Here is a 56,164-nt window from a genome sequence, read left to right as displayed (position 1 = left end):
CTTGGTCGTCACGCGGCCCGCGAACTCGTTCGCATAGAACGACAGGCTCTGGTCGAGCATCAGCCGGTGAAACAGCCAGCGCAGCCGCATCGGGAAGTTGATCGCGAGCACCTGGTGCTTGACCATCGTATGCAGCGCGATCAGCAGCGCACTGCCGGCGAGGATCGCCGCGAAACCGGCGAGCGTGCCGACGTGACGGCCGCCGAAATCCGCCGGTGTCGACGACGACAGCCAGTCGACCACGCGGCCCATCATCGCGAACAGCGCGGCTTCGTACGCGGCCAGCGCGGCCGACGTCAGCGCGATCAGCAGGACCCAGCTGCGCGCGCCTTGCGTGCACGCCCAGACGAACGAGAAGAATCCCCGCGGCGGCGTGGCGGGATCTTCGAGCGGGAAGGTCGGCAGGCGCCGTTCAAACCACGAAAACATTGAAACCTCTCCTTGATGCGGCCACGCCGGCCGGCGCGGCCGGTATGGCCCGTTTCATGCACGGCGTCGTATTGCACACGTGTTCACTGCGCGCGGATCGGCCGGCACGTCCGCGCGGGCGAAGATTGCGTCGTCGTCGCATCGCTCGGCGGCCAGTGTCGCATCGATTCGGTCCGGTTGCAGGGCGGTTGGGCGGTGCTGCCGCCGCGTCAGGTCTTTGCGTTGCCGGCGTCGCCGACGACCACAGAGGGCGCGGGCCGTACCGCGTTCGCCACGCGCGGCACGGCCCAGCCGTGCTGCGAGAAGCCGGGCAGGCCGATCTCGTGCGCGGAACCGACGGCGGCGCGCACGTGCGCCATCGCGACGATCGTTTCGTTCGCGCGGTCCTGCATCGATGGCGCGAGCCGGTCGCCGCTGCTGCGGCCGGTACCTGCTTGTCCCGCGCGAATATGCCGATGCCGTGGCCGAGCGGGCTGTTGACGCGCGGCAGCACCTCGCCGTCCGAAAGCGTGCGCGGCCCGTTCGACAGGCCGCGCATCGCGCCCTCAAAAAAGTTCTTGACTCTCTATCTATGAGTAGATAAAGTTCGATCCATGGAAACGAAACCGACCGTCCGCGAACAGATTCTCGACCACGCGATCACGCTGATGATGCTGCGCGGTTACAACGGCTTCAGCTATCGAGACCTGTCCGATCTGGTGGGCGTGAAGACGTCGAGCATTCACTACTACTTCCCGTCGAAGGACGACCTGGTGCTGGAAGCGGTGTCGGTGTATAGCGACGACGTCCTCGCGGCCACGCGGGCGATCGATCCGGCGCTGCCGGCCGACGTGCAGCTGAGCCTGTACACGAAGCTGTTCGGCCGCACGCTCGGCGACGGCAACATGATCTGCCTGTGCGGGATGCTGGCGGCCGATATCGAATCGTTGCCGGAGAACGTGCGGCAGGCCGTGCAGGCGTTCTTCAAGGCCAACGAAACCTGGCTCGCGGCATTGCTGACGCAGGGCGCAAAGGACGGCACGCTGCAGTTCAGCGGCACGCCCGAAACGGCCGCCCGCGCGTTGTACGCGGCGTTTCAGGGCAGCGTGCTGGCCAGCCGGCTGTTCAATACGCGGGCGCGTCTCGAGGATGTCGAGGCGGTCTGGAAAACGCGGCCCTGACGGGCGGCGCAAGCGGTCAGGCGGTTCGCCGCCTTTTGTTGGGTTTTATTGTCTATCTGTTGATAGATAGATTGAATGGGCAGGTGGCTCGACCCCCTGCCTTTTTTGGGGATGTTTGTCTATCTATGAGTAGATAAATTGACGCGATACCGGCTGCCGGGCAGCCGGCGAGCGGTCCCCGGTTGGAAGGCTGTTTCACTCACTGATTGAAAAAGGAGTCTGTCATGTCGATCGAAAAAGTGCTGTACCGCGCTCATGCAAAAGCCACCGGCGGCCGTGACGGCCGCGCCACGGTGCCCGAAAGCGGCCTCGACCTGAAGCTGACCACGCCGCGCGAACTTGGCGGCGCGGGCGGCGCAGGCGCGAACCCGGAGCAACTGTTCGCCGCTGGCTACAGCGCGTGTTTCATCGGCGCGATGAAGTTCGTCGCGGCCCGCGACAAGATCGCGATGCCCGCGGACGCCGCGATCGAAGGCAGCGTCGGCATCGGCGCGATTCCCGACGGCTTCGGCATCGAAGTCGAGCTGAAGATCTCGCTGCCGGGCGTCGACCGCGATGTCGCCCAGACGCTGATCGACCGTGCGCATCGCGTCTGCCCGTACTCGAACGCGACGCGCGGCAACATCGACGTTACGCTCACGCTCGTCTGATCGTACGCATTCCGAATCATTACCGTCCCATCGTCATTCACAGATTGAGCCAAGGAGTTACATCATGAAGATCGTCAAGCCGCTGCTGATCGCCGCCGCCGTTGCCGCCGCGCTGTCCGCCGTGCCCACCGCGTTTGCCGCCGGCACCGACGCCGTCCGGCCCGATACGACGACGAGCGCGTTCCTCGCCGCGCTGAACGGCCAGAAGGGCCCGGGCCTCGAAACGCTGAGCCCCGCGAAGGCGCGCCAGGTGCTGGTCGATGCGCAGAACGGCACGAAGGTCGATCTGTCGGGCGTCGACGTGTCGAACCGCACGATCGAGCAGGACGGCGTGTCCGTGCCGGTCACGATCGTCCGTCCGCAAGGCGCGACGGGCACGCTGCCGGTGTTCATGTTCATTCACGGCGGCGGCTGGGTGCTCGGCGACTTCCCGACGCATGAACGCCTCGTGCGCGACCTCGTCGTGCAGTCGGGCGCCGTCGCGGTGTTCGTGAACTACACGCCGTCGCCGGAAGCGCATTACCCGGTCGCGATCAACCAGGCGTATGCGGCGACGAAGTGGGTGGCCGCGCACGGCGAGCAGATCGGCGTCGACGGCAGCCGCCTCGCGGTGGTCGGCAACAGCGTCGGCGGGAACATGGCGGCCGTGGTGGCGCTGATGGCGAAGGACAAGGGCGGCCCCGCGATCCGCTTCCAGGGGCTGATGTGGCCGGTGACGGACCACAACTTCAACACGGGTTCGTACAACGCGTATCAGCAAGGGCACTTCCTGACGCGGCCGATGATGCGGTGGTTCTGGGACGCCTATACGAAGAACGAAGCGCAACGCAACGAGATCTACGCGTCGCCGCTGCGTGCGAGCACCGCGCAGTTGAAGGGCCTGCCGCCCGCGCTGATCCAGGTCGCGCAGTTCGACGTGCTGCGCGACGAAGGCGAAGCATACGGCCGCAAGCTCGACGCGGCGGGGGTGGACGCGACGACCACGCGCTACGACGGCACGATCCATGATTTCGGGCTGCTGAACGCACTGGCCGCGGATGCGCCGACGAAGGCCGCGACGAAGGCGATGGCGAATGAAATCGCGACGCGGTTGAAGTAACGTCGCAGGTTTGCACTCGTGCTGTTCGCGAAGCTGCGGGCGAGCGGGGCGAATGCGCGGGTCTGCACACTGCACATCGCACACCGTACGTCCGGACCGTCCGGACCGTCCGCGATTTTCGGTCCCGGTTCGGCAGCACGATCTCTTTCAGGAACGGCGCCACATCGCAGGCTTTGCGCTGAGCTTCACGTCGCGGCCCGACCCGGCTTGGCGTCGTCGCTGAACCCCGTGCCGCGGGCATTGTTGGTACGATCGCCCCTATCGTCCATGCCGGCGCGTCAACTTGCCGGCCATCGGTCGCGCGGCCGCCCGGCAGCGCGGCCACGTTCGGGAGAAGCGGTCCATGTTGCAGGCGTTCGCGGTATTGCTGGTCTTTCAGTGTCTCGGGGAAGGCGTGTCCCATCTGTTCGGTTTGCCGGTGCCGGGCCCGGTGATCGGCATGCTGCTGCTGTTCGGCTTCGTGATGCTGCGCCCGCAGGCGGCCGACGCGATCGAGCCGACCGCGCTCGAGCTGCTGCGCCACCTGTCGCTGCTGTTCGTGCCGGCCGGCGTCGGCATCATGGTGTCGGCCGACCGCGTGCGCGGCGATGCGCTCGCGGTCGTCGTCGCGCTGGCCGTCAGCACCACGCTCGCGATCGCGGTGACGGCGCTCGTCACGCGTGCGCTGCTGCGCCGCCAGCGGCGCGGGGGCGGCACCGCGGAGGGCGCGCAATGACGGCCTTCCCCACCCTCGGCGCGATCTGGGTCTATCTCGCCGCGACCCCGCTGCTGGGCCTGACGATCACGCTGGTTGCGTATCTGGTCGCGCAGGCTGTTTATGCGCGGGCGCGCTTCAACCCGCTCGCGAATCCGGTGCTGATCGCGGTCGCGCTGATCGTCGTGGTGCTGACGATCACGCATACGCCGTATCCGACGTATTTCGAAGGCGCGCAGTTCGTCCACTTCCTGCTCGGCCCCGCGACCGTCGCGCTCGCGCTGCCGCTGTATCGCCAGTGGTCGAAGCTGCGCCGCGCGGCGGTGCCGCTGCTGGTGGGCCTGCTCGCGGGCTCGCTGACCGCGATCGTGTCGGCGGTCGGCATCGCGGCGTTGTTCGGCGCGTCGCACCAGACCATCGCGTCGCTCGCGCCGAAATCGGCGACGACGCCGATCGCGATGGCCGTCGCCGCGGAAATCGGCGGGATTCCGTCGCTTACCGCGGTGCTCGTGATCTCGACCGGGATCTTCGGGGCGGTATGCGCGCGCGGCATTCTCAACGCGCTGCGTATCGAGGAGCCGGCCGTGCGCGGGTTCGCGCTCGGCGTCGCATCGCACGGGATCGGCACCGCGCGCGCATTCCAGGTCGGCGAGGAGGCCGGCGCGTTCGCCGGGCTCGGGATGGGGCTGAACGGCGTGCTGACGGCGTTCGTCGTCCCGATCCTGCTGCCGGTACTGTCGCGCTGGATCTGAGCGCCGGCCACGGCGGCTTATCGGTTTCCCTGATGGCGCGGGCGCGACGCCGGAATGACGGCGTACGGGATGTGCATGTATCGTGGCCGTTATCGGGAGAATTCAGGAACGCACACGGACAACCGAATACTGTTCGGCTAACGTTGCATCGGCGCCGGTGTCGCAAGCGTTCGCTTGCGCGCCGGTGTCCGACCCATAACCAACATTCGACAATCGACAAGGAGATCCCGCCATGAAGCAGTCTCGCGTGGTTTCGGTGGCAGTAGCAGTAACGGCGTCGTTCGGTCTGCTGTTGACCGCCGCGCCGGCGGCATACGCGCAGGATCCGGCGTCCGCGCCGACGCAGAAGCAGCTCGACAAGGCGCAGAAGAAGGCGGCCCGCAAGGCGGCCCGGGCGCGACACGCGTCGGACCTGAAGGCGATCGGCACGGGTAGCGGCTACCGGCTGACCAACGACCAGAGCAACTATCCGCAGAACGCCGCAGCGAAGGCGCCCGCGACGAAGGCGGCGCCGGCCGCCCCGGCGTCGGGCCAGTAACGGCCGGACCCGGTACACAGCGCAAACGGCGCCGGTCGATCCGGCGCCGTTTGCGCTTGTGCGGGGCTGCCCGAACTGCCGGGCCGGCGCGTTACGACGCGAGCTTGCTCGCGAGTTCCGCGACGTGCTTGCCCTGGTAGCGCGCGATGTCGAGCTCGTTCGCGCTCGGCTGGCGGCTGCCGTCCGCGCCCGCGAGCGTCGTCGCGCCGTACGGCGTGCCGCCGGTGATTTCGTTCATGTTGACGAGCCCGCTGCACGCATACGGCACGCCCACGATCACCATCCCGTGGTGCAGCAGCGTCGTGTGGAACGACGTGATCGTCGTTTCCTGGCCGCCGTGCTGCGTGCCGGTGGACGCGAACACGCTGCCGATCTTGCCGACAAGCGCGCCCTTCATCCACAGGCCGCCGGTCTGGTCGAGAAACGTGCGCATCTGGCCGGCCATGTTGCCGAAGCGGGTCGGCGTGCCGAAGATGATCGCATCGTAGTCGGCGAGTTCGTCCACGGTCGCGACCGGTGCGGCCTGGTCGACCTTCACGCCGATCGCGCGGGCCTGGTCGACGGGAATCGTCTCCGGCACGCGCTTGAGCGTGACCTCGACGCCCTGCACCGATCGCGCGCCTTCCGCGATGTGCTGCGCCATCGTTTCGACGTGCCCGTAGGACGAGTAATACAGCACGAGTACCTTGGCCATGTTGCGAATCTCCGATTAAAAGGGCCCCGCGTTCAGCGGAGCCCGGTTTCCCGAACGGGTTTTATGCCCACTCGGCCGTTACTTCGACCGGACGCAGGTCGAACACCAGCACTTCGGCATCCTTCCCGTCGGCGAACGTCAGCGCCTGTTCGCCCCGGATGCGCGCGCCGTCGCCTTCGCCGAGCGTCACGCCGTTGACCGTCACGCTGCCGCGCGCCACATGCACGTAAGCGAAGCGGCCCGGATCAAGTGCCAGTGTCGCGCTTTCGGCCCCGTCGAACAGGCCCGCGTAAATCCGGGTGTCCTGCCGGATCTTCAGCGAACCGGCGTCGCCGTTCGGCGATACGACGAGTGCGAGCTTGCCGCGCTTGTCGTCGGCCGCGACATTCGTCTGCTGATAGCGCGGCTCGGCACCTTTCTCGGCCGGCCCGACCCAGATCTGCAGGAAGTGGACCGGCGTTTCATGCGAGTGGTTGAACTCGCTGTGGCGTACGCCGGTGCCCGCGCTCATCAACTGCACGTCGCCCGGCACGATCACCGAACCGGTGCCCATCGAATCCTTGTGTTCCAGCGCGCCGTCGAGCACGTACGACAGGATCTCCATGTCGCGGTGCGGGTGCGTGCCGAAGCCGCGGCCCGGTGCGACGCGGTCGTCGTTGATCACCAGCAGGTCGGAGAAGCCGACTTGCTTCGGATCGTAGTAATTCGCGAACGAAAACGTATGACGGGAACTGAGCCAGCCATGCTCCGCACGGCCACGTTGGTTTGCTGCACGGACTTCGATCATGATTTTTTTCCTCAAGACGCCGGACCTCGGAAGTGGGCCCGGCCGTTCGTTGAGATGAATCTTAGGTCAATCGATTTGACAAATAAATGGCTGTAGAGATAATGACTGTCGCTATGGAGTGGACAATATGGAACTCAACGATCTGAGGATCTTCGTCGCGACGGTCGATGCGGGCAGCTTCACGGCGGCGGCCGATCAACTGATGCTGTCCAAGCAGTTCGTCAGCCGGCGCACGATGGCGCTGGAGGCGTCGCTCGGCGTGCGGCTATTGCACCGGAACACGCGCAACCTCGCGGTGACCGAATCGGGGCAGGAGTTTTATGTGCGCGCGCAGCGGATCCTGGCCGAGATCGCCGACGCCGAGCAGGCGATGTCGGTGCGCAGCACCGAGCTGCACGGGTCGCTGAAGATCAGCGCGCCGCTGTCGTTCGGGATCACGCACGTGTCGCCGCTGGTCGCCGAATTCCTGTCCGCGCATCCGGCCGTGCGGCTGAACCTCGACTTGACCGACCGACGTGTCGACGTGATCGGCGAGGGTTTCGATCTGGTGCTGCGGATCGGCTCGCTCGAGGATTCGACGTTGATCGCGCGCCCGCTCGGCGCGTGGCGGATGATCGCGTGCGCGAGCCCCGCCTACCTGAAGCGGCACGGCACGCCCGCGACGCCGGCCGACCTCGCCGGCCATACGTGCGTGCTGTACGGGCGCGAGCGGCGCGTGGGCTGGGAATTCCGCGTCGACGGCGCGGCGCGCACGTTCGACGTGCAGGGGCCGCTCGTCGCGAACAACGGCGAAGTGGTGCGCGACGCGGCGATCGCGGGGCTCGGCATCGCGCTGCTGCCGCACTTCATCGTCGGCGCGGCGCTCGACAGCGGCGCGCTCGTGCCGGTGCTCGACGCGTACGCGCCATCGCCGATCACGCTCAATGCGGTGTTCCCGCAGCATCGGGAAGGGTTCGTCACGCTGCGCACGTTCATCGGGTTTCTCGCGGAACGGTTGGGGGAGGGGGTGCCGGCGGAGCAAGGCGGGGCAGGCAGCCGGCGGTAGCGGGCGGTGTGCGGCGAATGACGGCGCTATTCTCCGCATAATTTGCAGAGAATATTGAGTCATGCGGGGAATCGGTGGGATAATCTCCGCATCATGAGCGGAGATTACACCTACATCTGGGAGTCGGCCGACTGGCCTGCCTGGCGCTTCGACTTCGCTGCACTGGCGACGCCACTCGCCGACGTCAGCCGTGCGCAAGGCATGCTGGCCGGGCGGCTGGCGGATGTCGGCCTGGCGTTGCGCGACGAGGCCAGCCTGGCCGCGCTGACGGAGGACGTCGTCAAGACCAGCGCGATCGAGGGCGAAAACCTGAACGTGGCATCGGTCCGGTCGTCGATCGCTCGCCGGCTCGGGGTCGATATCGGTGCGCTGGCGCCGGTCGATCGTCACGTCGAGGGCGTGGTCGACATGGTGCTGGACGCGACGGCCCATGCGGCGGCGCCGGTCACGGACGCCCGGCTGTTCGGATGGCATGCGGCGCTGTTTCCGACCGGCTACTCGGGGATGTCGCGGATCACGGTCGGCGGCTGGCGCACGGATGCCACCGGGCCGATGCAGGTCGTGTCCGGTCCGATCGGCCGGCAGCGCGTGCATTTCGAGGCGCCGCCCGCCGTGCGCGTCGCCAGCGAGATCGCGCGTTTTCTCACATGGCTCAATGGCCCACCGGCCGAGCCCCTGCTGATCCGCGCCGGCCTGGCGCACCTGTGGTTCGTCACGCTTCATCCATTCGACGATGGCAACGGCCGGATTGCGCGCGCGCTCGGGGATCTGGTCCTCGCGCGCGCCGACCGCAGTTCGCAGCGCTTCTATAGCCTGTCGGCGCAAATCCAGCGCGAGCGCAACGCGTACTACGACGTGCTGGAGCGTACGCAGCGCGGTTCGCTCGACGTCACGGAATGGCTCGCATGGTTCCTGACCGCGCTCGGCAGGGCCGTCGATCACGCGCACGTGACACTCGACGCGGTGCTGGTCAAGGCGCGCTTCTGGCAGCGCTGTGCGGGCTTCGCGATGAACGAACGCCAGGTCAAGGTCATGAATCGCCTGCTCGGCGGCTTCGAGGGGAAGCTGACGACCACCAAGTGGGCAGCGCTGGCGAAGTGCTCGCAAGATACCGCGCTGCGGGACATCACCGAACTCGTCGAGCACGGCGTGCTGCGTCGCTCGTCGTCCGGCGGGCGGAGCACGAGTTACGAGTTGATGGCGATCGACGGCTGATGCCGGCCGGGTTTGCGCGTTCGTACCGCGGGCGATCGGACACGACGCGATGCCGGCGTTCGCGAGCGTCACCGTTGCCACGCCGGACGTGCTCGACAAGGCGCGGCTGAAGGCGTTGCCGCGCACGATTCTGCGTGCGAAGGGCATCGTGCGCGTGGCCGATGCGCACGGCACGGTCGCTACGCGCGTCTGTCAGGTCGCCGCGCGGCGCATCCGGTTCTCGTCGATGGAAGACGAAGGGCGGGCCGCGCACGAAGGAGACGGCGGGATGGGGTTCATCGGGTTCATCGGTGCCGCCGTGGAAGCCGCATTGCGTGACGGCATCGTGCGATGCAGCGTGGCAACCTCGACGGTTGCGCCTGCATCGAACGTCGATTGATCGACGTCGCGCATTCAGGTTAGGCTTCGGCGAGCAACGGCATGCGCCACGTGCCGGGCCGGGCGTTTTTACCTCGAATGCCGCGTGCAGGTAGCTTCTACAGGCGCGCGATCCAGCGACGATCCAAGCCGATGACCATCCCGAATCGATCGAATGCGCGCGGGCAAGCCGCGACTCCCGCACGTGATGCATCACACATGCATCTGCGATCCATCGCGTCCGCCGCGTGGCTGGCACTGCTGCCGCTCGCCACGCATGCGGCCGGCTTCGACTGCACGAAAGCCGCTTCACCAACCGAGAAGGCCATTTGCGCAGATGCCGCGCTGTCGAAGCTCGACGGCGACCTCACGGCGGCGTGGAAGCAGGCGCTCGCAAAAGGCGGCGATACGGCCGCGCTGAAGGCCGCGCAGTTGAAGTGGCTCAAGCAGCGCGACCGGTGCGACGCCGACGCATCGTGCCTGGGCGACCGCTACCGCGAACGCCTCGCGAGCCTGAACGGCAAGCCGCTGGCTGCCGATCGCTGGCAGCAGACGTGGTACTTGACGAACGACAACCCGTCGTTCGGCGGCGCGCTGACCTTCACGGGCTCGCCGCCGCGCCTGCATTTCGAACTCAGCGGCAACAACGGCGCGAACACCGGCGGGCTCGACGGCGACATCGTGCTGCACGGCGAAAGCGGCACCTATCGCAAGGACACGTGCCGGCTCGATTTCGAACGGAAGGGCGCGCGCATCCGCGTCACGCAGCACGGCGCGGATGTCGATTGCGGTGCCGGCTCGGGCGTGTTCTACGGCGGCGAGTATGTGACCGCGGCGCAGTTCCAGGCGAAGCCGGCGGCCGACCTGCTGAGCCTCAAGGTCGTTGATGACGCGACGCAGAATGCGGCCGCGCACAAGCTGCTCGGCGCGGATTATCAGACGCTCGTCGACATCGTCAATTACAGCGCCGACGAGAAGGATCTCGACGGGCTCAACGCGCGTGTGAATTCGTACTGGGTACGCGGTATCGCGACGACGAATGCCGCGATCGTGATGCACCGCGGTAGCGATCTGTGGATCGGTGTGCTCGTGTTCGACGCGCAGAGCAACGTCCGGATGCGCTATTACACGAACGTGCCGGCGTGGAAGAAGCGCGTGCCGAAGACCATCCTGGCGTGGCATGACAATCTCGACAAGACGCTGCCGGTCGACGTGATGCAGTGACGGGCGGGCCGGGCGGCTGAAGCCGCCCGGCGCACCTTCATTTCTTTCGCGCTGCGCGCGCCTGCGCCGGCGCCGCAACCGATTCCCGCGTGCGCAACTCCGGCTGCACCGCATGACCGGGCCCCGTTGCGCCGTTTTCGAGCGCGTCGAGCAAGGCCTGAGCGGCCTGGCGCCCGATCGCGTCGGTGTCGACCCACATCGTCGTCAGCGGCGGCTGGATCTCGCGCGCAAGCGCGATATCGTCGAACCCCGTGATCGACAATTGTGCGGGCACGTCGATGCCGAGCGCCTGCGCCTCGAGCAACGCGCCCAGCGCGAGCGCATCGTTGCCGCAGATCACGGCCGTGGGCCGCGTGGTCGCGTCGCTGCCGACGATCGCGCGCAGGCTCGCCCGCCCGAACGCGATCGTGCCCGCGCCTTCGTGCTGATGGACAGGGCGTACCGCGAGCCCGTGCGCGGCCAGCGTGTCGTGAATGCCGCGCAGGCGGGCCTGCACGCGGTCGTTGTCCGCCGACGGCTGCATGATGATCGCGAAATCGCGGTGGCCGAGGTCGAGCAGGTGAGTGGTGAGCCGCGCGAACGCCGCGCGGTTGTCGAAGCCGATGCAGCAGTGCGGGCTGTCGTCGCGATATGCATACGTGACGACGTAAGGCACGCGGTGCATCGCAAGCAGTTCGAACAGTTCCGGCGGATACGCTTCGCCGACCAGCGACACGGCTTCCACGCCGCGCGACAGCATCGCGCGCACCTGGGCCAGCGCCTGCGCGGGATCGTAGTTCGAGCAGCCGAGGAACAGCGTGATGCCATGCTCGGCCATGACCGTCTGCATGCCCGCGACCTGCGATGCGAACACCTGGTCGTCGAGTGTCGGAATGATCGCGCCGGTGATATGGGTGCGCGTGGACGCGAGCGCACGCCCGGCCGCGTTCGGAATCCAGTTCAGCGTGCGCGCCGCGTCGTGCACCCGCTGCTGCACGTCGGCCGACACCTTGCCGGGATCGTTGTACACGCGCGAGACGGTCGCGGTCGACACGCCGGCCAGTTTCGCGACATCGCCGAGCACCGAGCGGCCGCTGCCGCGGCGCGCGCGGGGCGCGCCGCCGCGTGACGGAGGCGTGCTGCTCATCGGCCGGCTCCCGGCGTGGCGGCGGTGGCGGCGCCACGCGTGGTCAAATGCGTCATTGTTTACCCTCGATTCATGGTGGCACCGCTTGCATTCTCGCGAGACCCTGTGAGAATGTAAGCGCTATCTTGACGTGCGTCCATATTATGTCAGTCCTGCATTCTATCCATATCGTGAAATTTGTATCGACGACGGTCGCTCCGGCCGTTTTGTCGATCGAAAATGTAAGCGGTTACATTCGGAAATGAGCAACGCCTACCCACCTCGTATCGCCGTCGTCGGCAGCGTGAACATCGACCTCGTCACGCGCGCGCCGCGCCTGCCGGTGCCGGGCGAGACGCTGCTCGGCACGGATTTCCAGACCGTTCACGGCGGCAAGGGGGCGAACCAGGCGGTCGCGGCCGCGCGCCTGGGCGCGTCGGTCGCGATGATCGGCTGTGTCGGCGACGACGCGTTCGGCGCGCGCCTGCACGACGCGCTGGCGGCAGAGGGCATCGACCTGACGCATCTCGACCGAATCGGCGGTGCGGCGACCGGGGTGGCCACGATCACGGTCGACGAAGGCGGCGCGAATAGCATCGTTGTCGTGCCCGGTGCGAATGCGCGGCTCGATGCCGACCGGATCGACGTGGCGCGCGAAGCGATCGCCGGGGCCACGATGCTGGTGTGCCAGCTCGAAGTGCCGGTGACGACGGTCGCGCGCGCCATTGCCTGTGCATCCGCGCACCACACGCCGGTGCTGCTCAATCCCGCGCCCGCGCAGCCGCTGTTCGACGCGCTGCTGGCACGGGTCGACTACCTCGTCGTCAACGAAACCGAAGCCGAGTCGCTGACCGGCATCGCCGTCGGCGACGACGCGTCCGCCGTGCGTGCCGCCGAGGCGCTGCGCGCGAAGGGCGTGGGCAACGTGCTGGTCACACTCGGCGCGCGCGGCGTGTGCTGGCGCGGCGGTGCGGGCAACGGCCGTCTGCGGGCGATGCCGGTGGTCGCAGTCGATACGACCGCGGCCGGCGACACGTTCGTCGGCGGGTTCGCGGCCGCCCGCGCGGGCGGCGCATCGATGAACGACGCGATCGGCTTCGGCCAGCGCGCCGCCGCGATCAGCGTGACGCGCTACGGCGCGCAGACCTCGATCCCGACGCGCGACGAAGTGGCGCGCGTGGAATCCTGAATTCCGCATCAGACGGACAGGCCGGAACCGGCCGCTACCAGTGACATGGAGACAACCGCAATGAACGAAACCCCGACCGTTCCGCCCGCACCGCCACGTATCCGGCGCGGACAACGTATCGCGCTCGCGCTGTTGATGGTGAGCGGGATCGTCAACTACCTCGATCGCGGCACGCTGGCCGTCGCAAGCTCGGCGATCCGCGGCGATCTCGGCCTGTCGCTCGCCCAGATGGGGCTGCTGTTGTCGGCCTTTTCGTGGAGCTATGCGTTGTGCCAGTTTCCGGTCGGCGGGCTGGTCGACCGCATCGGGCCGCGCCGGCTGCTCGGGATCGGCTTGATCGTGTGGTCGTTCGCGCAGGCGGCGGGCGGCATCGTGTCGACGTTCGGCTGGTTCATCATCGCGCGCATCGTGCTCGGCATCGGCGAGGCACCGCAGTTCCCGTCGGCCGCGCGGGTGGTGAGCAACTGGTTTCCGCTGCGCGCGCGCGGCACGCCGACCGGGATCTTCAACGCGGCGTCGCCGCTCGGCACCGCGCTCGCACCGTTGCTGCTGTCGGTCCTCGTCGCGTCGTTCGACTGGCGCTGGGCGTTCATCGCGACGGGCGCAGCCGGTCTCGTCGTCGCCGTCGTCTGGTTCGCGCTGTACCGCGATCCGGTGCGCGCGCAACTGACTGCCGCCGAGCGCAATTATCTCGACGCCGACGCGCAAAGCACAGTCGCGGCGCCGAAGCTGACGTTCGCCGAATGGCGCGGCCTGTTCTCGCACGGCACGACCTGGGGGATGCTGATCGGCTATTTCGGTTCCGTCTACCTGAACTGGGTGTACCTGACCTGGCTGCCGGGCTACCTGACGATGGAGCGGCACATGAGCCTGATCCGAACCGGCTTCGCCGCGTCGGTGCCGTTCCTGTGCGGATTCGTCGGCTCGCTGCTGGCCGGCTGGTTGTCGGATCTGGTCACGCGCCGCAGCCGTTCGCCGGTCGTGAGCCGGCGCAATGCGGTGGTGGTCGCGATGCTCGGGATGGTCGCGTTCACGATTCCCGCCGCGCTCGTGCAGAGCAACACGGTCGCGCTCGCCTGCATTTCGGTCGTGATCTTTCTCGCCAACGCGGCGTCGGCCTGCTCGTGGGCGCTCGCGACGGCGGCCGCGCCGCCGAGCCGCATCGCGTCGCTCGGCGCGATCCAGAATTTCGGCGGTTTCATCGGCGGCGCGCTCGCGCCGATCCTGACGGGCATCATTGCGCAGAAGTGGTCGTTCGTGCCGGCGCTGCTGACGGCCGCGGCGATCGCGTTCGCGGGCGCGATGGCGTACCTGCTGCTGGTGCGCAAGCCGATTCCGGAGCAGGCCGCGAACGCCGCGCCCGGGCCGTTGCCGGCCTGAGCACGCGGTATGCGCGCCGCATTCACTGAAGCAAGGAGAAACAGATGCAACATCCGCAGCAATCGAACGTGACCATCGAGGGCATCGTCCCGGTGATGCTGACGCCGTTCGACGACGCCGGCGCGATCGACTACGCCGGGCTCGAGCGGCTCATCGAATGGTATCTGGCGCACGGCGCCGATGCGTTGTTCGCGGTCGCGCAGTCGAGCGAGATGCAGTTCCTGAGTCTGGCCGAACGCGCGGAACTCGCGCGCTTCGTGGTCGAACGGGTGGCCGGGCGCGTGCCCGTCGTCGCGTCCGGGCACATCAGCGACGATCTCGACGCGCAGGTCGACGAGCTGTGCGCGGCGGCCGAATCGGGCGCGCAGGGCGTCGTGCTCGTGACCAACCGGCTCGATCCGCAGCGCAAGGGCAGCGCCGCGTTGCTCGACCATCTTCATCGGCTACTCGCGCGATTGCCGTCGGATCTCCCGCTCGGGCTGTACGAGTGTCCGGCGCCTTACCGGCGGCTTCTTTCGGATGACGAACTGCGTGCGTGCATCGACACGGGTCGCTTCGTGATGCTCAAGGACGTGAGCTGCGACCTGGAGACGGTGAAGCGGCGGGTCGCGCTCGCCGAGGGCTCCCCGCTGAAGATCCTCAACGCGAACGCCGCGATTGCCCGGGAAGCGATGAAGGCGGGTTCCGCCGGCTTCAACGGCGTGTTCACCAACTTTCATCCGGACCTGTACCAGTGGTTGCGCACGCAAGGGGATAAGAATCCGGCGCTGGCCGACGAGCTCTCGACGTTCCTCGTCGTTTCGGCGGTGTCGGAGGCGCTCGGGTATCCGGCGCTCGCGAAGCTCTATCACCAGCGAATCGGCACCTTCGCGTCGATTCGTTGCCGCGCGATCGACTACGACGTGCGTGAACGGTTCTGGGCGCTCGATGCGGTGCTCGACAAGATCGTGGCCGGGACCGAACATTTCCGTCGACGGATCGCTGCGTAACGGGGGATGCGGTGCGCCGTTCGAGGTTTGCCGCGCGGGGTGGGGTGGCGTGCTGGACGGATGGCCGCTTTCGCGCGGGTTCGTCTGGACCGCGTGGTGGCTGCAAGCACGGTCGACTCGTCGCGATGCGTTGCGACAAGCGGCGCTAGGGCGTATATCGGCCATGCCCCGGATGATGTGAACCCGGCGCGGTGTTCGGGCCGAACGTGCGATGCGGAATCCATCGGGATTTTCAATGCTGTCGAAGGCGGCTAAGCCGCCTGTCGCAGCAAGGCCGCTGCACTGACCAGCCGGTTCCGATTGTCAACTTAATCGAGACAGCAAATCATGTTCTGACTGATTGATGATCCTACGGGAGACAGTAGACTTGCATCCGTGCTTCGCCAGAACCGAACCGAAGCGCGCCATGAACGGCGCGACCGGACGGATTCTTCGGCGGCGGGCCAGCCGGCCTGCTGTCCGATTGCGCGAGGAGTGGTTCGTTGCCGACCTGGCGCGCCGATGCGGCGCGTATCGGCACCGGATGCATCAAACCGTCAATTCAAGGGTGAGTGTCATGCGTTACGTTTCGCTGGAATCGAAGAAAAACGAGCTGCTGCTGGCGGCTCGCGTGCTGATGATGATCCTGTTCGTGCTGTTCGGCTGGCAGAAGCTGCACGGCTTTTCGGGCACGGTCGCGTACATGGCGTCGACGGGCAACCCGGCGCCCGAGCTGGCGGCCGCGATCGCGGTGGCGGTCGAGCTGGCCGGCGGCCTGCTGATCGCGATCGGCTTCTATACGCGTCCGCTCGCACTGGTGTTCGCCGCCTATACGCTCGCGACCGCGTTGATCGGCCATCGCTACTGGGCGCTGCAGGGGATGGACCAGTACATGGCGATGATCAACTTCTACAAGAACGTGAGCATCATCGGCGGGCTGCTGTTGCTCGCGCTGACCGGGCCGGGCCGCTACTCGCTCGACCGGAAGTAACACAGGGCGGCGTTTCTTGCCGATGTAACGGGCCCGGTGCGCGGAAGTGCACCGGGTTTTGCTTTTCTGGCGATGGCCAAGGCGCGGCGGCGCCGGGTATCCATCGCGTGCACAAGCGCGACCACGAGCTGTGCCGACGCCGCCCGCCCGGCGGCGTCCCGACGGACGGCGTGCGCCGTGTCGGACACCGTTCGCAGGCGGGCGAACGTGACGCACGTCCGTTGCCGAGGGGCTTCGATCTGCCAGGACGGTCTGCCGGCTGTCATACTCGGCTATGCTCCGCACGACCGTCGCCCGAACGTCGCTTGCGACTTCGCGCGCCCCTCAGTCACCCGAATTGCCCCCCATGCCGAACCCGACCACGTCCACCGATCACCCGACCGTTCTCCTCATCGGCGCCGCCGGCCTCCTCGGCCGCGCGGTTGCCGCGTCGCTGGCCCGCGAATCGTCGTTGAATCTCGTCGCGACGATCCGCAACCCGCAACGCGCAGGCGCAAAACGCATCGCGCTGCCCCCGGAGAACATCGCCGAACTCGACGTCCTCGACGAGCCGGCCCTCGACCACCTGTTCGCCACCCGCCGCCCGGCCGCCGTGATCGTCTGTGCGGCCGAGCGCCGCCCGGACGTCTGCGAACGCGATCCTGCCGGCGCACGCGCGATCAACGTCACCGCGCCGGCCCGCATCGGCGCGCTCGCCGCGCGCCACGGCGCGTGGACGCTCGGCATCTCCACCGACTACGTCTTCGACGGCAACGCGGCCCCGTACCGCGAGGACGACGCGCCGAATCCGCTGAACATCTACGGTCGCACGAAGCTGGAGGGCGAGGCGGCGCTCCTCGCCGCGTCGCCGCTGTCGTGCGTGCTGCGCCTGCCGCTGCTCTACGGCCCGATCGTCGACTGGAGCGAATCGGCCGTCACGAGCCTCGTGCCGGCGATCGTCGCGTCCGCGCAGCCGGGCGCCGACGCGGTCGGCATGGACGCATGGGCGATCCGCTACCCGACGTATACGCCGGACGTCGCGGACGTCATCCGCGACCTGACGCTGCGGCATCTCGAGGGCGCGTCGATCACGGGCCTTCGCCACTGGTCGGGTGAAGAACCGATGACGAAGTACGACATCGCGCAGCGGATCGCGGCCGCGCTCGGCATCGAAGCCAAGCTCACGCGGATCGACCAGCCGACCGACGCGACGCCGCGTCCGTACGATTGCCATCTGGACGCATCGCGCTTGCGTGCGGCCGGGATCGATCACGCGACGCCGTTCGACATCGCGCTGCGCGCCGTGCTGCGCGATGCGCCGCAGGGGCTTTAGGATCGGGCGCAAATCGCGGCCTGTGTTGACCGTGCTACTCGTGTCGCCCGCGTGGCCTGTGTGGCCGGCACGCGCGATCTCGCTTCGCGGACCATCAGGCCGGTGCGCCGCGCCGGCGCCGGATCGCCGCCCAGTTTGACACGCCGCATTCGCGCCCATTAAAGTCGCATCGCGGGCCGGTGGGTCAAGCACACGCCCGGAACAGGCAGCCGATGTTCCAGGACTACGGGGCTACCCCGTGGGTCAGATCGACACCCCGATGCGTCGCAAGGGGCCGGGTTGCGCGTTGCGTAACGCCACCCCTCGCAGTACCGGTCACGTTGGCTCATCGTCCCGCCCATCTTTCTCCATGCATTCATCCCTGCGCGATACCACCCGCACGATTGCCGAGGCGATGCTCGCCGGGCCGCCCGAGCGCGGCGGCGTCATCGCGCGTATGGCCGCTGTACTCGGCGACGCGAAGCCGTGGGCGCACGAATGTGCGGACGCCGCGCTCGCCCGCTTCGGCGCAAACTGGGACGACGTCGACATCGACGCGCTTGCGGCGGTTCTGGCCGACGCGGCCGCGTTCGTGCGCGCCTGGTATCGCGAGGATCGGCCGACCGTGATCCGCGTCGTGCGGCGCCCGCCCGTCCAGCGGCCGCTGCCGGCGCCGCTCGCGGGCTGCGACGTGCCGCAGTGGGCGACGCCCGGCGACCTTGCCGGCTGGCTCGGCGTGAGCGCGCCCGAACTCGACTGGCTGTCCGACCACTGGCGCGTCGACGCGCGCAGTAGCGCCTCGCCGCTGCATCACTACACGTACGTCGCGCACGACAAGCGCAGCGGCGGCAGCCGCCTCGTCGAAATTCCGAAAGGCCGGCTGCGCGAAGCGCAGCGCCGCATCCTGCACGGGCTGCTCGATCGCATCGCGCCGCACGGTGCGGTACACGGCTTTCGCAAGGGGCATGGCATCGTGTCGTTCGCGGCGCCGCATGCGGATCGCGACGTCGTCGTCCGTTTCGATCTCGCGGATTTCTTCGTATCGATCCGCGCTGCACGCGTGCATGCGCTGTTCGTCACGCTCGGGTATCCGGCCGAAGTCGCGCGCACGCTCACCGGCCTGTGTACTAACCGCGTGCCGTCCGCGCGGCTGCTCGCGTCGGACCTGCGCGACCGGTTCGACTGGATCGGCCGCCAGCGGTATCGCGAGCGGCATCTGCCGCAGGGCGCGCCGACGTCGCCGGCGCTGGCGAACCTGAGCGCGTTCCGGTTCGACATGCGGCTCGCCGCGCTCGCGCGTTCGCTCGGGGCAACCTACACGCGCTATGCCGACGATCTCGCGTTTTCCGGCGACGGTGCGCTGACGCGCGACGTCGAGCGGCTGCAGGTGCGGGTCGCCGCGATCGCGCTCGAGGAAGGTTTCGCGCTGCAACTGCGCAAGACGCGCGTGATGCGGCGCGGCGTGCGCCAGCAACTGGCCGGCGTGGTCGTCAATCGTCACCCGAACCTGGCGCGCGATGAGTTCGATCTCCTGAAGGCCATCCTGACCAACTGCATCCGGTGCGGCCCGGCGTCGCAGAATCGCGATGCGCATCCGGACTTCCGTGCGCATCTCGCCGGGCGCGTCGCGCATGCGGCCGCGCTGAACGCGGCGCGCGGCGCGAGGCTGCGCGCGCTGTTCGAGCGGATCGCGTGGGACGCGTCCGACCACGGCCGGTAAGCGTTCCGGGGTCGCATCGACGCGGGCCGTCGACTTCTGCAATACGACGCCGAGCACTGCTATCATTCGCGCCATGCCGCGCCCGTGCCAGGGGCGGCGCTTGTTTGCCGCAGCCGTTCGCCGCGCCTTCGCTCCGGGCGGGCTACGCGTTGCCGGCCCGCTCCTGTCCGTCATTGATTGACGCGCGACGTCGTTTAGTGCGTATTGCGCAAGCCATGCCGGCTCGGGCAAACGATTCATATATTTGCCAGCCCCTATCGGCGGAACTTCGTGGTAGGTTCCGCCATCGGAGCTTTTTGCGAAAACATGCCCAAAGAGGATGAATACATGACCCAGGCCCTGCAGGAACTCGAAGCACAACTTCGGGACCTGAATATCAAGCTGTCGGATGCGAAGCAGAAGGAGAAGCAGGCCGCGCTCGCGGCATTCAAGGAACAGGTCGAGCTTTTGGGAATTTCGCAGCAGGAAGTGCTGAGCGCGCTCGGCTATATCGTTCAGCGAAAACGCAAGGCGCCGGCCAAGTACTACGATCCGACGACGGGCCGTTCCTGGTCGGGCCGCGGCCCGCGGCCGAAATGGCTCGAAGGCAAGGATCTCGACACGCTCGTCGTCGACCGCGAGGCCAAGACCTGGTGGCCCGGAGACGACCAGGGCTGATGCCGGCCGGGCCGCCAGGCCGCCCGGCGCCGTCCGGTTCGCGCAAGCGGACCGGGCTGCAACACCCCGCCAGTCCGTCGCGTTTCATCCGGTGTCCGGCCTGAGCGCGACATCATCGGCCTTGCCGCCGACACCGGTTCACCGCTTTCCCCTCCCGTTCATTGCCCGCAGGTTCCCGCGTTGCCGTCCCGCAAGCGGATGCCGGCACGCACGCGCACCCGCGCCGGCGGCTGGCCAGCCGGCCTTTCGCGCACCGGCACAGGCCTTAAAATGTCGCCGGACAATCGTGGCAGGACACCATGGCAGCAAACATGAAATCTTCGGCGCTCGGCGGCCCGTCGGCCCCGCGCGTGGAGCAGGTCGGCGCGTATGCGTGGAAAGCGCTGGCCGGATCGGCGATCGGCTATGCGATGGACGGCTTCGACCTGCTGATCCTCGGCTTCATGCTGCCGGCAATCACGGCGGCGCTGCGCCTGACGCCCGGGCAGGGCGGCGCGCTGGTCACGTGGACGCTGATCGGCGCCGTCGTGGGCGGCGTCGTGTTCGGTGCGCTGAGCGACCGTTACGGGCGCGTGCGCGTGCTGACCTGGACGATCCTGCTGTTCGCGATCTTCACCGGGCTGTGCGCGTTCGCGCAGGGCTTCGCGGATCTGCTCGTGTACCGCACCATCGCGGGCATCGGGCTGGGCGGCGAGTTCGGGATCGGCATGGCGCTCGCGGCGGAAGCGTGGCCGGCGAGCAAGCGCGCCCGCGTGTCGTGCTACGTCGCGCTCGGCTGGCAGGCCGGCGTGCTGCTGGCCGCACTGTCGACGCCGTTCCTGCTGCTGCACATCGGCTGGCGCGGGATGTTCGTGGTCGGCGTGCTGCCCGCGCTGCTCGCATGGGCGATGCGCAACAAGCTGCACGAGCCGGAAGCGTTCGTGCAGCGGGCGGCGCAGCCGACAGCTAATGCCTTCCGCCTGCTCGTCGCGGACGGCCGCACCGCACGCACGAGCCTCGGCATCGCGATCCTGTGCTCGGTCCAGAATTTCGGCTACTACGGGATCATGATCTGGCTGCCGACCTTCCTGTCGAAACAGATGGGCTTCTCGTTGACGAAGTCGGGGTTGTGGACGGCGGCAACCGTCGTCGGGATGATGATCGGCGTCTGGGTGTTCGGGCAACTGGCCGACCGCATCGGGCGCAAGCCGACGTTCCTGCTGTACCAGTTCGGCGCTGTCGTGACGGTCATCGCGTATGCGCGGCTGTCGGACCCGACCGCGATGCTGTGGGCCGGCGCGCTGATGGGCATGTTCGTCAACGGGATGGTCGGCGGCTACGGCACGCTGATGTCGGAAGGCTATCCGACGGCCGCGCGCGCCACCGCGCAGAACGTGCTGTGGAATATCGGCCGCGCGGTCGGCGGCTTCGGCCCGGTCGCGGTCGGCGCGCTGGCCGCGCACTACTCGTTCCAGACGGCCATTGCGCTGCTCGCCGGCCTCTACGTGCTCGACATGGTCGCGACGCTGTTCCTGATTCCCGAGCTCAAGGGCGTCGAGCTCGAATGAGCGCGGCGCTCGCGCGCAACCCGACGACTTCACCGGAAACCACGATGCAACACAGGAACAGGACGATCGGTGTGATGGGCTCCGGCAAGGAGCCGTGGCCCGCGTTTTCGGAGCCGCTCGGCGCGTGGCTCGCGCAGGCCGGTTTCAACCTGCTCACGGGCGGCGGGCAGGGCGTGATGCTGGCGGTCGCGCGCGCGTTCGCGGGCGTGCCGGGGCGCGCGGGCCGGTCGATCGGCATCCTGCCGACGCAGGCCGATCCGGTCGCGGGTTTCGTGCCGCTCGACGGCTATCCGCATCCGTTCGTCGACATCCCGATCCTCACGCCGCTGCCGCGCCGCGAGCCGGACGCCGCGCCGGACACGCTCAACCGCAACTACGTGAACGTGCTGAGCAGCGACCTGATCGTCGCGCTGCCGGGCGGCCACGGCACGGCCGAGGAAATTGCGCTCGCGCAGCGCTGGCGCAAGCCGCTCGTCTGCTTCGGGCCGGACGGCGCGTTTCGCGAGCTGGCGGCGGGGGCCGCGTGCACGTCGTCGCTCGACGACGTGATCCGGTTCGTCGAGGATGCGTTTGTAGTGGAGCCGGCGCAGGCGCTGCGATAGATCACGCGGCGGCGGTACCGTGCGTTTGCACTACACGTGCGATTCACGAGGAATCGAGTCGTCGGATAGTCGGTAGGACCGCATTGATCGATTTCTCGGCCGGGCACGAGGGGCTCCGTGCTATCTTGGCTGCAATAGGAGTACACAATTATCGCGGTGAATGATCTTCTTTCTCGTGCCAAAGCAGCTTGCGGAGTGCAAAAAGACTGAAGACAGGGAAAACTGCCATGCCTCTTGAAACGGTGCGACTGGATCGCGTTTTTGGTGTCGTACAGACGTCGCAGAACCGCAAGCAGGTCACTCTATTCGGCTTCGAAAATGCAGGTCGTAAGGAGTACTCCGTAGCCGCACCCGGCGCACCCCGTATCGAATCCGGAATGACGATTACCGCCTATCTCAAAGAGACCGGAAACTGGCAGACTTTGATCGGGTGGCGTGATCATAAGAACGGTGAGCTCGTGTGCGAGCCCGAAGGTGGGGCAATTTTCTTTTGCGTGTGGAGCATCCTGGTTTTTTGCGCGACAGTGCGCGGCTTTTGGGACCGGTCACTAACTCTGTCGATAATCGCGGTAGTGATGATAGCTGTATTCGGGTGGAGCATTCGGAACATTCGCTTTCTGCGGAAAGTTCGTCGCGAGCTGGAGGCGTCGGCGCTTCTCTGTGATATGCAGCACAGGTCCTAGCCGAAGCGAGTTCATCGGGCTCGATTCGGCCACAACCAGCCACTCGTACGCTGCGACGCATCGACACTTAAACGTCCGCTTCGGAGCGAACAACGGCTGTACTCCGTCGACGGGTTTGAATGCACCGCTCCGTTGTCGCATTCAGGTATCGGAATGCGGTCACTGCACCCACAACCAACAACACAACGGAAGCGATTAGCGCCTGCTCCATGCCGCGCATGAATGCGATCATCTCGGTATGGCGGACCAGGAAGCCGGACAACGCTACGCCCATCACGCCTCCGACCTGGCGGGCCGCGTTCAGCAAACCGGACGCAATACCTGACTGCGCACTGCATACCGCAGCAAGCATCGCATCGGTAATGGTCGGTATCGTCAAGGCGATCCCGCTGCCAGCCAGCAGCATGGGCAACGCAAGTAGCCAGTGGGACTGCGCGGCAAGCGCCGGCAGCATCGCCAGATAACCAACAGCGGAAATCAGCATGCCGGCCGTTGCCAGTATGCGTGCCCCGATCCGGCTCGCCAGTCGCCCGGCGACGACATTAACGATCATGAGAACACACATCATCGGCATGAATGCCACGCCCGCGCGGACGGGCGTCATATGCCAGCCCCACTGAAAGAGCAGGCTCAATGTAAAGACGATGCCGTAGAAGACGAGATTCGCGATCATGCCGATCACGGTCGTGCTGCGAACCGTCCTGTCCCGCCACAACGCGGGCGGCAGCATTGCGGCGGGATTGTCCGCTTGCAACCGGATGAATGCGATACCCGACGACAAGCACAGTGCAAATGCGCCGAGAATGACGGGACTCTCCCAACCCAGCGAGCTGGTTTCAGTCAACGCGAACGTGAGCGCAGCCAGTGTGAGGGCGCCCGTCAGTTGCCCGGGAATATCCAGGTTGCGGCCGCGTTGTGCGTGGGTGTCGGGCGCAAAGCGCCACGTCATCCAGATGCCGACGACGCCAAGGGGCACGTTCACCAAGAAGATGCTGCGCCATCCGAGTGCAGTGACAAGCAATCCACCGATCAACGGGCCGGCGGCCAGCGCGATACCGCCGCCTGCTCCCCACCATCCGATCGCCCGGCTGCGCGCCGCAGTGTCCTGAAATGCCAATCGCAGGATGACGAGCGAATTCGGAACCAGCAGTGACGCGCCCACACCCTGGACAAGACGCCAGGCGATCAGTTGCGGCAGGGCCCATGCAATGCCGCAGCCGATCGACGCAAACGTAAAGATTGCGTAGCCGACCATGAATGCGCGCTTTGCTCCGTACCGGTCGCCGAGCGCGCCCGCCAACAGCAGCGATGATGCGAAGACGAGCGCATACGCATTAACGACCCATTGCAGACCCGTAATGTCTGCCCGGAATGCGGATCGCAATGCGTCGAGCGCGACATTGACGACGCTGACGTCGACCAGCACGACGACGAAACCGAGGCATGTCGCGATCTGAACCAGTCCAGGATGGAGTTTTGAGGGTGTCTGCATTGGCGATCCTTCGAATTTGGAAGGCGCAGCGTAAAGGATCGCCCTCTGTGCGGATATTCCGTAAAATCGCACGTCAACCCGGAGAAAATGCACGGATGTTCGACTGGGAAAACCTTCGCTTCTTCGTCGCCATCGCACAATCGGGCAGCCTCTCGGCAGCAGCCCGGCGGCTGAAGGTCGACCACGCAACGGTCAGCCGACGCTTGAGCGCACTCGAAGCCGAGTTGAACATGCGCCTTGTCGATCGGTTGCCACGCGCCTGTCGACTGACCGCCACGGGCAGTCAGATTCTCGGGTTCGCCGCGAAGATGGAGGACGACGCCTTCGCCATCGAACGGCTGGCCCTGGCAGAGCAGGCGCCCATGCAGGGTACAGTGACGATTAGCGCGCCGCCGGTCCTCGCGAATAATCTCTTCGCGAACCACCTGCATGCGTTCGCGCAATCGCATCCCGGCATTCGGTTGGCGATTGCCAGTCAAGCGCAAAGCGTGTCGCTGGGGCGTCGTGAAGCAGACATCGCGGTGCGCTTGTTTCGTCCCGAGGAGCCACGAAGCGTCACCCGCAAACTCGGCGAAATGTCCTTTGGTTTATATGCAAGCCGTGAATACGCGCAGGCGTCGCAATCGGAAAATTGGGCATTCATCGGCTATGAAGAGCAATACGCAGAGATGCCCCATCAGAAGTGGCTCCAGTCGATCGCCCAAGGTCGCCGAATCGTCTGCGAGGTGAGTGATATCACCACACAGCAGGCGGCCGCCCGCACGGGAGTTGGTGTTGCAGGCCTGCCAGTGTTCATGGGCGATCGTGATCCCGCACTGCAGCGCCTGCCATTCGACGGTGAGCCTTTCCATCGCGAAATCTGGCTGGTCGTGCACCCCGATCTGAGGTATTCCGCGATGATTCGCGCGGTCATTGACTTCATCGTGGACGTTGTCCGTAAGACATTCGAGCCGATTGCCGGATCGTAATGTCATTCGACGCTCGCAAACTTGGGTGTCCGTGTCCGATATGCATGATTGAGGACATTCTTTGCGTGGATTCACGATTGTCCAGATAGGGTCAGGTTGAGCCAGTCGCGGCTTGTCTGAGCGGCCATCGACCGCGTTCGGCCAGGAAGAGACTCTCGGTCTTCGCTTGGCTGCGACGCTCGAACGACGCGTCCATCTCGAAAGCGGCCGTTTAGACGCTCGGATCTTGAATCGGCTATAGGCGTCTCGGCGTCAAGCGCTTGCCGGAACTTGGTCCGACCTGCTACGTGCTCGGCGAGGCAACGCTTGAGATGTAGCTCAGCAGCGGGGAAATCTTCTGCCCCGTCCCGTAACCATGTTTCGTTCCGACCACGAAGCTAAAGCGATTGTTGATCGTGCGCGTGACGGGCGCTGTTATCGCGGGGGAGCGTGAACTTTCGCTACAATTGAACCCGATGCGCCTGTATTTTAGCGGGCGACCCTTCGACTCAAGGAAGGAGTACCAGGGAAACGTTTCGATGCGAGCGAGCAAGCGGCAAATGGTGGTGGATACCGCGACGCGACTCTTCTCGATACACGGCTTCCAGTCGGTCGGTATCGAGCGGATTATCAGCGAATCCGGGGTTGCGCGGATGACTTTGTACCGGCACTTCGCTGGCAAGGACGATCTGATCCGCGAGGTCCTTGTCCAACGGTACGCACTCATCTTCGCAAGCGTCGAGCCGCACATATATGCGCAAGACGACCCCACAGACAAAGTGAAAGCGGTCTTCGACTGGTATGGAGCGTGGTTCCGGGCTCCCGAGTTTGCCGGCTGCCTGTTTGAGCGTGCGCTTGCTGAGTTCGGACGGGATCACCCGAACATATCGGAGGTCGCCATTCGCTACCGTCTGGACATGACACGGCTAATGGCATGCACGCTGGAAGGGATACTCCCCACTGCGAAAGCAGCATGGTTGAGCGGGATCTTCATGTTGCTTCTCGATGGCGCCACCGTAGAAGCCCGAGCGTCAAACAACACCCAGTGCGCTACGGAGGCTTGGCATGCGGCCGAAACCCTTCTGATGCAGTATCTGCCAAGCTCGCCTCCAGCAAGAAAAATCTCACAAACAGGGAAGTAACATGCCCGCGTTGGCGATTGAGCCGGCGGGTCTGTACACGTACGTGTTCGCGGCTATCCGCACAGATGGATCAGCGGCTAGGACCCGGATTCCAGAAGGTGTGACACAAAGCCGACGCAAATATGCCTGCTCGCAACTTGACCATAAAATAGACCAACCGGTATCATTTGACGCGCGCCGGCAGGTTAGTTGGCGTGGGGTGGGACACGATACGCGGCGTGCGCCTTCAGAACGGCGCAATAAATGGCAACGTTAAGGGGCTCGCAATGTTTTCAGGTCAACGGAACGTACTGACAGGCGCGCTGCTGGCATTGGCGTTGATGAGCGGCTGTACATTGCCGCAAAGCAAATACGCAATGACGCCCGAAGAAGCACAGCTCTACCAACTTCAGTTGCAGAAGTCGCAAGCGGCAGCCGAGGCTTATAACAAGACCCCAGAGGGAAAAGCAGCAATCCGCCAAAGGTTTGAGCATGATGCTCAGTGGGAGGCCGACCAGCAGGCTGCGGAGGGCGCAGAAATCCAGAAGCGTATGTCGCCGAACTATCGACCGCCGGCACCGCCTGAACAGCACATGTGCTCGATCAACTATGGGGACACGGTCGGATTGGTGCCTTGCCCATAGTGCGAAGTGTCGTCGGGATACAGGTCGTCGCACCTGATTGCAGGGACGGCCTGACGGACAGCGTGGGTGGATGCCCCCAGGATGTTTCCGTACCCCCAACCTCAGGTCGGGCGACTCTCTGCCATGGAGCTTTGCCAACTGGACGCCTTTCAATTGACCGATATCGCATTCCTTTGATGACAGGTGGACCCATGTCGAATGTACGGACTGTCTTGAAGGCCCTTTCTGTCGCATTGGCCGCAGGTGCCTTGCTCTGTGGCGCGGCAGCGTCTCGGGCGGCTTCTGATAATGCCAGCCCGAGCGCAAATGGAGCGGTCGCACACGAGCTCTTCGATAAGGGAGACGACTATTTTTGGGTCTTGGTGCGCAATCCAAAAAATGACGGCTACCAATGTTCAATCAGTTTCGTGACCCCCAATGGAACATATTCAATTCATGGTCCAATGGATGCGGAAATGGCAAAGTCGGGGTCCGGAATGTTGTGGTTCGAAAGTCCGCGTATTCCAAAGACCGCTGACTCGACGCGGCGCGTGATGCTCGCTGTTCGTGGGAATGACGGCACGTTCAACTGGCCTGCCCTGCAGACTACCATCGGGAATAAGTCAAACGGCACGCTTATGGTTGCCGTGAAAATCATGTCGGTGCTGAAGGAAAAAGCGGACACGAACAACCTTTCGGTTTCTCTCGCCGGTAACGAGGTGTTCAAGGCCAAGCTGGTCGGACTGCAGGCGGCCTATGCGCGGCTCGCCGGATGTATGGCGGAACATTCGGGAAGCTAGCGTCAACAAATCTGCACTCCAAAATTTCGGCTGCGGACGCCGTTCACACGGCATCATGTCACGCTCAGTCGTGATCGGCTCGTCAGCGACCTGACGCCACCGGATTTGGCAGACCTCGGCATCAGGCGTGTTCAGTCTCGCAGCGAGCGTGACGCGGGCGCGCTGCTGTCTTCGCAGAACCCACGTTTGAAAAATCACTCCTCCCGTGCGCCGGTAGTTGGCCGCTCGCTGACCGATGATGCAAACGGGTTCGGCAGAAAATGCCGCCCGTACTGGCGCGGTATCGTGCGTCAGCTTGAGCATACTGGCTCAGACTGACGGCAAGAGCTCATGATGAAGGGCTCGTCGCTCGACACGCATCCAGCAGCCGTCAACATGATTCCGCTCAAGGTTGCGTGGCCGTTGTGCCCCTAAAGCAGCCATGCGCAGTACGTGGCGTTGTGTGACCGGTCGGGGTCGCTAAGAGTCATTCTCGTCGCCGCTGAACCGCTATTCGCTGTCGTGCGGCGTTCCTAGCGTCGGCGTCGACGCGACAGCGAGATAGTGAACATTACCGCTATAGCCTGAATGCCCGCTCAAACCCGGATGTCGTACATCGCGTGACCGCAGCTGCGCGCTGCGACGGCAGCTCGGGGCGTCAGTTCCAGATCCACGCGTTCGCGCAGCTGTGAGACGAGCGGCGTCGACCGCCGTCGTCCGGCCGGGCGGCGTGACGGGATTCCCCGAACGGAGCGGGCGGCCGCCACCGCTGCGTCGGCCGCCACCCGCTGTCGGGCGTCGCATGGCTTAGCTGTCGCCCTTTTCGAGGACGTTCTGCGTGAGCGTGACCGACGGAATCGTCGGCTTGAGCAACGCGCGGCGCGCGCGGCCGCTCAGCCAGGTCCAGCCGGCGACGAGCAACAGCGCGACCAGCGGAATCGACGCAATCGTCCACGTGCCGTTCGGGTAGTCGAATGCCATCAGGACCAGCACGCCGAGCAGGAACAGCAGGGTCAGCCACGACGTCAGCGGCGCGCCGGGCATCCTGAACGACACGTCGTCCACGTCGCCGCGCTTGACGGCCGCACGGAATTTCATCTGGCAGACGACGATGAACCCCCACGTGCTGATGATGCCGAGCGACGCGATATTCAGCACGATTTCGAACACGCTCGACGGTACGAGATAGTTGAGCAGAACCCCGATCACGTAGATTGCGACCGTCACGAGAATGCCCGCGTACGGCACGGATTGCGCGCTCATCCGCCCGAGGAACGCGGGCGCAGAGCCGCCCATCGACAGCGAACGCAGTACGCGCCCGGTTGAATACAGCCCCGAGTTGAGACTCGACAGCGCCGCCGTCAATACCACCAGGTTCATCATCGAACCAATACCGGGAACGCCGAGCGCGCCGAAGAACGTGACGAACGGGCTTTGCCCCTCCTTGTACGCGCTCCAGGGCAGCAGGCAGACGAGCAGGACGACCGATGCGACGTAGAAGATCGCGATGCGCCAAATCACGCTGTTGATCGCCCGCGGCAGCACCTTGCGTGCATCCTTGCATTCGCCGGCGGCCGTGCCGACCAGTTCGACGCCCGCGAACGCGAACACCACGCCCTGCACCAGCACGAGTGCGGGCATCAGTCCATGCGGGAAAAAGCCGCCGTTGTCGGTGATCAGGTGCATGCCCGTGTCATGGCCCGCGACGTGTCCGCCGGTGCCCAGGATCACGGAGCCGATGCCGAGAAACAGCACGATCGCAGCGACCTTGATCAGCGCAAACCAGAACTCCATTTCGGCGAACCATTTCACGCCGATCAGATTCATCGTGGCGACGATGCACAGCGCGATCAACGCGAAGATCCATTGCGGAATACCGGCGAACGGCGTCCAGTAATGCATGTAGAGCGCGACAGCGGTGATGTCGACGATGCCGGTCATCGCCCAGTTCAGGAAATACATCCAGCCCGCGACGAACGACGCTTTCTCGCCGAGGAATTCGCGCGCGTACGACACGAAGCTGCCGCTGCTCGGCCGGTGCATCACCAGCTCGCCGAGCGCACGCAGGATCAGGAACGAAAACACGCCGCACACCAGGTAGACGATAGCGAGCGACGGTCCGGCCATCTGCAGTCGCGCGCCGGCTCCGAGAAAGAGCCCCGTGCCGATCGCCCCGCCAATCGCGATCATCTGGACCTGTCGATTGCCGAGCGTCTTGTGATAGCCGGCCTCGTGGGATTCGAGCCAGCTGCGTTTGTTTGTATCGCCGGTCGGCGACGGTTCGGGGATCGATGCCATGGCTGCACCCTCTTGCATTGCGGGATCGCGTTCATCCCGATCGGGTGGCGATCGGGACCCACCGGCACCTGCAACCACGGCGCACGAGCGCGCGTCGGGCTTCCTGGTCGCAGCTCGCCGATGGTGGCGAGAGGCACGGTCGGAGACGACAGTATTCAGCCGTTATTCCGCTCACAAACAGCATGCAAATTTGGACTAAGCCTGTTCGAATCCCTGCATAGGGAAGGAAGGAGCCCTATCACTTTGTTCCGATTGCCCGTTCAAACGCGGGTTCCGCGGAAAGGATGACGGTGATTACCGACGGTGCGACGGCGTCCTCGGCAGGTTGTCACCTGTCTTCGCAACGCCGGGACCAGGTGACGAGTTTGTCGCGCGACACTCAAGCCCACGAGTTTGCGACAGCTCTCCGTTTCCCGATCGATGCCGGCCGGCGAAGCGACACTTTTATTTCGCAAACGGTGACGACTTTAGTGTGGTCTACGATAACGGACATCGCCGATCGCACGCGTACCTGGGGCGTTAGACAGGCCTGAACGGCGACGCAGCAGGTCGAACGCCACGATGTGGCTCGCCCCCGAAATTCCGACGCCATAGAACGGGATCAAGGCCATCGGCAGCGTCTGGATGCCGGACATGCGGGGATCGTTGAGCAGGAAGTAGGTCAACCCGGTACCCACTGCCACGACGAAATCGGCAAACCCGAACAGGTGGAAGACCAGATACCGGTTGCGTGTCTTCGGCAGCAGCGTAACGCCGAGGGCCAGCAATCCTGCGATGAGGTCGCCCCATCCCGCGTTCCGCACGAAGGCCTCCGGCAGGAGGTCATGCGCCCCGTACCAGAAGAAGACCAGCGCGGCCCCGATGCGCCAGATGTGGAATGCGGTCAGCGTCCGCAACCCGATGGTCTCGATGTATGCGCGAAACCCGCTGGACAGTGCGTATACAACGACCGGCGCCACGATTCCCAAAGCGATGAGGCCCGCGAGCGACAGCGGGTAGACAGCACGATAGACGCCCGCTTCGGCAGCGGCGGCAACAGCCAGTCCCCAGGCGATCAGTACGCCCAGCAAAACGCGCGGGCCGCTGCGTTTTCCGACTTCAGCTATCTGATTCATTGTAGACATCCGTTAGTAAAACTAAATGGTAGATTCGCTTCCAGCCCCTTACAGAAGTGATGCCGGAGCGTTACAGTTCGCCCTTTCTACCGTCTTCGGAGAGCTTCAGAAGCGGCGTCGAGTTGAACAGGTTTTCCGGCTGCACACGCTCCCATAGGCTTCCCTTGCCTTGCTGCCGGCCGCGCTCGTCTTCGCGATGGAGCCACTGTTCGACGGTCCGGATACGGTTCGGATGGATTTCGTCGAGCAGTGCGTAGTCACGCTGGATCACACCGTGCTTCCAGATGTTCCAGAACCCGGTGAAATTTTCTCGAAAGCTCATCGTGCTCTTGTCGTTCGGATCCGAGTTGTATCCGGCAGGCAGGCTCGCGGCCATCTTGAGCGGGCCGTTCCAGTACGTCTCCAGATCCGTGTCGATATAGCGGGCCGGGTGCCCGGTCACCTGCTCGAACGCCTCGGCTAGTTTGTGGTACTCGACCTGCTCGATCGCAACTTCGAGATCCATGCCGTTCGAGCGCTCGGGATGGTCGAACAGCCAGCGTGCGTAATAGCCGCAATCGTCCAATGCAACGTGGGGCACCGAGCCGTTGCCGAGCGGCACGCGCCAGGTCAGCACGCCGTCCTCCACGAGCGGCATCATGGGCGTCATGGCCGAAATCGCCATCTCCATGTAGGGCCCCGTGGTGAACACGGCCGCGCCCATGCGGTCCCCGTTCGTCTGGTTCTGGAACAGGATCCATTCGCCGATGCGGCCTTTGCCGTCATAGTGGCCGGCGCGGAAACGGGAGTCGTAGCCGGCTTTCTTGAGTGCGTAGTCGAGGTTGCCGTACACGAAGAACTTGATGCCTTCTTCCAGCGCGATTTCGTAGCATCGGATCGCCCAGTAGATCTCTGTTTTCTCTCCGGTGTTGAACCCGTCGAGATTGATGTATGCGCCGTCGCAGCCGCGGAAGCCTTCTCGCAGGACGGCTTCGTCGGCGAAGGTGCCTTTCAGGATGGATACGTTGCCGAGTGCGAGCAACGCCTTGGCCCGCCGGGAATCCGGATTCCGGGTCAAAGCCCGAACAGAATATTTGCCATCGGCGACGAGCGCGCTGACGACGGGCAGGCCCTGCGCGCCCGTGCCGCCAACGACGAAAATCCGGGAAGTGGCGTAGGAGGTCATGGTCAATTCCTCAAGTTTGATTGAACGGGCATCGGCACCGGCAACACCGGGCATCGGGGCGGCCACTCACTCTTATAATAAGAGTGAGTGGCCGCCCCGGCAAGTACTTTCCAGTTCCCCGGAATAAGGAGGAGCCGGCGGCGCCTGGTGGAATCGTTCTGCGTGGCTATCGCCACTCTTATAATGAGATTCACCCGGCGGAGATCGTCGGACTACGAGGGACACAGCGCATGCGCTCGAAAGGTTTTGACGGAATGGTGTGCTCGATCGCTGGAGCCATGGCGGTGATCGGCGACCGGTGGGGTTTGCTGATCCTGCGCGATCTCGTCCTCGGCCTCAGCCGATATGACGAGTTTCGCCAGTCTTCGGGCATAACCAATGCGACGCTCAGCGATCGACTCAAGCATCTGGAGGCCAATGGCCTCGTCGAGCGCCGACGCTATCAGGTCAATCCGGATCGATATGAATATCTGTTGACCCGAAAGGGCTGGCAGATCGCTCCAGTGATGCCGGTGCTCGCCGAGATAGGGGATAGCCTTGGTGTTTCCGGCGCATCGGCGCCGCCGATGAAGTTCGTGAATCGAAAGACTGGGGCCGAGGTACGGTGGAGCTTTGTCGATCAAGAGACAGGTGAGCCGGTCAGCGCCCCGGATGTGGTCATCAAGGAAGGCCCCGGGGCGGACGATCTGCTCCGCTGGCGCTTGTCGCAACGCGAGCGCCGCCACCAGAAAGCATGATCAGGACAGCGAAATATTCAGCGAGAGATATCGTCTCCGTCATCGGACCATCCCGCCCGTGCCTTATTGCACCCACTGGCGAAACGAGAGACAAACCTCTCGAGGCATGAATCTGCATCGACAGGATTCCCGGCCCACGCTTACGGCGCGAATGCCCGTTGCACTTTGCAGCACCGTCAACGTTATCAGCGCCCTCCTGGGTGCCAGCGGCGCGGCATGAATCGCTTCGGCTGTCATCAAGATCTCGCTTGGTGCACTCAGTCCGATTGAATGTCGGACGACCCTCGGGCTGACGACGTAAACCAGTCCAGGAATTCCACCGCTCGCCAAGGCGAGAACCGGCCCGATTCAGGTGATTCAGGACGTAGCGGACGGCAAGCTCAAGCCGTGGCGTGCGGCTGATCGGCCTGGCGGCTTGATAGCGGTAACACAGGCGGTGCTGCCGCAGTTCAGCGAGCGCCCGGCCGGCGTCGTCGTCAACATGACATAAGCCGTCACGCTGCGGGCACGCCCTCCGGTCTCTGCGTATACTGGCGAGCAAGGCGGCGGTGAACGCGTTCACCGAGTTGATGGCGCTCGAACCCGGGCAGTTCGGCGTGCACGCGCACCTTGTGATGCCGGGGCGCGTGCCCGAAACCCGCTTCGCAGAAAATGGACGGCCGCATTTGCAGAGGCATGAGGCCTGAACCGCGCCGGTGCAAAGCGTCATGCCGGGATTGAGCGGGCCGGGCCCGATCACGCCTTCGCACGATGGCGCCGAAGCGGGGCGGCGTGCGGTGACCAATGCAGCGAGTCCGCTGCGGATTCCTGCGGGCGCCGACGCGATGGACTGGGCGGTGGCGAAATGCCCACTCACACGCCGCGCCGTAAAGCTTGTCACGGCGCCGACGTCAGTGGACTGAACTCGAGCGACCACCGCCGCGCTCTGCGAAGCACGCGAGCGGGCAAACTGCGATGGCGGGGCGTGCTGACAACACTTGAATGTACCTTTCAGGACCGTAAAGGAGATTCAGATGCTGTACGAACTCACGACGCTTTCGTGCTCCCTTCTGGAACAGGACGCCGTATCCGACGGTGCGCGCCGCTGGGTGTCCGATACCAGCGCGACGGGCATCGTTCTTGGGTCGTGGCGCACGGAGATTGGCGAGCTCGGTCGAATCATCGTCCTGCGCAAGTTCGAGACCCTGTCCGAACTCCAGCAGGAACGTGAGCGGGCTTATCTGGACCAGCGGCCGTTTCATGCCGAGAACCCGCGGATCCGGATAGACATGGAAAGCTATGCGCTGTTTCCTTTTCTGCCGGAAGTCGAACCCACGACATTGGGCAAATTCTACGAGTTTCGCCGCTACGCGTTGAAGCCCGGTGGCATTGCGCCAACCATCGCGGCCTGGGAGAAGGCCGTCGGCCCGGCCAAAGCGTACACATCGCATCTGGTCGCGAACATGTACGCACTCGACGGCCCGCCTCGCATCACCCATATCTGGGGATTCTCCAGCCTCGAGGAGCGTATGGCGTTACGCGCACGTCACTATGCCGAGGGGCTATGGCCGCCTGATGGCGGCCCGCAGCAGATCGAGCAGGCGACCTCGACGATTTGCCTGCCTGAAGCGTGGTCGCCCATGTGCTGAAGTCATGCGCGTGACGTGCAGGTCCAGCGCGCGTCACCGGCGAATATCGATGGATGCACCTGCAAGCTTCCAAACCCGTACAGACTACCGGGACGACAATGACGATGACAGACAATCCAACGATCGCCCTCGTTGGGCCGGGGGCAATCGGCACGACCGTGGCAGCGGCTCTCCATGAGGTCGGCCGCACACCGGCCATTTTTGGCCGCTCGGCGCACGAACACCTTGAACTGCGCTTCGACGGCGGTCGCATCGCGGTGCCGGGACCCGTGCGAACCGATCCCGCTGAGGTCGAAAGCACGTTCGACCTGGTCTTTGTCGCAGTGAAGTCCACGCAGGTGGAGGCAGCGGCGCCGTGGCTGTCTGCGTTGTGCGGCAACACGACTGTGGTCTGCGTGTTGCAGAACGGCGTTGAACAGAAAACGCTCTTCGCGCCTTACGTGCCCGCCAGCACAGTCCTGCCTTCGGTGGTATGGTTTCCTGCCCAACGCGAATCCGACGCCTCGGTCTGGCTTCGTGGCAACGCGCGCGTTACGTTGCCGGACACGCCGGAGAGCAACGTTGTCGTTTCGGCATTGAGCGGCACCCGGTGTTCGGTCGACGTATCGGCCGATTTCACGTCCGTCGCGTGGCGCAAGCTGCTACAGAACGCGGTCGCCGGTTTAATGGTTCTTGCGGGCCGTCGCGCCGGCATGTATTCCCGCGCCGACATCGCCGCGCTGGCCCTTGCTTATCTCCGGGAGTGTCTTGAGGTTGCCCGGGCCGACGGCGCGACGCTGGGCGACGAGGTTCCGCAAGAGATCGTCGATGCATTCCAGCGTTATCCGGCCGACCTCGGCACGTCGATCCTCGCTGACCGGCAGGCAGGCCGCCCGCTCGAATGGGATTGCCGAAATGGAATCGTGCAACGACGTGGTCGACTGCATCGCATCCCTACGCCGATCAGCGATCTGGTCGTGCCGCTTCTGGCGGCCGCGAGTGATGGGCCCGGCTGACACTGACCTGCCCCCAGCAAACCGGGCCAGTCGGTATCGAGTAGACCGCTACGGAAGCCCCGGCAGGCCCCGCTACCGAAACGCCCGCATCTGCCCCGTCATCATCTGCAGCATCTTGTTGGCGGCCACCGAGAGCTTGCGGCCCACGCGCGTGACCATGTGCGCTTCGGCGTTCTCGAGAATCGGATGCGCGATCTCGATCGCGAACAGCTCCCTGGCCTGCAGTTCGGCCGTCACCGCGAAGGCCGGCATGACCGAGATGCCGAGTCCCGATTTCACGAACTCCTTCAGGATTGCAAAGGAATTGGTGGTGACAACCGGCGTGAGCCGCACGCGCTCGGCGTATTCCACCGCCTCCATCATCTGCCGCGTGCCGTAGGACGGGTGAGTGGCCGCCAGCGGGTAGGTGGCGAGCTGCTGCACGGTCAGCACCTTGTGGCTGCGGCGCGGAAAGTCGGGGCCGACGATCGCCATCATCGGCTGCCGCTTCGACGCACGCGACACCAGCTTGGGCTCGGCGGGCGGGTTGTACACCAGGCCGATCTCGCCCTCGTCGTTCGAGATCTTGCGGATCACGTCATTGGTGCTGCCCACGTCGAGGTTGACGCGGATCCCGGGGAACTGCCGGCAGAACTGCTGCATGGGCCCAGCCAGCAGGTCCGAGACGAAGCCCTCGCCGAGCACCAGGCTGACCTCGCCGGTCTTGAGGCCGCGCAGTTCCTGCAGGCGCGAGATCAGGTCGTCGCGGTGCGCGAGCTGCTCGCGGAAATACTCGATCACGCAGCGGCCCGCCTCGGTGGGCGTCACGCCGCGCGCGTGGCGCTCCATCAGGGTGGCGTCGAGCTCCTTCTCCAGCAGCCCGATCTGGCGGCTCACGGCCGAGGGCGCCACGTCGAGCCAGTCGGCCGCGGCGCGGATCGTGCCGCAGCGCACGGCCTCGTAGAAATAGACGATCCGGCTGTCGGTCAGGGTATCGCTCATGATCCTGGTGTTCTAAAAAAGAGAACAAACTCAATATTGGCGTTGATTGATTATACGGATTGCCCGACCGAACATCGTGACCATGCAAGGCGTGCGCAAGCTGGCGCGCCGGCCTCGAACCAACAGCTAACGGAGTCGTCGGATGAAAACGGTGGGCGTGATCGGTCTGGGTAACATGGGGCGCGGCATGGCGGGGTCGCTGCGACGCGGCGACTACACGGTGCTCGGCTACGACGCGGCGCCCGGTGTGGCGCTCGCGTTGGCCGAACAGGTGGGACTGTCGGCGCGCGATTCGGTGGCCGAGATTGCGCGCGACGCCGACGTGCTGCTGCTGTCGCTGCCGACGTCGGCGGTGGTCGAGGCGGTGGTGCTGGGCGCAGGCGGCGTGCTCGAGAGCGCGAGACCGGGCACGATCGTGATCGACACCACCACGGCGGATCCGGACAGCACGCGACGCGTGGCCGCGGCGCTGGCCGAGCGCGGCATCGGCTTCGTCGACGGCCCGGTGAGCGGCGGCCCGAAGGGCGCGGCCACCGCCACCATGACCATGGTGCTGGGCGGCTCGGACAGCGATATCGCGGCCATCGAGCCGATTCTCGCGGCGATCAGCGCCAAGCGCGTGCACGTGGGCCCGGTGGGCGCCGGCCACGTCACCAAGCTGCTCAACAATCTGCTGACCGGCGTGCACCTGCTGGTCGCCAGCGAGGCGGTGCGCACCGCGCGCGCGGCCGGCGTCGATCCGGAAAAGCTGGTCGAGGCGCTCAACGGCGGCTCCGGCCGCAACAGCGCGACGCTGACCAACTACCCGACCTGGATCTTCAACGGCAAGTTCGATTCCGGTTTCACGATGAAGTTGATGCGCAAGGACGTGCGGCTCGCACTGGGCCTGCTGGATCAATTCGACAGCATTGCACCGGTGGCGCGCGAGGCCGCGCGCGTATGGGCCGCCAGCGAGGGGGCCGTCGCCGACGGCGAGGACTTCAACCGCATCGTCGACTTTCTCGACCCCGCCTGAGACCGGGCAGCCCGCGCCACGATCCCGCTCGATCCACAGATACGGAAACCTGACATGACTCAGCACGCAGACCAGTTGCTTGCCGCCTTCGCGCATTTCTTCCCCGGTGCCGCCACGATCGGCTCGTATATCGACGGCGAGCTCGTCGCCGGCCAGGGCGACACGATCCAGCTTTACGATGCGGCGACGGGCGAGGCCACGCTCGCGTTTCGCGACGCCGGCGCAGCCGTGATCGACCATGCCGCCGAAAGCGCGCACCGCGCACAGCGCGAATGGTGGGCACTCACGCATGCCGCGCGCGGCCGCGTGATGCAGGAGGTGGCGCGCGCGATCCGCGCCGAGGCCGAGGCGATCGCGCGGCTGGAAGCGCTGGGCTCGGGCAAGCCGATCCGCGACTGCCGGGGCGAGGTGGCCAAGGTCGCCGAGATGTTCGAATACTACGCGGGCTGGACCGACAAGTTCTACGGCAGCGTGATCCCGGTGCCGACCTCGCACCTGAACTACACGCGGCGCGAGCCGGCCGGCGTGGTGCTGCAGATCACGCCCTGGAACGCGCCGGTGTTCACCTGCGGCTGGCAGGTGGCGCCCGCGGTGGCGATGGGCAACGGCGTGCTGCTCAAGCCGTCGGAGCTGACGCCCTTCACGTCGCTGGCGGTCGCCAGGCTCGGCGAAGGGGCCGGGCTGCCGCGCGGCCTGGTCAACGTGCTGGCCGGCTTCGGTCACACGGCCGGACAGGCCGCGATCGCGCATCGCGTGGTGAGCAAGGTGGTGTTCGTCGGCTCGCCGGCCACCGGCGCGCGCATCGCCGAGGCCGCCGCGCGCCGCGTGCTGCCCTGCGTGCTGGAGCTGGGCGGCAAGTCGGCCAATATCGTGTTTGCCGATGCCGACCTCAAGCGCGCGGCGTTGACCGCGCAGGCGGCGATCTTCGCCGGCGCGGGCCAGAGCTGCGTGGCCGGCTCGCGTCTGCTGGTGCAGCGCGCGGTGTACGACGACTTCGTCGCGATGGTGGCGGCCGGGGCGAAGAAGATCCGCGTCGGCGCGCCGCTCGACGATGCGACCGAGGTGGGCCCGATCAACAATCGCAAGCAGTACGACCACGTGATGTCGATGATCGAACGCGGCGTGGCGGCCGGCGCCACGCTGGCCAGCGGCTCCGCCGAGCGCGTCGGGGAGGGCCGCGGCGGCTACTTCGTGGCGCCCACCGTGCTGGCCGGCGTGTCGAACGCGATGGAGGTGGCGCGCACCGAGATCTTCGGGCCGGTGGTGGCCGCGATCCCGTTCGACACCGAGGAGGAGGCGATCGCGATCGCCAACGACACCGACTTCGGCCTGGCCGGCGCGGCGTGGACCACCGACGTGGCGCGCGCGCATCGCGTGGCTGCGCAGGTGAATGCCGGCACCTTCTGGGTCAACGGCTACAAGACCATCAACGTGGCTTCGCCGTTCGGCGGCTACGGCATGAGCGGCTACGGCCGTTCGAGCGGCGTCGAGGCGCTGTACGAATACACGCAGACCAAGAGCGTGTGGGTCGAGACGGCCGAAGCGCCGCCCACCGCGTTCGGTTATCTGTAATCACCGGCCCGCATTCGACGGCAGCCGGGCTTCAAGGGGAGACTCGTCATGGAACACGCACTGGGTATCGAACGCCGCGAGCTGGGCGGCGCGGCCACCGCCAAGGTGTTGCTTTACGCGGCCGGCATCTTGCTGGTTGCCGAGTGGATCGGCTCGTTCACGTTCAAGCTCGGACCGGGCAAGGTCGTGCTGCTGCCGATGATCTGGGCGCTGCTGCTCGGCGCCGCGGTGGGGCTGGCCAGCGCGCGCTGGAACAGCCGCGCGCGCCTGAGCGTACCCGACCAGTTCTTCGCGGCCGCGATCCTGCAGCCGGCGCTGCTGCTGTTCGTCTCGAAGCTCGGGCTGATGGTGGGCAGCGCGCTGCCCAAGCTGGCGTCGGCGGGCTGGGCGCTGGCCTTTCAGGAATTCGGCCACTTCGTCGGCACCATCCTGCTCGGCCTGCCGCTCGCGTTGCTGCTCGGCATCAAGCGCGAGGCGATCGGCGCGACCTTCTCGGTGGGCCGCGAGCCGAGCCTGGCGATCATCGGCGAGAAGTACGGCATGGATTCGGCCGAGGGCCGCGGCGTGCTGGCCGAGTACCTGACCGGCACCGTGTTCGGCGCGGTGTTCATCGCCGTGTTCGCGGGTTTCGTGAGCAGCCTCGGCATCTTCGATCCGCTCGCGCTGGCGATGGGCTCGGGCGTCGGCTCGGGCAGCATGATGGCGGCCGCTTCGGGCGCGATCGCCGCGCAGCAGGACCCGGAGACGGCGAAATCGGTGCTCGCCTTCGCCGCGGCCAGCAACCTGATCACCACCACCATCGGTACCTACTTCACGCTGTTCATCTCGCTGCCGCTCGCGGTCTGGGGCTATCGCGTGCTGGAGCCGCTGATCGGCCGCACCACCAAGGCGTCGGCGCAGCCCGAAGCGGCCAGCCCGTCGCTGGGCGACGTGCGGACCGAGGCGCCCGCGCTCGGCTACGGCGGCAAGCTGCTGGCCTGGATCGTGACGGCCGCGATGGCGCTGGTGTGCGACTGGATCGCGCACGGCACGACACCGCTGGCGGGACTGCCGGGAATCGCGATCATGGTGTGCGCGACGATCGTCGGCGATGCGCTGGCGCGCGTGACGGGGCGGCGGATTCCGGCGGTCTGCTGGGTGTCGGTGGTGGCGATGTTCCTGACCTCGCCGTGGTGCCCGTGGGCGTCGCAGATCGCCGCGCTCAGCTCGCACAACGATTTCCTCGGGGTCACCACGCCGATGCTGGTGTTCGCGGGGCTGTCGATCGCCAAGGACATCCCGGCCTTTCGCCGGCTCGGCTGGCGCATCGTGCTGGTGTCCTTCGTGGCCAATGCCGGCACCTTCATCGGCGCGACCCTGGTGGCGCAGCTGTTCCATATCTGATGCCTCGCGGCGCGGCGGCGGCCGGCATGGACCGGCACGCCGCCGCGTCGTGACGACCGACAAAAGCGCTTCTATCCGCATGAAACTGATCGATTCCATCGTCGCGCACGCCGACGAACTGACGGCGATACGCCGCGATATCCATGCCCATCCCGAGGTGGGCTACGACGTGTTCCGCACCGCCGAACTCGTTGCCGAGCGGCTCGAGCAATGGGGTTATGCCGTCACGCGCGGCGTCGGCCGCACCGGCGTGGTCGGCACGTTGAAGCGCGGCGGCAGCGCGCGCGCGATCGGCCTGCGCGCCGACATGGATGCGCTGCCCGTGCAGGAGGCCAACACGTTCGCGCATCGCTCGACGGTGCCCGGCGCGATGCATGCGTGCGGCCACGACGGGCATACCGCCATGCTGCTGGGGGCCGCGCGCCATCTGGCGCGCCATGGCGAGTTCGACGGCACCGTGCAGCTGTTCTTCCAGCCGGCGGAGGAGTCGGGCGGCGGCGCGCGCGCGATGATCGAGGACGGCCTGTTCGAGCGTTTCCCGGTGGATGCCGTGTTCGGGCTGCACAACTGGCCCGGCATCGCGGCCGGCGATTTCGCGGTGCGGCCGGGGCCGCTGATGGCGTCGACCAGCCTGTTCCGGATCAACTTGCGCGGTGCCGGCTGCCACGCGGCCATGCCGCATCTGGGCCGCGATCCGGTATTCGCGGCGGGGCAGGTGCTGAATGCCCTGCAGGGGATCGTCACGCGCAACCGGAATCCGATCGACGGCGCGGTGCTGTCGGTCACGCAGGTGCATGCGGGCGAGGCGATGAACGTGGTGCCGACCGATGCGTGGCTCGGCGGCACGGTGCGGACTTTCTCCGATGCGACGCTCGACCTGATCGAGACGCGCATGCGCGCCGTGGTGGCCGCGACGGCCGCGGCTTTCGATTGCGAGAGCGACGTGGATTTCGAGCGCCAGTATCCGGCTACCGTGAACGACGCCGAGCAGACGGCCGTGGCGGTGGCGGTGATGCGCGAGCTGGTGGGCGACGCGCATGTGAATGCCGCCGTCGATCCGACCATGGCGGCGGAGGACTTCTCGTTCATGCTGCGCGAGAAGCCGGGTTGTTATGCATTCCTCGGGAACGGGGTAGGCGACCATCGCGTGCATGGGCATGGCGGCGGGCCTTGCCTGCTGCATAACGCCAGTTACGACTTCAACGATGCGTTGCTGCCGGTGGGCGCGAGTTATTTCGTGAGGCTGGTGGAGCGGGTGTTGGGGCGGTAGGGGGGCGAGACTGGCGAGCGCCGCCGGGGTGATCCCGGTATCGGTGGCGCTCGTGGAATACGTTCTTTCAGTTGCTTGCCGGGGAGCGGGATGGGCAGCGCACACTCGATGACATCCGGCTCGGAACCGGTTAACCGCCCGACGGCCCCGGCCGGCTGAAACGCTGCTCGATCACCTCGGTTCCCCATTGCGTGCCCGCGGCTTCGCTCGTCAGCGTGAAGCCGAACGACTCGTACAGATGGCGCGCCGCATCCAGCCCCTTGAACGTCCACAGGTAGGTCTCGCGAAACCGGTGCGCGTCGACGAAGCGCATGGCTTCCGTCATGAGCCGGCGGCCGACGCCCGACCCGCGCAACGCATCGTTCACGATGAACCAGCGCAGGTGCGCGACGCCCGTTGCCGGATCGCCGTCGATGGCGAGCGACGCGAGTGTCCGCCCGTCTTCCTGGAACAGCCAGAGCGCCTTGCCGTCGGCCGGCAGCCTGCCGGCGAATTCGGCCAGTCCGGTCGCCACCTGCTTTTCGAAAAAGGCGCCGAATCCCCAGTGCTCCGAATAAAAGCGCGCGTGAAGGCTCGCGATATCGCCGATGCAGCCCGGCTGGTAGCCTTCGCGAATCGACGGCGCAGCGGGCGCCGCGGCGGGCGCCTTCGCGGCGTTGTCCCGTGCGAGGGCATCGGCATACAGCGCGAGCGAGCGCAGCAGCGCCTGCTGATCGGCCGGCATCATGCGGCGCAATGCATTCGACACCTGATCCGTCGCGAACGTGTCGATTCGTTTCTGGAGCTTTTTGCCGTCGGCGGTCAGGTACAGCTCGGTCGCGCGCGCATCGTCGCTCGACACGCGCCGTTCGACGATACCGGCCGCCTCGAGCCGCGCGAGTTGCCGGCTCGTGTTCGATTTGTCCAGCCGCAGGATGTTGGCCAGATCGCGGGCGTTGATGCCGGGCGACGTCCCGATCTCGAGGATCGCGTGCACGGCCGAAGGCGCCCAGTCGCTGTCGGCCAGCGTCGCGCGCATGAAGCCGAGCTCGCGAACCAGCTTGCGGGAGAAGTCGCGCAACTCGAGGATGGTGGCGTCGCGAGGCTTGGCGGGAGCGTCGATGAGGTCCATGGTGGGCCCGAAAGGTTGCGGATCGCAATCAATAATAGTTGCGGGTCGCAACTTGAGCAAGGTGGATTTTCATGGGGTCGGGGCGCTGCTTCCGCAGGCCGGCGGCGGCGTATCGCGAGGGCCGGAGTGGTACTGGCGCCGATGGCGGCGCGCCGCGAATCGGACGCATACTGGGTGTATCCGGCCGGCCTGCCATTCAATACGAGCGAGGGCGTCGGCCGGTCATCGATCCGCGGCCGCGGACAACGGAGCGCACCATGAACAATCTGAAGCCGATGACGATTGCGTTGCTTGCCGGATGCGGGATCAGCGCCGGCGCGGTCTACGCTGCCGGCAGCCTCGATGCGCCGCCTTGCAGCGCGGCGCAGGTGGCGGAGCAGGGCGGGATCGCCGCGATGCCGGGCACGTCGGTCCGCAGCTTTTCGACCGCCGGTTGCTCGGGCGCGGTGCTGCAGGGCGAACGGGCCACCGCGACGGTCGACGGCGACCGGGTCGAGCTGCGCGGCGGCACCGTCTACGTGAACGGCCGATCGTACGGTGCCGTCACGCCCGCGCAGACGGTCGAATACGAAGCCGCGCACGACCGCCGCACGCTGAAGGTCGACGGGAAAGTCCGCACGCCGGTGCGCTGAGTCCCGCTTCGAGTCCCGCAGCCGGTGCACCGACGCACCGGCCCGCAAACGGCTCAGTGCGGGGCGGTTGCCGCGACCGCTTCGACAGGACTGCCGGGCGGCTGGCCCGTTTGCCGGCGCGAGCGGCCCGAGCTCAGGTACGCGGCGATCGAGTCCTGAGTGATCTCGCCGAGCCACACGCCGTCCGGGTCGAGCACCGGCATCCACGACGCGCTGTACTGGTACATCTTCGACAGTACGATGCGCAGGTTGTCGTCCGCCGCGACGCCCGCCGGGAACGGCGTCACGCGTTCGCCACACACGCCGCCGCCGTCGGTGCGCGCCGCGCGGCGCGTCACGTAGCCGAGCGCGCGGCCCGCGTCGTCGAGCACGGTCAGGTAGCGGCAGTCGGTTTCGTCCATTACCGCCAGCGCATGCGCGAGCGGCGTATCGACCCGGGCCGTTTCGGGCTGCGTGGCGGCGTCGCCGGCCTTTACCAATAGCAGCCGCTTGAGCGTGCTGTCCTGGCCCACGAACTGCGCGACGAATTCATCGCGCGGGCGTGCGAGCAGCGTGTCGGGATGATCGTATTGCACGAGCCGGCCGCGCCGGAACACGGCGATGCGATCGCCGAGCTTGATCGCTTCGTCGATATCGTGGCTGACCATGATCACGGTCTTGTTCAGTTGCCGCTGCATCTGGAAGAACTCGTTCTGGATCGATTCGCGATTGATCGGGTCGACCGCGCCGAACGGCTCGTCCATCAGCAGCACGGGTGGATCGGCGGCCAGCGCGCGAATCACGCCGATGCGCTGCTGCTGCCCGCCCGACAGCTCGCGCGGATAGCGTTTCAGGTACAGCTTCGGATCGAGCGCGACCATCGACATCAGGTCGCGCGCGCGTTCGGCGCAGCGCTTCTTGTCCCAGCCGAGCAGGCGCGGCACGACGGTGATGTTTTCCTCGATCGTCATGTTCGGGAACAGGCCGATCTGCTGGATCACGTAGCCGATGTGGCGCCGCAGGTCGACTTCGTCGAGCCCCGCCGTGTCCTCGCCGTTGATGAGCACGCGGCCCGAAGTGGCGGCGATGAGCCGGTTGATCATCTTCAGCGTGGTGGTCTTGCCGCAGCCCGACGGGCCGAGAAACACGCAGATTTCTCCCTCGGGCACCGACAGGCTCACCGAGTCGACCGCGCGTACGGCCTGGCCGTCCTTGCGCGTGAAGGTCTTGGTCAGTTGGTCGAGTTCGATCATGTCTTCTGCACTCCCTTCGGTGTCAATGCACGCTGCAGGATCTGCAGCAGCCGGTCGGCGACGATCGCGAGCAGGCTCACGAGCACCGCGCCCACCAGCAGTTTCATCATGCTGCTCTGGCCGATCGCGCGCAGGATCAGCGTGCCGAGCCCGCCCGCGCCGACCACGGCGGCGATCGTCATCACGCCGATGTTCATCACGACCGCGGTGCGCACGCCCGCAAGAATCACCGGCACCGCCAGCGGCAGTTCGACGAGGCGCAGGCGCTGCCACGCGGTCATGCCGATGCCGGTGCCCGCTTCCTTGATGCCCGCATCGACGTTGTGCAGCGCCAGGTAGGTGTTGCGCATGATCGGCAGCAGCGAGTACAGGAACACGGCCGTGATCGCGGGCGCGGCGCCGATACCCTGGCCGAAGCGCGAGAAGATCGGGATCATCAGGCCGAACAGCGCGATGGACGGCAGCGTGAGCACGAGGGTCGCGACGCCGAGCAGCGGGCCGGCGAGCCAGTCGTGGCGATTGATCAGGATGCCGAGCGGTACGCCCGCGACGATCGCGCAGCCCACGGCGATCGCGACGAGCCACACGTGCTGCAGCGTGAGCTGCAGCAGCTCGGGCCAGCTCGATGCGAGATAGTCGAATACGCTCATCGGGTCTCCTTCACGGTAGCGAATGGGTGCGCAGGAACGCGTCGGCGACGTCGCGCGGCGACTTGCCGTCGAGGTCGACCGCCTTCGCCATCGCCTGCATCGCGTCGTTGTCGAGCGCGGCCGACAGCGCGTTGAGCTGCGCCGCGAGCTTCGGGTTGCGCTCGAGCGTGCCCTTGCGCACCACGGGCGTCGCGTTGTACGGCGGGAAGAAGTGCTTGTCGTCCTCGAGCGGCACGATGCCGAAGCCCTTCACGCGCCCGTCGGTCGTGTAGACGAGGCCGATCTTCAGCTGATTGTTGTGCAGCGCCGTGTAGACGAGCCCAGGGTCCATCTGCTTCAACTGCGCGCGGCTGAACTGCATCCCGTAGGCGGCGAGCAGCGGCTTCAGGCCGTCGGGGCGGTTCGCGAATTCCGCGTCCATGCCGAATACGTAATGCTTCGCGGCCGGATCGGTCTTCAGGTGCTCGGCGAGCTGCGATACGGTGCGGATGCCGGTCGCCTGCGCGAGCTGGCTCGGCAGGCCGATCGCGTAGGTGTCGTTGAGCGGCGACGCGTCGAGCCACACGAGCCCGCGCGGCACGTCGAGCGCTTTGACGCGCCGGTACATGTCTTCGGGCGACAGCTTGTCCTGGATCTTGTTGTAGACCAGCGCGGCCGTGCCCGTGTAATCCCACATCAGGTCGAACTGGCCGTTTTCCAGCGCACTGCGCGCGAGCGTGCTGCCGAGGCCCGAGCGGACTTCCACGTCGTAGCCGCGCGAGCGCAGGTACTGCGACGTGAGCTCCGCGAGCACGTATTGCTCGGTGAAGTTCTTTGCACCGAGCACGAGCTTCGCGGCGAATGCGGGCGTGCCGGCCGCGACGCACAGCGCGCCGGCGGCGCACAGGCGTGCGAGATATCGAAGGGTGCGGTGAAGCATCATGCCGTTCCTCCGTGGCGTGCGAGCCAGTGGCGGCTGCCGGCCGCGACGATGCCGTCCAGCACGAGCGCGAGGATCGCGGTGAGCGACGCGCCGAGCAGCAGCAGCGGCTGGTTGTCGAGGTAGATGCCGGGGAAGATCAGCGAGCCGAGGCTGTCCGCGCCGATCAGGTACGCGAGCGGCGCGGTGCCGACGTTGATCGCGAGCGCGGTGCGCACGCCGCCGACGATGATCGGCAGCGCATTGGGCAATTCCACGCGCACGAGCGACTGCCAGCCCGTCATGCCGATGCCTTTGGCCGCTTCGCGCAGCGCGGCCGGCACGTTCTTCATGCCTTCGTACGCATTGCGCGTGACGGGCAGCAGCGACGCGAGGAACAGCGCGACGATCGCGGGCACGTTGCCGATCCCGAAGATGCCGAGCGCGATGGCCAGCACCGCGAGAGAAGGGATCGTGTTGCCGATGTTGAACACCTGCATGAAGCGCTCGGCCTGATGCTGAAAGCGCGGGCGGCTCAGCAGCACGCCGGCCGGCACGCCCACGACGATGGCCAGCGCCATCGAATAGAAGACCAGCAGCATGTGCTGGCCCGCGTAGTACGCGAGATCGTCCGCGCGCTGGCGGAACGTGTCGGCGCCGATACCGCGCGCCAAAGCCCATCCGACCAGGATGATGGCCATCAGGCTGCCCACCAGCTGGACAGTGCGTCGAGTCATGTAGATACGCCTCCTCGATCTCGGTGCGGCACTCGCGCAGGCGCGCGCCGCGTGGACGCCGGATGGCGCCGCGATGGAAGTTCGTGATCCCGGCATGGCCGCGATTTGAACTGACGGAAACAGTCCTGCCGGCCGCAACGAGGTGCGACTGGCGGTCGAGTGAACGCAATGCTGCGTTCGTCTGATTGTCATGTTCAGCCCGGCGGCGCCGTAACGGCGAGGCGCGTTCGAGCAGGGCACCGTCCTGTGAAGACGGCATGGATGCGGGCGGCTCGAAACCGACCGCTGGGACCGGAGGCCCCTTTGACGTGGCGAAACGGATGCATGCGCAACGAAGTGCGAAATGGCATCACGTTGCGCACGAGATCATGCGTTTTGTGATGAAGTTGGGGCGAGTATAGAACAATCGATGGATCGCGTCTACCGTGGGGAGCGATCGCGGCGATGCGTTGCCGGTCAAGCGGTGATCGCGAAGCGGATCGCACCGGCATGCCGAGGAAAATGATTCGATGTGCGAATCATAAGATAACGCTGTGGTCTGGATACCGATGATCCGGCCGATCTGGCTGCATGCGTCGTCGAAGCGCTAGCGCGTCCGGTTCATGCGTCGCCCGCCGCGTCCGCGCGCGGCGTCCTGCCGGTCCAGCGCCGGTACGCGTGACGGAAGCTGCGCGGCTCGCTGTAGCCGAGCCGTTCGGCGATCGCGGCGACCGTCAGCGTGGGGTCGTCGAGCAGGCGCACGGCTTCGTCGCGGCGCACGTCGTCGAGCAGCGACTGAAACGTGATGCCGTCCTTGTCGAGCCGCCTGCGCAGCGTGCGTTCCGTCAGATGCAGTGCGCGCGCGAGCGACGTCATCGACTTGAAACGCGTGAGGTCGCGCGCCATCAGTTCCTTCGCGCGGTCGGCGAAGCGCGTGCCGACCGACGCGGCCCACTGCCGTTCGAGCACCTCGCACTGGCCGTGCAGCGCGTTGAAGCTGACTTCGTTCGCGAGGCGCGGCGCTTCCGTGCCGTTCACGGACGTGAACACGAGACGGTTGTCGCCCGCGTTGAACACGACCGGGCAGCCGAAGTGGCTGGCGTAGTCGGCCGCGTTGCGCGGCGTGCGGCGGGCGAGCTGCAACTGCGCGGGCCACACCGGCTTGCCGACGAGGTCGGACACGATGAGCCGCAGGCTCGACAGGCACATGTCGACCTGGAACACCTCGAGGTCGGGCTCGCCGTTGTAGCGGCTGATGGTCACGCTCATGCCGCCTTCGTGCGCGTCGACGCGCACGTCGAAATACAGCCCCATGAACAGCGGAAACTGGCTCATGCACCGGAATGCCTGCAGCACGGAGCTGCTGATCAGCATCGCGTAGCCGGCGAGGCCGAGCGTCGACACGTGCAGCCGCGCGCCGATCGACAGCCCGATCGACGGCACGCCGCTGCACCGCAGCAGGTTGCGAAAGCAACGCTGCTCCTGGCCGCGATTCACGTGCAGGTTCGGCGACGCGACTTCGTCCGCGCCGAGTCCCGTGCCTTCGAGCAGCGCGGCGCTGTCGATATGCCGCACGCGGCACTCGTCGAGCGCGACCGCGATCGCGTGGACGGTGGCGGGAATGTCCTCCTGGCGCCCGGCCGGACGCGCGAGGCCGAGCGACGAACGCAGGCGGCGTTCGGCGCGGCTCTGGTCTGGATGGGCGCGGCGGTTCATGGTGCTGGCGGGGCGATGGGGGCGCGTAGAACATAGCCGGAATGTCCGGAAAACGCCAGTGCCGCACAGCACCATGCATGACTTGCCGGCGCGACGCGCGGCGACATGTCCGGAAATATCCCTCCATTACGTCCGCTTTTCTCATTCGTGGCCGATTTTTTGGCGCACCACACTTTGTTCCACTCGTGCGCCGCCGGCCGCGCCGGGCGAACGAGTGTTGACGCCGTGAACGCCACCCACGTGAGGACAGCATGGACAACGACAGCCCGGGTCGATACGCATCGGCCGCCGCGACGAACGACTTCGGCGGGATGCACGCACGCCGCAAGCCGCACCTGCTCGGCCTCGCGACGCTGGTGATCTTCGGCCTCGCATACATGCTGCCGATGACGGTATTCACGACCTACGGCATCGTGACGAGCGAGACGAACGGGCACCTGACGGCCGCGTACGCGGTCACGCTGGTCGCGATGCTGTTTACCGCGCGCAGCTACGGCCACATGGCGCGGCTGATGCCGAGCGCCGGCTCCGCCTATACGTTCGCGAGCCGCAACTTCGGCACGTCGGCCGGCTTCATGGTCGGCTGGGCCTTGCTGATGGACTACCTGTTCATCCCGATGATCAGCTACCTCGCGATCGGCATCTACATGAAACAGATTTTCCCGATGGTGCCGGCCAGCGTGTGGATCGTCGGCAGCATCGCGCTGATCACCGGGCTGAACATCGTCGGCATCCGGCTCGTCAATCGCGTGAACCTGATCCTGATCGCGAGCCAGCTCGTGTTCATCGCGATCTTCGTCGTCGCATCGGCGCGGGTCGCGGCCGGCGAAGGGCTGTCGATGGCCGTTGCGCTGCCGTCGTCGGGCGATGCGCGCGCGATCTTCGCCGGCTCCGCGATCCTGTGCCTGTCGTTCCTCGGCTTCGATGCGGTCACCACGTTGTCGGAGGAAACGCGCGAGCCGAAGCGCACGGTGCCGCGCGCGATCCTGCTCTGCACGCTCGCGAGCGGCGCGCTGTTCATGCTGATCGCGTACGTCGGGCAGGTGGTGTTTCCCGACTGGCACGCGTTCAAGGATCTCGATTCGGCCAGCCTCGACCTGATGCGGCGCGTCGGCGGCGGCACGCTGGCGGCGTTTTTCGTCGCGGTGTACGTGGCCGGCTGCTTCGCGAGCGCGATGGCCGGGCAGGCGAGCGTGACGCGCGTGCTGTTCGCGATGGGCCGCGACCGCGTGCTGCCCGAATGCGTGTTCGGCCATCTGCATGCGCGGCTGCGCACGCCGTTGCGCGCGACGCTCGCGGTCGGCGTCGTGTCGCTGTCCGCACTGTTCATCACGCTCGATCTCGCGTCGACGATGATCAGCTTCGGCGCGCTCGTCGCGTTCGCGATCGTGAACCTGTGCGTGATGCGCAGCTATCTGGGCCGGCCCGAGCATCGCCGTTTCGCGGGCTGGATCACGTTCGGCGCGATGCCGGCGATCGGCTTTGCAATGAACGTGTGGCTGTGGTCGGGGCTGTCGCGCCAGACGTTCTACGTCGGCATCGGCTGGCTCGTGCTCGGCCTCTGCCAGCTCGTGTGGCTGACGCGCGGCTTCACGCGCCCGGCGCCGACGCTGTCGATGAATTGAATGACCGGTGGCCGGCCGCCGGCCGCCGGCTCTGAAACCCTGAAGGAGGAATCATCCATGAACGCTCTCGACGTCAATCTCGATGCGGACCTGCAGGCCATCGGCAAACGCCACCTGCTGATGCACTTCACGCACGCCGATGCGTATCGCGACCACGCACTGACCGTGTTCGACCGCGGCGAAGGCTGCTGGCTCGTCGATCGCAACGGCAAGCGTTACTTCGACGGGCTGGCCGGCTTGTATTGCGTGCAGGTCGGTTACAGCCACGGTGCGGAAATCGGCGACGCGATCCGCGAGCAGATGGTGCGGCTGCCGTTCGCGACCAACTGGGGTTACGGCCACGAGCCGGCGATCCGGCTCGCGCAGCAGCTCGCGGCGCTCGCGCCGGACGGCCTGAACCGCGTGTTCTTCACGTCGAGCGGCTCGGAGTCGAACGAAGCGGCGATCAAGCTGGTGCGCCAGTATCACCAGTCGCGCGGCGAGCCGCAGCGGCGCAAGTTCATCGCGCGGCGCGTCGCGTATCACGGCACGTCGTTCGGCGCACTCGCGCTGAACGGGATGACGAACTTCCGCAAGCACTTCGAGCCGCTGATGTCGGGCGTGCGGCATGTGGGCAACACGAAGCGCTACGGGCGCCCCGCAGGCGAGACGGAAGCGCAGTTCACGCGCCACCTGCTCGACGAGATCGAGTCGCTGATCGTTCAGGAAGGGCCGGACACCGTCGCCGCGATCGTCGTCGAGCCGCTGCAGAACGCGGGCGGCAGCCTGACGCCGCCGGCAGGGTATGCGGCCGGGCTGCGCGACATCTGCGACCGGCACGGCGTGCTGCTCGTTGCGGACGAAGTGATCTGCGGGTTCGGCCGGCTCGGCGAATACTTCGGGTCGGCGCGCTACGGGCTGAAGCCGGACATCATCACGTTCGCAAAGGGCATCGCGTCGGGCTACGTGCCGCTCGGCGGCGTGATCGCGAGCGATGCGGTCGTCGACACGGTGCTCGACGGCCCGCAGCAGATGTTCCTGCACGGCGCGACGTACGGCGGCCACCCGGTCGCGTGCACGGCCGCGCTCGCGAACCTCGCGATCATGGCGCGCGAAGGGGTGCTGGAGAACGTGCGCAATAACGAAGCGGTATTCCGCCAGGCGCTCGACGGGCTGCTCGAACTGCCGTGCGTGGGCGACGTGCGCGGCGACGGCTACCACTACTCGCTCGAACTCGTGACTGACAAGGCCGCGCGGCGCTGGGCGGCGGGCATCAGCGCGCAGGCGTTCGTGTCGACGCTGCTCGCGCCCGCGATCTTCGACGCGGGGCTGCTGTGCCGCGCCGGCGTCGATCATGAAGGCACGCCGATCTTGCAGTTCTCGCCGCCGCTCGTGATGTCGCGCGACGAGATCGTCTGGTTCGTCGCGCAGATCCGCGACATCCTCGTCGACACCTTCGCACGCGCGACGCGCTGAGCGCGACACCGGCATCCAACACCTCAGGAGCATTCGATGCGAACCTCGCAACAATCCTATATCGACGGCCAGTGGCTCGATCCGGCCGATGCGCGGGCGATCGACGTGATCGACCCGGCCACCGCGCGGCCGTATGCGCAGCTCAGGATCGGCGGTGCGGCCGATGCCGACCAGGCGGTCGGCGCGGCGAAGCGGGCATTCGACATGTATGCGCGCTGGCCGGTGGCCGAGCGCGTCGCGCTGCTGCGGCGCGTGCTCGCAATCTACCAGCGCCGCTACGAGGAGGTCGCGCAGGCGATCAGCCAGGAGATGGGCGCGCCGATCGCGTTCGCGCGCGCGATGCAGGCCGCGGTCGGCACCGCGCATCTCGAACAGACGATCCGCGCGCTGCAGTCGTTCCGCTTCAGTACGCAGACCGATTCGCTGCTGGTGTCGCACGAACCGATCGGCGTGTGTGCGCTGATCACGCCGTGGAACTGGCCGATCAACCAGATCGTGTGCAAGGTCGCGCCGGCGCTCGCGGCCGGCTGCACGATGGTGCTCAAGCCGAGCGAGATCGCGCCGTTCAGCGCGATCCTGTTCGCGGAGATCCTGCACGAAGCCGGCGTGCCGCCCGGCGTGTTCAACCTCGTGCACGGCTACGGGCATGAAGTGGGCGACGCGCTGTCGCGGCATCCGGACGTCGACATGGTGTCGTTCACCGGGTCGACGCGCGCGGGTGTCGAAGTCGCGAAGGCGGCCGCCGATACGGTGAAGCGCGTCCACCAGGAACTCGGCAGCAAGAGCCCGAACCTGATCCTGCCCGATGCCGACATCGACGATGCGGTCACGCGCGGCGTGCGCAGCTGTTTCAGCAACAGCGGCCAGTCGTGCAATGCGCCGACGCGCATGCTCGTGCACGTCGACCATCTCGCGCAGGCGGAGCAGGCCGCGCGGCGGGAGGCGGAACGCACGGTCGTCGGCGATCCGCGTTCGACGGAAACCGGTATCGGGCCGGTGGTCAGCCGCACGCAGTTCGATCGCATCCAGCACTTCATCCGGCTCGGGATCGAAGAGGGCGCGACACTCGTCGCCGGCGGCCCCGGGCGGCCGGACGGGCTCGGCGACGGCTTCTACGTGCGGCCGACGGTCTTCTCGAACGTCACGCCGGACATGACGATCGCGCGCGAGGAGATCTTCGGGCCGGTGCTCGCGATCATGACGTACCGAACCGAGGACGAGGCCGTCGCGCTCGCGAACGATTCGGTCTACGGGCTCGCGGCGTACGTGCAGTCGAAGGATGTCGAGCGTGCGCGCAGGGTGGCGGCGCGGCTGCGGGTCGGTAACGTCCACATCAACTACCCGCCGTGGAATCCGGCCGCGCCGTTCGGCGGCTACAAGCGCTCGGGCAACGGCCGCGAGTACGCGGAGTTCGGCCTCGTCGAATATCTGGAGACGAAGGGCACGACGGGGTACGCTTGAGCGACGCGCGGATGCGCCTGCCCGGCGACGGCGTGCTGCGGCGCGCCGCGCGCCTTTCACCGATGGATCGATGGATCGCCTGAACGATTGAGAGGAATGCGACGATGCGGACGACGAAGACGACCGAGGGCATGCACGATGCGGCGGCGCTCGCGAAGGGGCGTGCGCGATGAAGATCCTGATCGCGCGGATGAACCACGAGACCAACACGTTCTCGCCGGTGCCGACACCGCTTGCCGCGTTTGGCCGCAACGGCCCCGACTGGGGCGACGACGCGTATCGCACGAATCGCGGAATGCGCACCGCGATGGCCGCGTTTCTCGACGCGGCCGCGCGCGAAGGCGCCGCGATCGTGACGCCCGTGTCGGCGGCCGCGAATCCGAGCGGGCCCGTCGCGGCGGACGCGTATGCGGCGATCTGCGATGCGATCGTCGCGGCCGCGCCCGGCTGCGACGCGGTGATGCTCGACCTGCACGGCGCGATGGTCGCCGAGGCGAGCGCGGACGGCGAGGGCGACCTGCTCGAGCGCGTGCGCGCGGCGCTGCCCGATGCGCCGATCGCGGTCGCACTCGACCTGCACGCGAACGTCACGCAGAAGATGATCGATCACGCGGACGTGATCGTCAGTTTCAAGGCCTATCCGCACGTCGACATGTACGAAACGGGCGAGCACGCGGCGCGCGTGCTGCTCGACCGGCTGCACGGCCGCGCGCGGCCGGTGCTCGCGTGGAGGCAGCCGCCGTTGATGACGTCGACGCTGCGCAGCGCGAGCGCGGAAGGCGCGATGCGGCGCGCGGTGGAGGCCGCGCGCGCGGCCGAGGCCGACGGGATGCTCGCAGTATCGGTGCTGCCCGGCTTCTCGCTCGCGGACATTCCGGCGCCGTGCATCAGCGTGGTCGTGGTGGCCGATGGCGACCGCGCCGCGGCCGACGCGGTGGCCGAGCGCATCGCGCGGCAGATCTGGGACGAACGTGACGCATTCGTCTATCGCAGCGCGCCGCTCGGCGAATCGGTCGCGCAGGCCGCGACGCTCGCGCGCGGCGCGGATCGTCCCGTGCTGATGCTCGATCACGGCGACAACTGCATGTCGGGCGGCCCGTGCGACACGATGGATCTGCTCGAGGCGGCGCTTGCGCACGGGCTCGACGGGATCGTCAGCGGGCCGCTGTGCGACCCGCAAGCGGTCGCGGCGCTGATCGACGCGGGCGTCGGCGCGAGCGTCACGCTACCGGTCGGCAACCGCATGCCGTCGCACGGCGGCGTGCGGCGCGAGCCGTTTCGCGCGACCGGCATCGTGCGTGCGCTCACCGACGGCGAATATGTGATCACGGGGCCGACCTACACTGGCCAGCGCGCATACATGGGCCGCACGGCCGTGCTCGATATCGGCGCGGCCACGCTGGTCGTCACCGAGCGCACGCAGGAGCCGTGGGATCTCGGCGTGTTCGAGAGCGTCGGCGTCGATCCGCGCCGCGCGCGCTTCCTGCTGCTGAAGTCGCGGATGTATTGTCGGCCGGTGTTCGTGCCGATCGCGGCCGCGCTGGTCGAATGCGACAGCCGCGGCGTGACGGGGTCGGACTACGGGCTGTTCCGCTACGAGCGGCTCGCGCGGCCCGTCTATCCGCTCGACGACGTCGGCGAGTGGCCGTGCGGCGCGCACCGGAACGATTGACGGAAAGGAACCGGGAGAAGGATGCCGGATTCGCCGGCTTTCGGGCATCATGCGATGGCATCGACCCGTCGGGCAGCAGGGTCGAGCCATCCATTGCGTCCGCAACCAATCCGGAGAAAACGACCGCCATGCATTCGAACCCTTTCCGTGCGCGCAGCGCGCGCCTGCTCGCCGCGCTGACCCTCGCCACGACCGCCGTTGCCGCGCATGCCGCCGACTGGATCGTGTCCGGCAACGACGGCAAATACCAGCGCGTCGAGGGCCGCGACACCTTTCCGGCATCGCCGCCGGCCGACACGCTGACGCTGCTCGACGCCAGCACGTTCCCGCCGAAGGTCGCGCTGCAGGTCGACGTCGAGAACGGAATCCAGGGGCCGCCGCAGGCCGTCGCGATCACGCCCGACGCGAAGCTCGCGCTCGTCGGCGCGCCGACGCGCTACGACACGGCCGCGAAGCAGCTCGTGTTCGACACGTTCCTGCAGGTCGTGAGCCTCGACACGGCGCCGCCCGCGATCGCGCGCATCGAGCTCGGCACGCATCCGCAAGGCATTGCGATCGACCGCTCGGGCACGCTCGCGCTGGTCGCGAACGTCGACGGCAGCGTGTCGATCCTGCGCATCGACGGCACGCACGTGACGCTCGACGGCAGCCTGAAGATCGGCAAGAAGCGGCTGGCCGGGATCAGCTTCACGCATGACGGCAAGCACGCGCTCGTGTCGCTGCGCGACGAGCAGGGCGTCGCGGTGCTGAACGTCGACGACGGCAAGGTGACCGACAGCGGCGCGCGCCTGAGCACGGGCGTCGCGCCTTACACGATCGACGTGTCGAGCGACAACCGCTGGGCCGTCGTCAGCAACGTCGGGCTCGCGGGGTTGCCGGGCTATACGGGCACGCTCGCGGGCGATGCCGATTCGGTCGCGCTGATCGACGTGTCGCGCGTGCCGTTCCGCACGGTCCAGTACCTGACGGTGCCGTCGCTGCCGGAAGGCGTCGCGATCTCGCCCGACGGGAAGTGGATCGCGGTGCAGGCGATGGACGGTTCGAACCTGACGGCCGACAACCCGGGCCGCCGCAAGCTCGGCAAGGTGCTGCTGTTCG

54 protein-coding genes (2 of these 54 only partly in view) are annotated in these 56,164 nt (G+C 66.5%); 38 read left to right on the top strand and 16 right to left on the bottom strand.

Annotated features, from left to right (window positions below):
• Positions 1-429: the beginning of an ABC transporter ATP-binding protein gene (locus WJ16_RS19665; protein ID WP_069258711.1), read on the bottom strand. 1,425 nt of this gene lie to the left of the window's left edge; only the first 429 of its 1,854 coding nucleotides appear in the window; its start codon is at positions 427-429; its stop codon lies off the left edge, out of view.
• A 209-nt stretch (positions 430-638) separates the two neighbouring features.
• Positions 639-821, bottom strand: coding sequence for a hypothetical protein (locus WJ16_RS35610; RefSeq protein WP_069258710.1), 183 nt, complete (start codon positions 819-821; stop codon positions 639-641).
• A 201-nt stretch (positions 822-1,022) separates the two neighbouring features.
• On the opposite strand from WJ16_RS35610, the gene WJ16_RS19655 reads away from it, so the two are divergent.
• The 6 genes from WJ16_RS19655 (at position 1,023) to WJ16_RS19630 (ending at position 5,322) form a co-directional block, all read left to right on the top strand.
• Entirely contained in the window at positions 1,023-1,589 is a 567-nt protein-coding gene (locus WJ16_RS19655; RefSeq protein ID WP_069258709.1) for a TetR/AcrR family transcriptional regulator, read from the top strand.
• Positions 1,590-1,813: 224 nt separating this feature from the next.
• Positions 1,814-2,239 (top strand): organic hydroperoxide resistance protein, encoded by a 426-nt coding sequence (locus tag WJ16_RS19650; protein ID WP_069258708.1) that lies wholly within the window; start codon positions 1,814-1,816, stop codon positions 2,237-2,239.
• Positions 2,240-2,303: 64 nt separating this feature from the next.
• Positions 2,304-3,338: an alpha/beta hydrolase gene (locus WJ16_RS19645; protein WP_069258707.1), complete on the top strand. Its 1,035-nt coding sequence runs from the start codon at positions 2,304-2,306 to the stop codon at positions 3,336-3,338.
• 343 nt (positions 3,339-3,681) lie between these two features.
• Positions 3,682-4,053 (top strand): CidA/LrgA family protein, encoded by a 372-nt coding sequence (locus tag WJ16_RS19640; protein ID WP_069258706.1) that lies wholly within the window; start codon positions 3,682-3,684, stop codon positions 4,051-4,053.
• Positions 4,050-4,784, top strand: a complete 735-nt coding sequence (locus WJ16_RS19635) for an LrgB family protein (RefSeq protein WP_069258705.1) — start codon at positions 4,050-4,052, stop codon at positions 4,782-4,784. The genes WJ16_RS19640 and WJ16_RS19635 overlap by 4 nt, the downstream gene beginning before the upstream one ends.
• Before the next feature lie 232 nt (positions 4,785-5,016).
• Positions 5,017-5,322, top strand: coding sequence for a hypothetical protein (locus WJ16_RS19630; protein ID WP_069258704.1), 306 nt, complete (start codon positions 5,017-5,019; stop codon positions 5,320-5,322).
• A 91-nt stretch (positions 5,323-5,413) separates the two neighbouring features.
• On the opposite strand, the gene wrbA is transcribed toward WJ16_RS19630, so the two are convergent.
• Together wrbA and WJ16_RS19620 are read right to left on the bottom strand one after the other, a co-directional pair.
• A complete protein-coding gene (gene wrbA, locus WJ16_RS19625; protein WP_069258703.1) occupies positions 5,414-6,016 on the bottom strand; it encodes an NAD(P)H:quinone oxidoreductase in 603 nt (200 codons plus the stop codon).
• Positions 6,017-6,077: 61 nt separating this feature from the next.
• Positions 6,078-6,803, bottom strand: a complete 726-nt coding sequence (locus tag WJ16_RS19620) for a pirin family protein (RefSeq protein ID WP_069258702.1) — start codon at positions 6,801-6,803, stop codon at positions 6,078-6,080.
• A gap of 127 nt (positions 6,804-6,930) precedes the next feature.
• On the opposite strand from WJ16_RS19620, the gene WJ16_RS19615 reads away from it, so the two are divergent.
• From WJ16_RS19615 to WJ16_RS19600, 4 genes are all read left to right on the top strand, one after another.
• Positions 6,931-7,848, top strand: coding sequence for a LysR family transcriptional regulator (locus WJ16_RS19615; RefSeq protein WP_069258701.1), 918 nt, complete (start codon positions 6,931-6,933; stop codon positions 7,846-7,848).
• Between the two features lie 93 nt (positions 7,849-7,941).
• Positions 7,942-9,063 carry a Fic family protein gene (locus tag WJ16_RS19610; RefSeq protein WP_208607015.1) on the top strand — a complete coding sequence of 374 codons (1,122 nt, stop codon included), beginning with the start codon at positions 7,942-7,944 and terminating at the stop codon, positions 9,061-9,063.
• Positions 9,064-9,112: 49 nt separating this feature from the next.
• Entirely contained in the window at positions 9,113-9,442 is a 330-nt protein-coding gene (locus WJ16_RS19605; protein ID WP_236858261.1) for a CobW C-terminal domain-containing protein, read from the top strand.
• Positions 9,443-9,639: 197 nt separating this feature from the next.
• Complete coding sequence (locus WJ16_RS19600; RefSeq protein ID WP_069258700.1) at positions 9,640-10,644, top strand: lysozyme inhibitor LprI family protein; 1,005 nt, start codon at positions 9,640-9,642, stop codon at positions 10,642-10,644.
• A 37-nt stretch (positions 10,645-10,681) separates the two neighbouring features.
• Here the strand turns inward: WJ16_RS19600 and WJ16_RS19595 are convergent, their stop codons facing one another.
• Positions 10,682-11,770 carry a LacI family DNA-binding transcriptional regulator gene (locus tag WJ16_RS19595; RefSeq protein WP_069258699.1) on the bottom strand — a complete coding sequence of 363 codons (1,089 nt, stop codon included), beginning with the start codon at positions 11,768-11,770 and terminating at the stop codon, positions 10,682-10,684.
• A 241-nt stretch (positions 11,771-12,011) separates the two neighbouring features.
• Here WJ16_RS19595 and rbsK point away from each other — a divergent pair, with 241 nt between their 5' ends.
• The 10 genes from rbsK to WJ16_RS19545 all read left to right on the top strand — a co-directional run bounded on the left by rbsK (position 12,012) and on the right by WJ16_RS19545 (position 22,777).
• Complete coding sequence (gene rbsK / locus WJ16_RS19590) at positions 12,012-12,938, top strand: ribokinase (RefSeq protein ID WP_069258698.1); 927 nt, start codon at positions 12,012-12,014, stop codon at positions 12,936-12,938.
• A 60-nt stretch (positions 12,939-12,998) separates the two neighbouring features.
• Complete coding sequence (locus WJ16_RS19585) at positions 12,999-14,318, top strand: MFS transporter (RefSeq protein WP_069258697.1); 1,320 nt, start codon at positions 12,999-13,001, stop codon at positions 14,316-14,318.
• Between the two features lie 44 nt (positions 14,319-14,362).
• On the top strand, positions 14,363-15,307 hold the full coding sequence (locus tag WJ16_RS19580) for a dihydrodipicolinate synthase family protein (protein ID WP_069258696.1): 945 nt from the start codon (positions 14,363-14,365) through the stop codon (positions 15,305-15,307).
• A gap of 556 nt (positions 15,308-15,863) precedes the next feature.
• Positions 15,864-16,277 (top strand): DoxX family protein, encoded by a 414-nt coding sequence (locus WJ16_RS19575; protein WP_069258695.1) that lies wholly within the window; start codon positions 15,864-15,866, stop codon positions 16,275-16,277.
• A gap of 346 nt (positions 16,278-16,623) precedes the next feature.
• Entirely contained in the window at positions 16,624-17,589 is a 966-nt protein-coding gene (locus tag WJ16_RS19570) for a dTDP-4-dehydrorhamnose reductase family protein (RefSeq protein WP_069258694.1), read from the top strand.
• A gap of 349 nt (positions 17,590-17,938) precedes the next feature.
• Positions 17,939-19,288 carry a reverse transcriptase family protein gene (locus WJ16_RS19565; protein ID WP_069258693.1) on the top strand — a complete coding sequence of 450 codons (1,350 nt, stop codon included), beginning with the start codon at positions 17,939-17,941 and terminating at the stop codon, positions 19,286-19,288.
• 327 nt (positions 19,289-19,615) lie between these two features.
• On the top strand, positions 19,616-19,945 hold the full coding sequence (locus WJ16_RS19560) for an H-NS histone family protein (RefSeq protein WP_069258692.1): 330 nt from the start codon (positions 19,616-19,618) through the stop codon (positions 19,943-19,945).
• Positions 19,946-20,244: 299 nt separating this feature from the next.
• A complete protein-coding gene (locus tag WJ16_RS19555) occupies positions 20,245-21,492 on the top strand; it encodes an MFS transporter (protein WP_069258691.1) in 1,248 nt (415 codons plus the stop codon).
• A gap of 44 nt (positions 21,493-21,536) precedes the next feature.
• Complete coding sequence (locus WJ16_RS19550) at positions 21,537-22,094, top strand: SLOG cluster 4 domain-containing protein (RefSeq protein ID WP_236858259.1); 558 nt, start codon at positions 21,537-21,539, stop codon at positions 22,092-22,094.
• Between the two features lie 227 nt (positions 22,095-22,321).
• Positions 22,322-22,777 (top strand): hypothetical protein, encoded by a 456-nt coding sequence (locus WJ16_RS19545; protein ID WP_157126827.1) that lies wholly within the window; start codon positions 22,322-22,324, stop codon positions 22,775-22,777.
• Between the two features lie 67 nt (positions 22,778-22,844).
• On the opposite strand, the gene WJ16_RS19540 is transcribed toward WJ16_RS19545, so the two are convergent.
• Positions 22,845-24,269 carry an MFS transporter gene (locus WJ16_RS19540; protein ID WP_069258688.1) on the bottom strand — a complete coding sequence of 475 codons (1,425 nt, stop codon included), beginning with the start codon at positions 24,267-24,269 and terminating at the stop codon, positions 22,845-22,847.
• Between the two features lie 95 nt (positions 24,270-24,364).
• On the opposite strand from WJ16_RS19540, the gene WJ16_RS19535 reads away from it, so the two are divergent.
• The 4 genes from WJ16_RS19535 (at position 24,365) to WJ16_RS34950 (ending at position 27,760) form a co-directional block, all read left to right on the top strand.
• Positions 24,365-25,237: a LysR family transcriptional regulator gene (locus WJ16_RS19535; RefSeq protein WP_069258687.1), complete on the top strand. Its 873-nt coding sequence runs from the start codon at positions 24,365-24,367 to the stop codon at positions 25,235-25,237.
• Between the two features lie 518 nt (positions 25,238-25,755).
• A complete protein-coding gene (locus WJ16_RS19530) occupies positions 25,756-26,358 on the top strand; it encodes a TetR/AcrR family transcriptional regulator (protein ID WP_069258822.1) in 603 nt (200 codons plus the stop codon).
• Between the two features lie 218 nt (positions 26,359-26,576).
• Positions 26,577-26,981 (top strand): hypothetical protein, encoded by a 405-nt coding sequence (locus WJ16_RS34955; RefSeq protein WP_157126826.1) that lies wholly within the window; start codon positions 26,577-26,579, stop codon positions 26,979-26,981.
• A 191-nt stretch (positions 26,982-27,172) separates the two neighbouring features.
• Positions 27,173-27,760 (top strand): hypothetical protein, encoded by a 588-nt coding sequence (locus WJ16_RS34950; RefSeq protein WP_157126825.1) that lies wholly within the window; start codon positions 27,173-27,175, stop codon positions 27,758-27,760.
• 786 nt (positions 27,761-28,546) lie between these two features.
• Here WJ16_RS34950 and ansP read toward each other — a convergent pair.
• The 3 genes from ansP to WJ16_RS19510 form a co-directional block, all read right to left on the bottom strand.
• The gene (gene ansP, locus WJ16_RS19520) at positions 28,547-30,037 is read right to left on the bottom strand and encodes an L-asparagine permease (protein ID WP_069258686.1); all 1,491 of its coding nucleotides are present in this window, start codon (positions 30,035-30,037) and stop codon (positions 28,547-28,549) included.
• 467 nt (positions 30,038-30,504) lie between these two features.
• Positions 30,505-31,152, bottom strand: coding sequence for a hypothetical protein (locus WJ16_RS19515; protein WP_069258820.1), 648 nt, complete (start codon positions 31,150-31,152; stop codon positions 30,505-30,507).
• A gap of 70 nt (positions 31,153-31,222) precedes the next feature.
• A complete protein-coding gene (locus tag WJ16_RS19510) occupies positions 31,223-32,317 on the bottom strand; it encodes an NmrA family NAD(P)-binding protein (RefSeq protein WP_069258685.1) in 1,095 nt (364 codons plus the stop codon).
• A gap of 230 nt (positions 32,318-32,547) precedes the next feature.
• Between WJ16_RS19510 and WJ16_RS19505 the strand changes: the two genes are divergently transcribed.
• The 4 genes from WJ16_RS19505 to WJ16_RS19495 all read left to right on the top strand — a co-directional run bounded on the left by WJ16_RS19505 (position 32,548) and on the right by WJ16_RS19495 (position 35,677).
• Positions 32,548-33,054, top strand: a complete 507-nt coding sequence (locus WJ16_RS19505) for a winged helix-turn-helix transcriptional regulator (protein WP_069258684.1) — start codon at positions 32,548-32,550, stop codon at positions 33,052-33,054.
• 548 nt (positions 33,055-33,602) lie between these two features.
• Positions 33,603-33,740: a hypothetical protein gene (locus WJ16_RS34945; RefSeq protein WP_157126824.1), complete on the top strand. Its 138-nt coding sequence runs from the start codon at positions 33,603-33,605 to the stop codon at positions 33,738-33,740.
• Positions 33,741-34,067: 327 nt separating this feature from the next.
• Positions 34,068-34,682 carry an NIPSNAP family protein gene (locus WJ16_RS19500; protein ID WP_069258683.1) on the top strand — a complete coding sequence of 205 codons (615 nt, stop codon included), beginning with the start codon at positions 34,068-34,070 and terminating at the stop codon, positions 34,680-34,682.
• Between the two features lie 98 nt (positions 34,683-34,780).
• Positions 34,781-35,677, top strand: a complete 897-nt coding sequence (locus tag WJ16_RS19495; protein WP_069258682.1) for an oxidoreductase — start codon at positions 34,781-34,783, stop codon at positions 35,675-35,677.
• A gap of 72 nt (positions 35,678-35,749) precedes the next feature.
• Here the strand turns inward: WJ16_RS19495 and WJ16_RS19490 are convergent, their stop codons facing one another.
• Positions 35,750-36,658 carry a LysR family transcriptional regulator gene (locus WJ16_RS19490; RefSeq protein WP_069258681.1) on the bottom strand — a complete coding sequence of 303 codons (909 nt, stop codon included), beginning with the start codon at positions 36,656-36,658 and terminating at the stop codon, positions 35,750-35,752.
• Between the two features lie 142 nt (positions 36,659-36,800).
• On the opposite strand from WJ16_RS19490, the gene WJ16_RS19485 reads away from it, so the two are divergent.
• The 4 genes from WJ16_RS19485 (at position 36,801) to WJ16_RS19470 (ending at position 41,898) form a co-directional block, all read left to right on the top strand.
• A complete protein-coding gene (locus WJ16_RS19485) occupies positions 36,801-37,673 on the top strand; it encodes an NAD(P)-dependent oxidoreductase (protein ID WP_069258680.1) in 873 nt (290 codons plus the stop codon).
• A gap of 54 nt (positions 37,674-37,727) precedes the next feature.
• Positions 37,728-39,245, top strand: a complete 1,518-nt coding sequence (locus tag WJ16_RS19480) for an aldehyde dehydrogenase family protein (protein WP_069258679.1) — start codon at positions 37,728-37,730, stop codon at positions 39,243-39,245.
• Positions 39,246-39,293: 48 nt separating this feature from the next.
• Positions 39,294-40,628, top strand: coding sequence for a DUF3100 domain-containing protein (locus tag WJ16_RS19475; protein WP_069258678.1), 1,335 nt, complete (start codon positions 39,294-39,296; stop codon positions 40,626-40,628).
• A 79-nt stretch (positions 40,629-40,707) separates the two neighbouring features.
• Positions 40,708-41,898: a M20 aminoacylase family protein gene (locus WJ16_RS19470; RefSeq protein WP_069258677.1), complete on the top strand. Its 1,191-nt coding sequence runs from the start codon at positions 40,708-40,710 to the stop codon at positions 41,896-41,898.
• A 130-nt stretch (positions 41,899-42,028) separates the two neighbouring features.
• Here WJ16_RS19470 and WJ16_RS19465 read toward each other — a convergent pair whose 3' ends face one another.
• Positions 42,029-43,009, bottom strand: coding sequence for a bifunctional helix-turn-helix transcriptional regulator/GNAT family N-acetyltransferase (locus WJ16_RS19465; protein ID WP_069258676.1), 981 nt, complete (start codon positions 43,007-43,009; stop codon positions 42,029-42,031).
• 257 nt (positions 43,010-43,266) lie between these two features.
• On the opposite strand from WJ16_RS19465, the gene WJ16_RS19460 reads away from it, so the two are divergent.
• Positions 43,267-43,641: a S26 family signal peptidase gene (locus WJ16_RS19460; protein WP_069258675.1), complete on the top strand. Its 375-nt coding sequence runs from the start codon at positions 43,267-43,269 to the stop codon at positions 43,639-43,641.
• A gap of 53 nt (positions 43,642-43,694) precedes the next feature.
• Here the strand turns inward: WJ16_RS19460 and WJ16_RS19455 are convergent, their stop codons facing one another.
• The 5 genes from WJ16_RS19455 to WJ16_RS19435 form a co-directional block, all read right to left on the bottom strand.
• Positions 43,695-44,873 (bottom strand): ABC transporter ATP-binding protein, encoded by a 1,179-nt coding sequence (locus tag WJ16_RS19455; protein WP_069258674.1) that lies wholly within the window; start codon positions 44,871-44,873, stop codon positions 43,695-43,697.
• Entirely contained in the window at positions 44,870-45,523 is a 654-nt protein-coding gene (locus WJ16_RS19450) for an ABC transporter permease (protein ID WP_069258673.1), read from the bottom strand. Before WJ16_RS19450 ends, WJ16_RS19455 begins: the two co-directional genes overlap by 4 nt.
• Before the next feature lie 10 nt (positions 45,524-45,533).
• Positions 45,534-46,445 carry a glycine betaine ABC transporter substrate-binding protein gene (locus WJ16_RS19445; RefSeq protein WP_069258672.1) on the bottom strand — a complete coding sequence of 304 codons (912 nt, stop codon included), beginning with the start codon at positions 46,443-46,445 and terminating at the stop codon, positions 45,534-45,536.
• A complete protein-coding gene (locus WJ16_RS19440) occupies positions 46,442-47,158 on the bottom strand; it encodes an ABC transporter permease (RefSeq protein WP_069258671.1) in 717 nt (238 codons plus the stop codon). The genes WJ16_RS19445 and WJ16_RS19440 overlap by 4 nt, the downstream gene beginning before the upstream one ends.
• 600 nt (positions 47,159-47,758) lie before the next feature.
• Positions 47,759-48,853 (bottom strand): AraC family transcriptional regulator, encoded by a 1,095-nt coding sequence (locus WJ16_RS19435; protein WP_069258670.1) that lies wholly within the window; start codon positions 48,851-48,853, stop codon positions 47,759-47,761.
• 251 nt (positions 48,854-49,104) lie between these two features.
• Between WJ16_RS19435 and WJ16_RS19430 the strand changes: the two genes are divergently transcribed.
• From WJ16_RS19430 to WJ16_RS19410, 5 genes are all read left to right on the top strand, one after another.
• Positions 49,105-50,478 (top strand): APC family permease, encoded by a 1,374-nt coding sequence (locus tag WJ16_RS19430; RefSeq protein WP_069258669.1) that lies wholly within the window; start codon positions 49,105-49,107, stop codon positions 50,476-50,478.
• Between the two features lie 57 nt (positions 50,479-50,535).
• Positions 50,536-51,933 (top strand): aspartate aminotransferase family protein, encoded by a 1,398-nt coding sequence (locus WJ16_RS19425; RefSeq protein ID WP_069258668.1) that lies wholly within the window; start codon positions 50,536-50,538, stop codon positions 51,931-51,933.
• 36 nt (positions 51,934-51,969) lie between these two features.
• Positions 51,970-53,394: an aldehyde dehydrogenase family protein gene (locus WJ16_RS19420; protein WP_069258667.1), complete on the top strand. Its 1,425-nt coding sequence runs from the start codon at positions 51,970-51,972 to the stop codon at positions 53,392-53,394.
• 169 nt (positions 53,395-53,563) lie between these two features.
• Entirely contained in the window at positions 53,564-55,066 is a 1,503-nt protein-coding gene (locus WJ16_RS19415; RefSeq protein ID WP_069258666.1) for a M81 family metallopeptidase, read from the top strand.
• Positions 55,067-55,194: 128 nt separating this feature from the next.
• A protein-coding gene (locus WJ16_RS19410) for a YncE family protein (RefSeq protein WP_069258665.1) crosses the window boundary here: on the top strand, positions 55,195-56,164 show its 5' portion. The gene runs 218 nt beyond the window's last position; the window shows 970 of its 1,188 coding nt (coding positions 1-970); it begins with the start codon at positions 55,195-55,197; its stop codon lies off the right edge, out of view.

The sequence above is a fragment of the Burkholderia metallica genome, assembly GCF_001718555.1.
GTDB classification, from domain to species: domain Bacteria; phylum Pseudomonadota; class Gammaproteobacteria; order Burkholderiales; family Burkholderiaceae; genus Burkholderia; species Burkholderia metallica.
The sequence above is the reverse complement of the archived record's forward strand: the minus strand, read 5'-3'. Positions and strand labels throughout refer to the sequence as shown.

What these genes read in the sequence shown, in the direction of transcription:
- WJ16_RS19545 (WP_157126827.1), top strand. Translation starts at nt 22,322, where the DNA reads ATGCCTCTTGAAACGGTGCGACTGGATCGCGTTTTTGGTGTCGTACAG.
- WJ16_RS19415 (WP_069258666.1), top strand. Translation starts at nt 53,564, where the DNA reads ATGAAGATCCTGATCGCGCGGATGAACCACGAGACCAACACGTTCTCG.
- WJ16_RS19655 (WP_069258709.1), top strand. Translation starts at nt 1,023, where the DNA reads ATGGAAACGAAACCGACCGTCCGCGAACAGATTCTCGACCACGCGATC.
- WJ16_RS19580 (WP_069258696.1), top strand. Translation starts at nt 14,363, where the DNA reads ATGCAACATCCGCAGCAATCGAACGTGACCATCGAGGGCATCGTCCCG.
- WJ16_RS19530 (WP_069258822.1), top strand. Translation starts at nt 25,756, where the DNA reads ATGCGAGCGAGCAAGCGGCAAATGGTGGTGGATACCGCGACGCGACTC.
- WJ16_RS19505 (WP_069258684.1), top strand. Translation starts at nt 32,548, where the DNA reads ATGCGCTCGAAAGGTTTTGACGGAATGGTGTGCTCGATCGCTGGAGCC.
- WJ16_RS19645 (WP_069258707.1), top strand. Translation starts at nt 2,304, where the DNA reads ATGAAGATCGTCAAGCCGCTGCTGATCGCCGCCGCCGTTGCCGCCGCG.
- WJ16_RS19475 (WP_069258678.1), top strand. Translation starts at nt 39,294, where the DNA reads ATGGAACACGCACTGGGTATCGAACGCCGCGAGCTGGGCGGCGCGGCC.
- WJ16_RS19470 (WP_069258677.1), top strand. Translation starts at nt 40,708, where the DNA reads ATGAAACTGATCGATTCCATCGTCGCGCACGCCGACGAACTGACGGCG.
- WJ16_RS19495 (WP_069258682.1), top strand. Translation starts at nt 34,781, where the DNA reads ATGACGATGACAGACAATCCAACGATCGCCCTCGTTGGGCCGGGGGCA.
- WJ16_RS19460 (WP_069258675.1), top strand. Translation starts at nt 43,267, where the DNA reads ATGAACAATCTGAAGCCGATGACGATTGCGTTGCTTGCCGGATGCGGG.
- WJ16_RS19565 (WP_069258693.1), top strand. Translation starts at nt 17,939, where the DNA reads ATGCATTCATCCCTGCGCGATACCACCCGCACGATTGCCGAGGCGATG.
- WJ16_RS19535 (WP_069258687.1), top strand. Translation starts at nt 24,365, where the DNA reads ATGTTCGACTGGGAAAACCTTCGCTTCTTCGTCGCCATCGCACAATCG.
- WJ16_RS19570 (WP_069258694.1), top strand. Translation starts at nt 16,624, where the DNA reads ATGCCGAACCCGACCACGTCCACCGATCACCCGACCGTTCTCCTCATC.
- WJ16_RS19420 (WP_069258667.1), top strand. Translation starts at nt 51,970, where the DNA reads ATGCGAACCTCGCAACAATCCTATATCGACGGCCAGTGGCTCGATCCG.
- WJ16_RS19445 (WP_069258672.1), bottom strand. Translation starts at nt 46,445, where the DNA reads ATGATGCTTCACCGCACCCTTCGATATCTCGCACGCCTGTGCGCCGCC.
- WJ16_RS19640 (WP_069258706.1), top strand. Translation starts at nt 3,682, where the DNA reads ATGTTGCAGGCGTTCGCGGTATTGCTGGTCTTTCAGTGTCTCGGGGAA.
- WJ16_RS19480 (WP_069258679.1), top strand. Translation starts at nt 37,728, where the DNA reads ATGACTCAGCACGCAGACCAGTTGCTTGCCGCCTTCGCGCATTTCTTC.
- WJ16_RS19610 (WP_208607015.1), top strand. Translation starts at nt 7,942, where the DNA reads ATGAGCGGAGATTACACCTACATCTGGGAGTCGGCCGACTGGCCTGCC.
- WJ16_RS19560 (WP_069258692.1), top strand. Translation starts at nt 19,616, where the DNA reads ATGACCCAGGCCCTGCAGGAACTCGAAGCACAACTTCGGGACCTGAAT.
- WJ16_RS19440 (WP_069258671.1), bottom strand. Translation starts at nt 47,158, where the DNA reads ATGACTCGACGCACTGTCCAGCTGGTGGGCAGCCTGATGGCCATCATC.
- WJ16_RS19490 (WP_069258681.1), bottom strand. Translation starts at nt 36,658, where the DNA reads ATGAGCGATACCCTGACCGACAGCCGGATCGTCTATTTCTACGAGGCC.
- WJ16_RS19630 (WP_069258704.1), top strand. Translation starts at nt 5,017, where the DNA reads ATGAAGCAGTCTCGCGTGGTTTCGGTGGCAGTAGCAGTAACGGCGTCG.
- WJ16_RS19600 (WP_069258700.1), top strand. Translation starts at nt 9,640, where the DNA reads ATGCATCTGCGATCCATCGCGTCCGCCGCGTGGCTGGCACTGCTGCCG.
- WJ16_RS19550 (WP_236858259.1), top strand. Translation starts at nt 21,537, where the DNA reads ATGCAACACAGGAACAGGACGATCGGTGTGATGGGCTCCGGCAAGGAG.
- WJ16_RS19605 (WP_236858261.1), top strand. Translation starts at nt 9,113, where the DNA reads ATGCCGGCGTTCGCGAGCGTCACCGTTGCCACGCCGGACGTGCTCGAC.
- WJ16_RS19540 (WP_069258688.1), bottom strand. Translation starts at nt 24,269, where the DNA reads ATGCAGACACCCTCAAAACTCCATCCTGGACTGGTTCAGATCGCGACA.
- WJ16_RS19595 (WP_069258699.1), bottom strand. Translation starts at nt 11,770, where the DNA reads ATGAGCAGCACGCCTCCGTCACGCGGCGGCGCGCCCCGCGCGCGCCGC.
- WJ16_RS19585 (WP_069258697.1), top strand. Translation starts at nt 12,999, where the DNA reads ATGAACGAAACCCCGACCGTTCCGCCCGCACCGCCACGTATCCGGCGC.
- wrbA (WP_069258703.1), bottom strand. Translation starts at nt 6,016, where the DNA reads ATGGCCAAGGTACTCGTGCTGTATTACTCGTCCTACGGGCACGTCGAA.
- WJ16_RS19510 (WP_069258685.1), bottom strand. Translation starts at nt 32,317, where the DNA reads ATGACCTCCTACGCCACTTCCCGGATTTTCGTCGTTGGCGGCACGGGC.
- WJ16_RS19500 (WP_069258683.1), top strand. Translation starts at nt 34,068, where the DNA reads ATGCTGTACGAACTCACGACGCTTTCGTGCTCCCTTCTGGAACAGGAC.
- WJ16_RS19555 (WP_069258691.1), top strand. Translation starts at nt 20,245, where the DNA reads ATGGCAGCAAACATGAAATCTTCGGCGCTCGGCGGCCCGTCGGCCCCG.
- rbsK (WP_069258698.1), top strand. Translation starts at nt 12,012, where the DNA reads ATGAGCAACGCCTACCCACCTCGTATCGCCGTCGTCGGCAGCGTGAAC.
- WJ16_RS19650 (WP_069258708.1), top strand. Translation starts at nt 1,814, where the DNA reads ATGTCGATCGAAAAAGTGCTGTACCGCGCTCATGCAAAAGCCACCGGC.
- WJ16_RS19635 (WP_069258705.1), top strand. Translation starts at nt 4,050, where the DNA reads ATGACGGCCTTCCCCACCCTCGGCGCGATCTGGGTCTATCTCGCCGCG.
- WJ16_RS19450 (WP_069258673.1), bottom strand. Translation starts at nt 45,523, where the DNA reads ATGAGCGTATTCGACTATCTCGCATCGAGCTGGCCCGAGCTGCTGCAG.
- WJ16_RS19435 (WP_069258670.1), bottom strand. Translation starts at nt 48,853, where the DNA reads ATGAACCGCCGCGCCCATCCAGACCAGAGCCGCGCCGAACGCCGCCTG.
- WJ16_RS19455 (WP_069258674.1), bottom strand. Translation starts at nt 44,873, where the DNA reads ATGATCGAACTCGACCAACTGACCAAGACCTTCACGCGCAAGGACGGC.
- WJ16_RS19430 (WP_069258669.1), top strand. Translation starts at nt 49,105, where the DNA reads ATGGACAACGACAGCCCGGGTCGATACGCATCGGCCGCCGCGACGAAC.
- ansP (WP_069258686.1), bottom strand. Translation starts at nt 30,037, where the DNA reads ATGGCATCGATCCCCGAACCGTCGCCGACCGGCGATACAAACAAACGC.
- WJ16_RS19615 (WP_069258701.1), top strand. Translation starts at nt 6,931, where the DNA reads ATGGAACTCAACGATCTGAGGATCTTCGTCGCGACGGTCGATGCGGGC.
- WJ16_RS35610 (WP_069258710.1), bottom strand. Translation starts at nt 821, where the DNA reads ATGCAGGACCGCGCGAACGAAACGATCGTCGCGATGGCGCACGTGCGC.
- WJ16_RS19465 (WP_069258676.1), bottom strand. Translation starts at nt 43,009, where the DNA reads ATGGACCTCATCGACGCTCCCGCCAAGCCTCGCGACGCCACCATCCTC.
- WJ16_RS19620 (WP_069258702.1), bottom strand. Translation starts at nt 6,803, where the DNA reads ATGATCGAAGTCCGTGCAGCAAACCAACGTGGCCGTGCGGAGCATGGC.
- WJ16_RS19515 (WP_069258820.1), bottom strand. Translation starts at nt 31,152, where the DNA reads ATGAATCAGATAGCTGAAGTCGGAAAACGCAGCGGCCCGCGCGTTTTG.
- WJ16_RS34950 (WP_157126825.1), top strand. Translation starts at nt 27,173, where the DNA reads ATGTCGAATGTACGGACTGTCTTGAAGGCCCTTTCTGTCGCATTGGCC.
- WJ16_RS19425 (WP_069258668.1), top strand. Translation starts at nt 50,536, where the DNA reads ATGAACGCTCTCGACGTCAATCTCGATGCGGACCTGCAGGCCATCGGC.
- WJ16_RS19485 (WP_069258680.1), top strand. Translation starts at nt 36,801, where the DNA reads ATGAAAACGGTGGGCGTGATCGGTCTGGGTAACATGGGGCGCGGCATG.
- WJ16_RS19575 (WP_069258695.1), top strand. Translation starts at nt 15,864, where the DNA reads ATGCGTTACGTTTCGCTGGAATCGAAGAAAAACGAGCTGCTGCTGGCG.